This window comes from Acinetobacter thutiue, assembly GCF_030385805.1.
Lineage (GTDB): Bacteria > Pseudomonadota > Gammaproteobacteria > Pseudomonadales > Moraxellaceae > Acinetobacter > Acinetobacter corruptisaponis.
This window is the reverse complement of record NZ_JAUDZE010000007.1, coordinates 1-57,671: the sequence shown is the minus strand read 5'-3', so window position 1 is coordinate 57,671 and position 57,671 is coordinate 1. Positions and strand designations below refer to the sequence as shown.

At 42.5% G+C, this 57,671-nt stretch carries 53 protein-coding genes, 3 tRNA genes and 2 pseudogenes (1 of these 58 running past the window's edge); 41 read left to right on the top strand and 17 right to left on the bottom strand.

Annotated elements, in window-relative coordinates; genetic code table 11:
- Positions 1 to 237, top strand: partial view of a YMGG-like glycine zipper-containing protein gene (locus tag QTA56_RS13515; protein WP_267981516.1) — the 3' portion only. The gene continues 123 nt to the left of window position 1, outside the view; the window shows 237 of its 360 coding nt (coding positions 124–360); its start codon lies off the left edge, out of view; the stop codon is at positions 235 to 237.
- A gap of 66 nt (positions 238 to 303) precedes the next feature.
- Here the strand turns inward: QTA56_RS13515 and QTA56_RS13510 are convergent, their stop codons facing one another.
- Complete coding sequence (locus QTA56_RS13510) at positions 304 to 810, bottom strand: DUF4442 domain-containing protein (RefSeq protein ID WP_267981515.1); 507 nt, start codon at positions 808 to 810, stop codon at positions 304 to 306.
- A 93-nt stretch (positions 811 to 903) separates the two neighbouring features.
- Between QTA56_RS13510 and QTA56_RS13505 the strand changes: the two genes are divergently transcribed.
- From QTA56_RS13505 to htpG, 5 genes are all read left to right on the top strand, one after another.
- Positions 904 to 1,779 carry an alpha/beta fold hydrolase gene (locus QTA56_RS13505; RefSeq protein WP_267981514.1) on the top strand — a complete coding sequence of 292 codons (876 nt, stop codon included), beginning with the start codon at positions 904 to 906 and terminating at the stop codon, positions 1,777 to 1,779.
- Between the two features lie 121 nt (positions 1,780 to 1,900).
- The gene (locus QTA56_RS13500; RefSeq protein WP_267981513.1) at positions 1,901 to 3,322 is read left to right on the top strand and encodes a Na+/H+ antiporter family protein; all 1,422 of its coding nucleotides are present in this window, start codon (positions 1,901 to 1,903) and stop codon (positions 3,320 to 3,322) included.
- A gap of 499 nt (positions 3,323 to 3,821) precedes the next feature.
- Positions 3,822 to 4,424 carry an OmpW/AlkL family protein gene (locus tag QTA56_RS13495; protein ID WP_267981512.1) on the top strand — a complete coding sequence of 201 codons (603 nt, stop codon included), beginning with the start codon at positions 3,822 to 3,824 and terminating at the stop codon, positions 4,422 to 4,424.
- A gap of 136 nt (positions 4,425 to 4,560) precedes the next feature.
- Complete coding sequence (locus QTA56_RS13490; RefSeq protein ID WP_267981511.1) at positions 4,561 to 4,908, top strand: lysozyme inhibitor LprI family protein; 348 nt, start codon at positions 4,561 to 4,563, stop codon at positions 4,906 to 4,908.
- A 105-nt stretch (positions 4,909 to 5,013) separates the two neighbouring features.
- Positions 5,014 to 6,933: a molecular chaperone HtpG gene (htpG, locus tag QTA56_RS13485; RefSeq protein WP_267981510.1), complete on the top strand. Its 1,920-nt coding sequence runs from the start codon at positions 5,014 to 5,016 to the stop codon at positions 6,931 to 6,933.
- A gap of 93 nt (positions 6,934 to 7,026) precedes the next feature.
- On the opposite strand, the gene QTA56_RS13480 is transcribed toward htpG, so the two are convergent.
- The 5 genes from QTA56_RS13480 to QTA56_RS13460 all read right to left on the bottom strand — a co-directional run bounded on the left by QTA56_RS13480 (position 7,027) and on the right by QTA56_RS13460 (position 12,145).
- Positions 7,027 to 7,911, bottom strand: coding sequence for a selenocysteine synthase (locus tag QTA56_RS13480; protein WP_267981509.1), 885 nt, complete (start codon positions 7,909 to 7,911; stop codon positions 7,027 to 7,029).
- A gap of 135 nt (positions 7,912 to 8,046) precedes the next feature.
- Positions 8,047 to 9,108: a hypothetical protein gene (locus QTA56_RS13475; protein ID WP_411956105.1), complete on the bottom strand. Its 1,062-nt coding sequence runs from the start codon at positions 9,106 to 9,108 to the stop codon at positions 8,047 to 8,049.
- Positions 9,109 to 9,431: 323 nt separating this feature from the next.
- Positions 9,432 to 10,856, bottom strand: a complete 1,425-nt coding sequence (locus QTA56_RS13470; protein WP_267981506.1) for a hypothetical protein — start codon at positions 10,854 to 10,856, stop codon at positions 9,432 to 9,434.
- A gap of 11 nt (positions 10,857 to 10,867) precedes the next feature.
- On the bottom strand, positions 10,868 to 11,053 hold the full coding sequence (locus tag QTA56_RS13465; RefSeq protein WP_267981505.1) for a hypothetical protein: 186 nt from the start codon (positions 11,051 to 11,053) through the stop codon (positions 10,868 to 10,870).
- Between the two features lie 396 nt (positions 11,054 to 11,449).
- A complete protein-coding gene (locus QTA56_RS13460) occupies positions 11,450 to 12,145 on the bottom strand; it encodes a DsbA family oxidoreductase (RefSeq protein ID WP_267981504.1) in 696 nt (231 codons plus the stop codon).
- A gap of 176 nt (positions 12,146 to 12,321) precedes the next feature.
- Here QTA56_RS13460 and QTA56_RS13455 point away from each other — a divergent pair, with 176 nt between their 5' ends.
- A complete protein-coding gene (locus tag QTA56_RS13455; protein WP_267981503.1) occupies positions 12,322 to 13,071 on the top strand; it encodes a hypothetical protein in 750 nt (249 codons plus the stop codon).
- Positions 13,072 to 13,135: 64 nt separating this feature from the next.
- Complete coding sequence (locus QTA56_RS13450) at positions 13,136 to 14,941, top strand: ABC transporter ATP-binding protein (protein ID WP_267981502.1); 1,806 nt, start codon at positions 13,136 to 13,138, stop codon at positions 14,939 to 14,941.
- A gap of 42 nt (positions 14,942 to 14,983) precedes the next feature.
- Here QTA56_RS13450 and QTA56_RS13445 read toward each other — a convergent pair whose 3' ends face one another.
- Positions 14,984 to 15,682: a YidX family protein gene (locus tag QTA56_RS13445; RefSeq protein WP_267981501.1), complete on the bottom strand. Its 699-nt coding sequence runs from the start codon at positions 15,680 to 15,682 to the stop codon at positions 14,984 to 14,986.
- Between the two features lie 298 nt (positions 15,683 to 15,980).
- Between QTA56_RS13445 and QTA56_RS13440 the strand changes: the two genes are divergently transcribed.
- The 4 genes and pseudogenes from QTA56_RS13440 to QTA56_RS13425 all read left to right on the top strand — a co-directional run bounded on the left by QTA56_RS13440 (position 15,981) and on the right by QTA56_RS13425 (position 20,704).
- Positions 15,981 to 16,496 (top strand): hypothetical protein, encoded by a 516-nt coding sequence (locus QTA56_RS13440; RefSeq protein ID WP_267981500.1) that lies wholly within the window; start codon positions 15,981 to 15,983, stop codon positions 16,494 to 16,496.
- 229 nt (positions 16,497 to 16,725) lie between these two features.
- Positions 16,726 to 17,067: pseudogene (locus tag QTA56_RS13435) on the top strand (type IIL restriction-modification enzyme MmeI); the annotation flags it as partial.
- A 102-nt stretch (positions 17,068 to 17,169) separates the two neighbouring features.
- Complete coding sequence (locus QTA56_RS13430) at positions 17,170 to 19,401, top strand: class I SAM-dependent DNA methyltransferase (RefSeq protein ID WP_267981498.1); 2,232 nt, start codon at positions 17,170 to 17,172, stop codon at positions 19,399 to 19,401.
- 169 nt (positions 19,402 to 19,570) lie between these two features.
- Complete coding sequence (locus QTA56_RS13425; RefSeq protein WP_267981497.1) at positions 19,571 to 20,704, top strand: Fic family protein; 1,134 nt, start codon at positions 19,571 to 19,573, stop codon at positions 20,702 to 20,704.
- A gap of 155 nt (positions 20,705 to 20,859) precedes the next feature.
- On the opposite strand, the gene fadA is transcribed toward QTA56_RS13425, so the two are convergent.
- Together fadA and fadB are read right to left on the bottom strand one after the other, a co-directional pair.
- Positions 20,860 to 22,032, bottom strand: a complete 1,173-nt coding sequence (gene fadA / locus QTA56_RS13420; RefSeq protein ID WP_267981496.1) for an acetyl-CoA C-acyltransferase FadA — start codon at positions 22,030 to 22,032, stop codon at positions 20,860 to 20,862.
- Positions 22,033 to 22,044: 12 nt separating this feature from the next.
- A complete protein-coding gene (fadB, locus tag QTA56_RS13415) occupies positions 22,045 to 24,198 on the bottom strand; it encodes a fatty acid oxidation complex subunit alpha FadB (RefSeq protein ID WP_267981495.1) in 2,154 nt (717 codons plus the stop codon).
- A gap of 393 nt (positions 24,199 to 24,591) precedes the next feature.
- Here fadB and lpxO point away from each other — a divergent pair, with 393 nt between their 5' ends.
- From lpxO to pgsA, 7 genes are all read left to right on the top strand, one after another.
- The gene (gene lpxO, locus QTA56_RS13410; protein ID WP_267981494.1) at positions 24,592 to 25,506 is read left to right on the top strand and encodes a lipid A hydroxylase LpxO; all 915 of its coding nucleotides are present in this window, start codon (positions 24,592 to 24,594) and stop codon (positions 25,504 to 25,506) included.
- 96 nt (positions 25,507 to 25,602) lie between these two features.
- Positions 25,603 to 25,896, top strand: a complete 294-nt coding sequence (locus QTA56_RS13405) for a hypothetical protein (protein ID WP_267981493.1) — start codon at positions 25,603 to 25,605, stop codon at positions 25,894 to 25,896.
- 98 nt (positions 25,897 to 25,994) lie between these two features.
- Positions 25,995 to 26,537, top strand: a complete 543-nt coding sequence (locus tag QTA56_RS13400; RefSeq protein ID WP_267981492.1) for a CbrC family protein — start codon at positions 25,995 to 25,997, stop codon at positions 26,535 to 26,537.
- A gap of 175 nt (positions 26,538 to 26,712) precedes the next feature.
- Entirely contained in the window at positions 26,713 to 27,579 is an 867-nt protein-coding gene (locus QTA56_RS13395) for a hypothetical protein (RefSeq protein WP_267981491.1), read from the top strand.
- Positions 27,580 to 27,685: 106 nt separating this feature from the next.
- Positions 27,686 to 29,485 (top strand): excinuclease ABC subunit UvrC, encoded by a 1,800-nt coding sequence (uvrC, locus tag QTA56_RS13390; RefSeq protein WP_267981490.1) that lies wholly within the window; start codon positions 27,686 to 27,688, stop codon positions 29,483 to 29,485.
- Positions 29,486 to 29,580: 95 nt separating this feature from the next.
- Positions 29,581 to 30,378 (top strand): thioesterase family protein, encoded by a 798-nt coding sequence (locus tag QTA56_RS13385; protein ID WP_267981489.1) that lies wholly within the window; start codon positions 29,581 to 29,583, stop codon positions 30,376 to 30,378.
- Between the two features lie 422 nt (positions 30,379 to 30,800).
- The gene (gene pgsA / locus QTA56_RS13380; protein ID WP_267981628.1) at positions 30,801 to 31,388 is read left to right on the top strand and encodes a CDP-diacylglycerol--glycerol-3-phosphate 3-phosphatidyltransferase; all 588 of its coding nucleotides are present in this window, start codon (positions 30,801 to 30,803) and stop codon (positions 31,386 to 31,388) included.
- A gap of 235 nt (positions 31,389 to 31,623) precedes the next feature.
- Here the strand turns inward: pgsA and QTA56_RS13375 are convergent, their stop codons facing one another.
- The gene (locus QTA56_RS13375) at positions 31,624 to 32,397 is read right to left on the bottom strand and encodes an IclR family transcriptional regulator (RefSeq protein WP_267981488.1); all 774 of its coding nucleotides are present in this window, start codon (positions 32,395 to 32,397) and stop codon (positions 31,624 to 31,626) included.
- 428 nt (positions 32,398 to 32,825) lie between these two features.
- Here QTA56_RS13375 and QTA56_RS13370 point away from each other — a divergent pair, with 428 nt between their 5' ends.
- From QTA56_RS13370 to QTA56_RS13360, 3 genes are all read left to right on the top strand, one after another.
- The gene (locus QTA56_RS13370; RefSeq protein WP_267981487.1) at positions 32,826 to 34,919 is read left to right on the top strand and encodes an FUSC family protein; all 2,094 of its coding nucleotides are present in this window, start codon (positions 32,826 to 32,828) and stop codon (positions 34,917 to 34,919) included.
- On the top strand, positions 34,912 to 35,118 hold the full coding sequence (locus QTA56_RS13365; protein ID WP_267981486.1) for a DUF1656 domain-containing protein: 207 nt from the start codon (positions 34,912 to 34,914) through the stop codon (positions 35,116 to 35,118). Before QTA56_RS13370 ends, QTA56_RS13365 begins: the two co-directional genes overlap by 8 nt.
- 63 nt (positions 35,119 to 35,181) lie before the next feature.
- Positions 35,182 to 36,183 (top strand): HlyD family secretion protein, encoded by a 1,002-nt coding sequence (locus QTA56_RS13360; RefSeq protein ID WP_267981485.1) that lies wholly within the window; start codon positions 35,182 to 35,184, stop codon positions 36,181 to 36,183.
- Here the strand turns inward: QTA56_RS13360 and ruvX are convergent, their stop codons facing one another.
- From ruvX to recN, 3 genes are all read right to left on the bottom strand, one after another.
- Positions 36,184 to 36,627, bottom strand: a complete 444-nt coding sequence (gene ruvX / locus QTA56_RS13355) for a Holliday junction resolvase RuvX (protein WP_267981484.1) — start codon at positions 36,625 to 36,627, stop codon at positions 36,184 to 36,186. It lies immediately after the preceding gene.
- Complete coding sequence (locus tag QTA56_RS13350; protein WP_267981483.1) at positions 36,620 to 37,174, bottom strand: YqgE/AlgH family protein; 555 nt, start codon at positions 37,172 to 37,174, stop codon at positions 36,620 to 36,622. The genes ruvX and QTA56_RS13350 overlap by 8 nt, the downstream gene beginning before the upstream one ends.
- A 135-nt stretch (positions 37,175 to 37,309) precedes the next feature.
- Entirely contained in the window at positions 37,310 to 38,971 is a 1,662-nt protein-coding gene (gene recN / locus QTA56_RS13345) for a DNA repair protein RecN (protein ID WP_267981482.1), read from the bottom strand.
- 229 nt (positions 38,972 to 39,200) lie between these two features.
- Here recN and ppnP point away from each other — a divergent pair, with 229 nt between their 5' ends.
- The 3 genes from ppnP to QTA56_RS13330 all read left to right on the top strand — a co-directional run bounded on the left by ppnP (position 39,201) and on the right by QTA56_RS13330 (position 41,401).
- Positions 39,201 to 39,527, top strand: coding sequence for a pyrimidine/purine nucleoside phosphorylase (gene ppnP, locus QTA56_RS13340; protein WP_004680708.1), 327 nt, complete (start codon positions 39,201 to 39,203; stop codon positions 39,525 to 39,527).
- Between the two features lie 182 nt (positions 39,528 to 39,709).
- Positions 39,710 to 40,459, top strand: a complete 750-nt coding sequence (gene rlmB, locus QTA56_RS13335) for a 23S rRNA (guanosine(2251)-2'-O)-methyltransferase RlmB (protein WP_267981480.1) — start codon at positions 39,710 to 39,712, stop codon at positions 40,457 to 40,459.
- A gap of 30 nt (positions 40,460 to 40,489) precedes the next feature.
- Positions 40,490 to 41,401, top strand: a complete 912-nt coding sequence (locus QTA56_RS13330) for a DMT family transporter (protein WP_267981479.1) — start codon at positions 40,490 to 40,492, stop codon at positions 41,399 to 41,401.
- On the opposite strand, the gene coaE is transcribed toward QTA56_RS13330, so the two are convergent.
- From coaE to pilB, 4 genes are read right to left on the bottom strand one after another with little or no spacing between them, the layout of a single operon-like run.
- Positions 41,398 to 42,003, bottom strand: a complete 606-nt coding sequence (gene coaE, locus QTA56_RS13325) for a dephospho-CoA kinase (RefSeq protein ID WP_267981477.1) — start codon at positions 42,001 to 42,003, stop codon at positions 41,398 to 41,400. The genes QTA56_RS13330 and coaE overlap by 4 nt on opposite strands.
- 1 nt (position 42,004) lies before the next feature.
- A complete protein-coding gene (locus QTA56_RS13320; protein ID WP_267981475.1) occupies positions 42,005 to 42,865 on the bottom strand; it encodes a prepilin peptidase in 861 nt (286 codons plus the stop codon).
- A 12-nt stretch (positions 42,866 to 42,877) separates the two neighbouring features.
- The gene (locus QTA56_RS13315) at positions 42,878 to 44,110 is read right to left on the bottom strand and encodes a type II secretion system F family protein (RefSeq protein ID WP_267981473.1); all 1,233 of its coding nucleotides are present in this window, start codon (positions 44,108 to 44,110) and stop codon (positions 42,878 to 42,880) included.
- Positions 44,111 to 44,133: 23 nt separating this feature from the next.
- Positions 44,134 to 45,852 carry a type IV-A pilus assembly ATPase PilB gene (gene pilB / locus QTA56_RS13310; protein ID WP_267981471.1) on the bottom strand — a complete coding sequence of 573 codons (1,719 nt, stop codon included), beginning with the start codon at positions 45,850 to 45,852 and terminating at the stop codon, positions 44,134 to 44,136.
- A gap of 362 nt (positions 45,853 to 46,214) precedes the next feature.
- Here pilB and tpiA point away from each other — a divergent pair, with 362 nt between their 5' ends.
- The 16 genes and pseudogenes from tpiA to QTA56_RS13230 form a co-directional block, all read left to right on the top strand.
- Entirely contained in the window at positions 46,215 to 47,006 is a 792-nt protein-coding gene (gene tpiA / locus QTA56_RS13305) for a triose-phosphate isomerase (RefSeq protein WP_267981469.1), read from the top strand.
- Positions 47,007 to 47,018: 12 nt separating this feature from the next.
- The gene (secG, locus tag QTA56_RS13300; protein ID WP_267981467.1) at positions 47,019 to 47,348 is read left to right on the top strand and encodes a preprotein translocase subunit SecG; all 330 of its coding nucleotides are present in this window, start codon (positions 47,019 to 47,021) and stop codon (positions 47,346 to 47,348) included.
- Positions 47,349 to 47,405: 57 nt separating this feature from the next.
- Positions 47,406 to 47,490, top strand: a tRNA-Leu gene (locus tag QTA56_RS13295).
- 41 nt (positions 47,491 to 47,531) lie between these two features.
- Positions 47,532 to 47,608 (top strand) — tRNA-Met (locus QTA56_RS13290).
- A gap of 88 nt (positions 47,609 to 47,696) precedes the next feature.
- A tRNA-Met gene (locus QTA56_RS13285) sits at positions 47,697 to 47,773 on the top strand.
- Between the two features lie 203 nt (positions 47,774 to 47,976).
- Positions 47,977 to 48,501, top strand: a complete 525-nt coding sequence (rimP, locus tag QTA56_RS13280) for a ribosome maturation factor RimP (protein WP_267981465.1) — start codon at positions 47,977 to 47,979, stop codon at positions 48,499 to 48,501.
- A 37-nt stretch (positions 48,502 to 48,538) separates the two neighbouring features.
- Positions 48,539 to 50,023 carry a transcription termination factor NusA gene (gene nusA, locus QTA56_RS13275; protein ID WP_267981463.1) on the top strand — a complete coding sequence of 495 codons (1,485 nt, stop codon included), beginning with the start codon at positions 48,539 to 48,541 and terminating at the stop codon, positions 50,021 to 50,023.
- A 10-nt stretch (positions 50,024 to 50,033) separates the two neighbouring features.
- Positions 50,034 to 52,748 carry a translation initiation factor IF-2 gene (gene infB / locus QTA56_RS13270; RefSeq protein WP_267981461.1) on the top strand — a complete coding sequence of 905 codons (2,715 nt, stop codon included), beginning with the start codon at positions 50,034 to 50,036 and terminating at the stop codon, positions 52,746 to 52,748.
- Entirely contained in the window at positions 52,748 to 53,146 is a 399-nt protein-coding gene (locus QTA56_RS13265) for a ribosome-binding factor A (RefSeq protein ID WP_267981460.1), read from the top strand. Before infB ends, QTA56_RS13265 begins: the two co-directional genes overlap by 1 nt.
- A gap of 259 nt (positions 53,147 to 53,405) precedes the next feature.
- Positions 53,406 to 54,161 carry a hypothetical protein gene (locus QTA56_RS13260; RefSeq protein ID WP_267981458.1) on the top strand — a complete coding sequence of 252 codons (756 nt, stop codon included), beginning with the start codon at positions 53,406 to 53,408 and terminating at the stop codon, positions 54,159 to 54,161.
- Positions 54,162 to 54,192: 31 nt separating this feature from the next.
- A complete protein-coding gene (locus tag QTA56_RS13255; RefSeq protein ID WP_267981456.1) occupies positions 54,193 to 54,396 on the top strand; it encodes a hypothetical protein in 204 nt (67 codons plus the stop codon).
- 28 nt (positions 54,397 to 54,424) lie between these two features.
- On the top strand, positions 54,425 to 54,958 hold the full coding sequence (locus QTA56_RS13250; protein ID WP_267981454.1) for a hypothetical protein: 534 nt from the start codon (positions 54,425 to 54,427) through the stop codon (positions 54,956 to 54,958).
- A 28-nt stretch (positions 54,959 to 54,986) separates the two neighbouring features.
- Positions 54,987 to 55,427 (top strand): hypothetical protein, encoded by a 441-nt coding sequence (locus QTA56_RS13245; protein WP_267981452.1) that lies wholly within the window; start codon positions 54,987 to 54,989, stop codon positions 55,425 to 55,427.
- Positions 55,428 to 55,516: 89 nt separating this feature from the next.
- Complete coding sequence (locus QTA56_RS13240; RefSeq protein WP_267981450.1) at positions 55,517 to 56,341, top strand: hypothetical protein; 825 nt, start codon at positions 55,517 to 55,519, stop codon at positions 56,339 to 56,341.
- Positions 56,342 to 56,344: 3 nt separating this feature from the next.
- Entirely contained in the window at positions 56,345 to 57,502 is a 1,158-nt protein-coding gene (locus tag QTA56_RS13235) for a calcium-binding protein (protein WP_289821554.1), read from the top strand.
- Between the two features lie 74 nt (positions 57,503 to 57,576).
- A pseudogene (locus tag QTA56_RS13230) lies at positions 57,577 to 57,671 on the top strand (IS982 family transposase); the annotation flags it as partial.

Below are 57,671 nucleotides of genomic sequence, written 5' to 3'. Positions count from 1 at the left end.
GGTGGCGTAGGTAATCATGTGGGTGGTGGTCTTGGTGCAGGTGTCGGTGCGGCAGCGGGCGCAGGTGTCGGTGCAAACGCCAAGGGTGGCAGCAGCAACTCAACCACAAGCAGTGCCATTGGTGCAGGTATTGGTTCCGTAATCGGTAAATCAATCTTTGGTGGTGATTCTGGTGCTGCGATTGGTGGTGCAATCGGTGGTGGTGCTGGTGCAGCCATTCAGGAAAAGAAAAAATAAGTTTTATCTGATTGATTTAAAAATGCCTGCAACTGATTGCAGGCATTTTATTTGAAAAAAGACTGGTTAAGAGCTGGCTTTGGGTTTCTTACGACGGATGTATAAAACCTTTTCAACTTCTGCAATTCGCGTTCCCGCATCATCCACAATATTCAATGTATAGTTTCGAAACACAGGTTCATGATTTTCAGCCAGTTGCTTAATTTCCGCAATTTCAGTGGCACTGAGCTGTATATCCGCATAGACGGTGCTGCGACCTGGTGATAGGAAATTAATCGAGGCACTTTTATCCCACACAATGTATTTATGGCCTAAATGGTGCATCAGGATCAGCATATAAAATGGATCAACCATTGAATATAAACTGCCACCAAAATGTGTCCCAACAATGTTACGGTTTTTTCGGGTGAGCGGCATTTTGACACGGATGTGGTAATTGTCCAGATCAATGGTTTCAATTGCGATTCCTGCACCACGGTAAGGGGAGTAGTGATTGATCATAAATTTGGAAACCACAGGAATGGTTCGAATTTTTTTGAAAATGTCTTTCATGGTCAATTTTTTTTCTTGCAACTCTATTCATACTCCATAAGTATCATTTTTATTGTATCGCTGGCAATGGCTGTTTTATGACCATGCCGACTGAAAACAAAATGGGAAGGAATTATGCAAGTACAAGTAAAAACCGTCACCACATCTGATCAGCAAACACTTTGTGTCAAAACATGGGGTGATGAGAAAAAGACACCATTGGTGCTGGTACATGGCTATCCAGACAATCAGGAAGTATGGGAACCGATTATTGAGAAGTTGGTAAATGACTATTTTGTCGTGACCTACGATGTTCGTGGTGCAGGGCTGTCTTCCATTCCTAAACGCATCAAGGATTATCGTTTACCACGTTTATCGCTGGATTTGCAGGAAGTGGTTGATCAGGTTCTGCCAAACCGTAGTTTCCATATGGCAGCGCATGACTGGGGTTCTCTACAGTCTTGGGAATCGGCAACTGAGCCAAAACTAAAGGGCCGCTTATTGTCCTATACCACCATTTCAGGACCTTGTCTGGACCACGCCTCTCTGTATCTACGTGAGAAATTTAAGTCTGCTCCAAGCAATGTCTTGAAGATGCTGACTAAATCATGGTACATCGGTGCATTCCATTTACCATTGCTTGCACCAACAGTATGGACATTCTTTAGTCCAGAGAAATGGGGCAAGATTTTAAGTGGTCTGGAGAAAAAACAGGATCTACCATTGAATGCCAATATTGTGGCGGATGGTAAATATGGAATTAACCTGTACCGTGCCAACTTTATTCCATCCTTGACCCAGCCACGCCAGCGTTATGCACAGTGTCCTGTACAGGCAATTGTGTTAAAGCGCGACGCGTTTGTCAGTCCTGAATACATTACGGAATCCATGCCAAAATGGGTGGAGAAGTTTGAATATACCGAGCTGGATGCCAATCACTGGGCGGTACTCAGCCAGCCAGAAAAGATTGCTGAACTGATCCGTCAATTTATCCAGCGTCAGGCGGCCTAAGGCTTTAGCGGATTATTCAGAATAAAAATCACATAAGAACGATCACAATTCGGCGATATTTTCAGCTAGGTTTTCATGAATCTGCTAGAATGTCGCCTTTTCTTTGCTCCTGAATTTTTTCATGAATGCTGTCGTCATTGCGATTGCCGTGATGTTTATCCTGTCACTGGCACGCGTTTCTGTTGTTCTCACATTGGTGGTCTCCGCCATTATTGGCGGTCTGGTCGCAGGTCTAAGCCTTTCTCAAACGGTCGAAGCCTTTAATGCAGGGCTGGGGGATGGTGCTGAAGTTGCCTTGGCCTATGCTGTGCTCGGTGCTTTTGCATTGGCGCTTTCAAAATCAGGCCTGCCTGATTTACTTGCCCATAAACTGATTGGTTTATTAGGTATGGAAGCAGGGAAAAGTCAGGAAAAAAAGGTGAAATATCTTTTATTGACCATTTTACTGATTGCAGCCATTTTCTCCCAGAACCTGATCCCTGTACATATCGCCTTTATTCCAGTATTGGTGCCGCCATTATTAAAGGTGATGAACCACCTAAAGCTGGACCGACGGGCAGCAGCGTGTGTACTGACGCTGGGTCTGGTTGGGACCTATATTTTCCTGCCAGTTGGTTTTGGTGCGATTTTCCTTGAACAGATTCTGATGGGGAATATCAACAAGATTGGTGCGGCCTATGGGTTGCATGTCGAGCGTGGCATGATGCCATTGGGGATGGCGATTCCTGTGCTGGGCATGGTGATCGGTACGCTGGTGGCGGTGTTTGTCAGCTACCGCAAGCCACGTGACTATATTGACCGCTCAATCAGCCCTGTCACCACCATTGACCTGGACAAGCCACTTCGGGCAACTGCACAGTCGGATTATGACCTGAAAGCGGATGCTGAAGAACTCAGGCATGAAGCAGGGAATGTACCTTATATCTCGAAGAAAACCATGTTGATGGCCCTGCTTGCCATCGCCTTAACCTTGGTGGCACAGTTGTATTCGGGTTCAATGATTTTGGGTGGTTTGGTCGGCTTTGCAGTACTGTCGGCATCTGGCATTTTTAAATGGCAGGATGCTGATGATGTGTTTGTACAGGGCATGCGTATGATGGCGCTGGTGGGTTTCATCATGATTTCGGCGGCGGGTTTTGCCTCAGTGATGACCCACACTGGTGATATTAACCATTTGGTCAATGGCGTGGTGCACATTATTGGTGACAATCATGCGTTGGCTGCATTCCTGATGCTGTTTATTGGTTTGTTTGTCACCATTGGCATTGGTTCTTCGTTCTCAAGTGTGCCTGTGCTGGCAGTGATTTATGTGCCTTTGTGTGTACAGTTTGGCTTCTCACCCTTGGCCACCATTGCGCTGATTGGAACAGCGGCGGCACTGGGGGATGCAGGTTCACCTGCCTCTGATTCGACTTTGGGACCAACCGCTGGTTTGGGTGTTGATGGTCAACATGATCACATTTGGGATACTGTTGTGCCAACATTTATACACTTTAATATCCCACTGCTTATTTTTGGCTGGATTGCCGCAATGGTTTTATAATGAATAGAGAATGGTTCCATAAGGAACCATTTTTTATATTAAGAAATAATAAAATATCATTTATATTAAATATAATAATTATGGTTGTTAAATAATAACCATATTTATTTTAAACTACCTTAATATGAATAATTGCTATTTATTTATCATGGAAGAAATAAAGTGACATTTTTTGTCTTTTATTGCTGTTTATTATATTAAGTTCTGATTTTATTTTGTAATAAAACTAAATTTATTTAGTGTATACTTTAAAAGATTTATTTTAAATATATCTTTAAGCTGGTTAATTCTGATAAAAATACTTGGTTTTCAATTGGTTAATCCTAGTGAATTGGTTTGATTTATAAATAATTACATATCTTTACAAATTTATATTGTTGTTAATCAGATGCTTGTAAAAATAATTAAATTGGTCGGAATTAATATGTATTGCATAAAATAAAAAGACATGATTATTATTAAATACAGGTTGAAATTTTGATTAAAGAGGTTTTTTTAAATGCTAAAAAAATTATTAGTTATTACATTATTGGGGTTGTCTTCAACTGCATTTGCTGGCGGTTTTCAGGTTAAGGTGGGTGGCAGTGTAATTTCACCCACAGATGAGACAAAAATCACTGGCTTGGGCACTTTAAAGGCAGATTATGAATATGCATTTACCCCATCGGTAGAGTATTTCCTGGGTGATACGCCATTTTCTGCGGAAATCTTGCTGGCAACTCCAATCTCACATGATGTGAGTCTGGATGGCACCAAGGTGGCAAAGCTTAAACATTTACCACCGACTATCACTGCAAAATATAACTTTAAAAATGCAACTGGTTTTACGCCATATATTGGGGTAGGTGGTACAGCTTTTGTGGCATGGGATGAGAAAGGTGTCGGTCCTTTGGCTGGGGATAAGGTAAAAGTAAAAGAAGACTTTGGTTTTGCTGGGCAGTTGGGTTTTACTTTCCAGCCAGCCGATGCGAAAAACTGGGGTGTGTTCTTTGATGCGCGTTACGCACAGCTCAGCCCTGAAGTAAAAATAAATGGTACCAAGCTCACCGATTTGGATATTAATCCAATGGTATACACGCTGGGCTATAGTTATAAATTCTAAACCCAGCCTTTACATGAGGAGCCTCGCAGTTACGCGAGGCTTTTTTATTTTGCAATTTGGCTATAAAACAGATACAGGTTGAAAACATGGAGTTTTGTATGCTGGAAATAATTTAAAGTCATGTGGAGTAAAGGGTATGAACAAACTGCTGGCCTATGGAGTATGGGTTTCCTTAATGGCCTTGCCACAGGCACATGCGGCAAGTTTCTCCTGTAAAGCCGCCAAATTAAAAGCTGAACAGCAAATCTGCCAGAATATTGGGCTGAATGATGCTGATGTAAAACTGGCAACCACCTATCAGATTATTCTGCATGCATTGCCAATGGGCGGGCGGGATGCAGAAAAGGACAAGCAGTTCCAGTGGTTAAAGCAGCGTAATTCCTGTGGGGCCAATACACCATGCCTGAAACGTGCCTATGCACAGCGACAGTTGCAGCTTGACCAGTTGTTGCAGGATCGCGTGCTGAGTCACGGACCATTTTAATGGCGGGTGCGTATAAAAAAATTTAGTCCTAAGGATTGAAAAATCATGGAAATACTCCATTCATAAATCATTCTAAATTTAAGCCTCACAAATAAGGAGTGATTTATGAGTGAACAAGCCTCAAAAAATTATAGTTTCCAAGCTGAAGTTGCTCAGTTATTGCATTTGGTGACGCATTCCCTCTATTCCAATCCTGAAATTTTCCTGCGTGAATTGATTTCCAATGCATCGGATGCCTGCGATAAGCTGCGTTTTGAGGGGATCAACCATCCTGAATATTATGAAAATGATCCAGACCTGCACGTTCGTGTCATTCTGGATAAAGACAACAAGACCTTGACCATTTCAGATAATGGTATTGGTTTAAGCCAGCAGGAAGCGATTGACAACCTTGGTACCATTGCAAAGTCAGGCACCAAGGACTTTATGTCCAAACTGACAGGTGACCAGAAAGCCGATGCGCAACTGATTGGCCAGTTTGGTGTGGGTTTCTATTCAGGCTTTATTGTTGCCGATAAAATCACGGTGGAGTCCCGTCGTGCGGGGCTGGATGCGGCCGAGGGTGTGCGCTGGATCAGTGGCGGTACAGGCGAATTTGAAGTTCAGCAAATTGATAAAGCGAGTCGTGGTAGCGACATCATTCTGCATTTACGTGATGATGCGCTTGATTATCTTGAATCGTGGAAAGTCAAACAGATCATCAATAAATATTCAGACCATATTAGCCTGCCAATCCAGATGCAAAAAGAGGTCTGGCAAGAGGAAGAGGTTGCCGAGGGTGAAGAGCCTAAAGGCGGCCAGATGGTCAAAACCGATGAATGGGAAGCAATTAACTCGGCCAGTGCGTTGTGGACCCGTAGCAAGAGCGAGATTACTGACGAACAGTATATCGAGTTCTATAAAAACCTCAGCCATGACTTTGCTGAGCCATTGGCATGGGCACACAACCGTGTTGAGGGCAGTACCGAATATACCCAGCTGCTGTATATCCCAAGTCAGGCGAAGCAGGATTTATTTACCCGTGAGGCAAAGGCGGGTATCAAGCTCTATGTTAAACGTGTATTCATCATGGATGAAGCAGACAACCTGATTCCAAACTACTTGCGTTTCGTTCAGGGCGTGGTGGACAGTGCCGACCTACCATTGAATGTCAGCCGTGAGTTGTTGCAGGAAAGCCGCGATGTCAAAACCATTCGTGAGGGCAATGCCCGCCGTGTTCTGACCTTGCTGGATGGCTTGGCAAAATCGGAAGATGGGAAAGATCAGGAAAAATTCAAGACGTTCTACACTGAATTTGGTTCAGTGTTAAAAGAAGGTTTGGGTGAAGATACGGGTAACCGTGAGCGTATCTTAAAGCTGTTACGTTATGCGACATCGACCAATGATGAAATCTCAACCTCTTTGGCTGACTATAAAGCCCGCATGAAAGAGGGGCAGAAAGCCATTTATTATGTAACAGCGGATAACTTAACCGCCGCGAAAAATTCACCACAGCTTGAAGTGTTCAAGAAGAAAGGCATCGAAGTGTTACTCATGGCAGACCGTGTCGATGAGTGGGCAATGAATTTTGTCTTTGAATTTGATGGTACGCCATTACAGAACGTGTCTAAAGGTGCGGTGGATTTAGGTGATTTACAGGATGCGGATGAGAAAAAGGCGCTTGAGGAAGCGGCTGAACAATTTAAACCTGTGGTGGAACGTTTAAGCACTTCATTGAAGGACAAAACCAAGGAAGTCCGTGTGACCACCCGTTTGGTTGACTCACCTGCATGTTTGGTCACCAGTGAGGGTGAACTCTCTCCACAGTTGATCCGTATGCTGAAACAGGCAGGTCAGGCGGTTCCTGAAAGCAAGCCAACGCTGGAAATTAACCCTGAACATCCATTGGTGAAAAAACTGGAAAGCTCAGCGCAGTTTGATGACCTTGCCAATGTGATTTTTGATCAGGCGGTGATTGCGGAGGGGGGCTTGCCAGAAGACCCAGCGGCTTATGTCAAACGCATCAATAGCCTATTGTTGAAGTAAGCCCTTAAATAATAAAAAAACCTCTGATCCGTCAGAGGTTTTTTGTCTCTATGGATAACATTAAAGTTATCCACAGTTGTGCTGATATTTTCATCAGAAATGCATCTCAAAGGACATTTGATAGTTGAAATGATTGTCCTGTTTATCGGATGGAATATTTAAATAATGAATATCGTTTTGCATAAAGATCCAGTTGCGCCAGACGGGGCGTTTCCAGGAAAAGTAAGGTCCCCATTCATTGACGCGCAGCTCCCTGTTTTCATAGTCACCCGTACTGAAAACACCATAGCTAATATTGTTTTTGGACAGCAGCGATAGTTTCTGGAACGTACGGTTACTCCATGTATATTCTTCATTCTGGCTTTTAGAGACATTCAACTGGGTTGAAAACAGGCTGTGATACTTAAGCTGCTGGGTTAAATCCAGATTGGTTTCCGCATAGTTCTTGCTGCTTGAACCATAGCGGAAGATTTGTGCGGTATCCAGATGCATACCTGAGGCTAAGGCCCAGTTCTTCTTTGCTAAAAACTGGACATAAATATCTGTGTCAGAATTTGTGCCTAGATCAAGATCATTGTTAAAGGGTAGCCAGCCTGAAAGGGTTGACCAGCCTGCACTGATCGGATTTGCTGTGGCTATGGTTTTATGCGCACTATGCTTGGTATTTTTTCCCAGTTTCTTTATGGTTTGGGGCTGTTGTGCGCGTTGCCACAATGAATCGTCACCAAATACCTGCATGAGTTCCTGTCTGAGTTGTTCATCACCTGACTCATTGTTGAAGTCTACAGGCGTGGTGCAGGTTAAGGTGTGGATTAGGTGGTATTGGCGTTGAAAAGAGTGTTTAGCGATGGAAATGGGTGAGCGAACCACATGTCTGTTTAAGGGTAAAAATATGGGAAAGAATGGGCTGATTAGATAACCCAGACACAGGTTGCCAACAATCAAGAAATACACAGGCAAGGCGTATTGTTGATTCATGCTGAAATGAAGAAAAATAAAAGAGGATAAATATAGTAAACAAAGCTTAAACCTATATTTATTGAGGAAATAATTTTTACAAATGAAAAAGCCCAATCGCTATATTGATTGGGCTGTTGCCTAGTTTAGCTGTGTTTAAAATAGGGTTTCAAGACGAATGAATGTGCTGACATAATGGCTACGGTCTTCGCGGTGGTCATTGAAGTAGTTCAGGTCGCCCTGCACATAGAACCATTCACGCCATAGGGGCTGACGCCATGAAACAAAAGGCCCCCAACTATTGAGGCGTAGGTTGTTGTCATTGTAGTAACCACCAGTATAAATGCCATAGTTGAAATTATTGTGGGCAAAGAACTGATGTTGGCGGAATGTCCTGTTTTCCCAAGTCAGGTCATCATCCTGTTCATCGGCATAGATCAGGCTAAACTGGTTGGATAAAAAAGGCTGGTTGGGACGTGCGTGGACCAGTTCCAGATTGGTGCGCAGGTAGTTTTCACTATCACTGCCGTAACGATAAATCTGTTCGGCGTTGAAATGGAAGTCATTGCGTAGGGTCCAGTTTTTTTCAGCCCTTAAGCGTAGGTAGACATCATCACCTGAACGGATACCAATATCGGCATCGGTCTCAAAAGGTAGTCGTTTGGAAAAATTTGAAAAACGTAGCGCAATAGAGCCGTTGTTATCCCGCGCCTGTTTGGAATCAAGCTTTTTGCTGGAATCCTGATTCGGTTGATTGTTGATGTTGGCAATATTGTTGTCAAACTCATCGTCCAGCGTATCATCACCGAAGACCAGACTCAGGCGTTTCTCCAGAGTGGGAAGTTTAATCTTCCCTCGAATACGGGGTTTCACCTCGTAATTGTCGTATTCATTCCAGTAGTTGTCGAGCATAAAACGGATGGTGGCGGAAGCAGGCTTTTCTGGATCTATCTCCCCAAACCAGTCATCAATCTTAACTGAGGTGCGGTCAGCCCATTCGCGGATATTGCGCTGTTTGCGGTCAATCCATGTTCTGTCTTCCGTTTCCGCCGTTGGGGGTACAATTGGCTGATTGGACTGTTCAGGAAAAACAGTTGGGGTCGCATCCACCCATTTTGGAATATAGTCCAGAAAATTTTCAGATGTCGCCGCTTCCGTCTGTGGAGGTTGGGGCTGCGGTGGATTCTGTGGCTCAGTGTTTGAAGCCGCATAGACCACGCTGGCTGAACCTAGAGAACACGCCATAAAGCTATAAAATAGAGGTCGTGACACTGTTTTTGGGAAAATCATCATAATGCAGGCTTATATATTGTTCTTGACTCCACTCTTGATGATTTACTGAATAAAATCAAGTGATAGACACAAAAAGTAGTCATATCAACAAAGCTTGTTGACACTTGGTTGGAAGATGTTTCAGAGGTAGATAGTGAACAGGTCAATCAGTGGAAAATAATGGATTGTAATAAAAGTCCATCATCTCCAACCACAACTGAAATATTGCAGGGAAAATGATGGACTGAGAGGTAAAATTTAGAATGGTTTTAAGATGATTCTGATGCCGCACTGCTTTCCAGTGCCTGATAAAGGTCATGTACGGAAATGGGTTGTGGCAGGCGGCTAATCACCTGACGGATCAGTTGCCAGGTATATCCCTCGGCACGGTCCAGCAATAGATATGGATAGGCCTGGTCTTCACTGGATAGCCTAACGCGTTCTGAACCGTGAATGATGCGGATTTTCTGGCGTTCCCTTAACAGGATAACAGGGGTCAGGAACGTTGCCGCAGTTTCCTCGAATGGAATGAATTTCTGGGTATTGATAAATGATACGGGAATATAAGGATATACCCGCTGGTCGCGCTGCCAGACCAGTGTGCCATTCATGACACATTCATTAAACAGGGTTTCATGCTGGTGGTAATGCTGCTTGAAATTTGTCCAGCTGGTCTGGTGGATCGAGCTGGTTCTGGTGTGACGCTGGTCGGTATAGGCCTGTAGGATGGTGGTCGCATATTCAATGTTGTGTGTACCCACGAGCACCACATAATGCGAGAACTGGCCCTGTGCATACAACTGCTCTGCAATAAAAACCTGTGCAGATTCCCAGATTGGCTGTGCGTCATTTTCTGCCTTGAGATAGAGCCAGTCAATTTTAATGTTCTGGTCAATGTCATTGTGCAGATCAACACGGTAAAGCGAAGGGAATGTACGTGCGTCAACACGTTCCAGGCGGCACAGCAAACCATCCAGATTGAAGTCTTTCAGTGCGATCGGCTTGGCCTTGTTCAGGTTCGCTGTAGGGCGCACATTCTGTTTAAAGCTTGATTTGGCACGTGTGGTGGTCGCTGTGGATGCAACAGGCTGGATTTTTTCCTGAATAATCGCTTCCAACTGTGACTGAAAGTTTTCGGTTTCTTCTCTCATTATCGACAGTGCATCCTTATGGGCTGCCTGATCTGAAAGGGCATCTGTTGAATTCTGATGCATGGGTTCCAGAACAGGGATGAGGTGTTCAAGCTCGTCATCTGTTTTTACATAGTCGCTGGCATGGCGCTGTAGCCAATTTAACGCATCCTGGGATGAGTTCATCCACGGGCTTTTAAGGAAAGACAGGGCTGGGCGAATCACCCAGACTTGCCAGTGCTGTGCCTGACGTAACGCGGCCCAGCCCATGTCCCCAGAAGCGAACAGGGCATTCTCGACGCGCCCCATAAAGTTAAAGGTGCCACGGTAAGTCATGGCGTAGCCATAATCTGCGAGTTCTTCTGCGGAAAACTCTTCATTCTGGATAAATTGTTTAAACGGAATCAACTGGTCCTGAAAGGCAGGATCGTCACAAGATGCACAAATGTCTTTAATACGTTGTTTTGATTTTGCAATTTCAAAAAGCGAAGTTTTATTGTCATTGAGCCCATCAATGAGAGTTTTGAGCTCATCAACCAAAAGAGCTTTCTCTAATACGTCCATCGATAGTTTCCTTAGAGATAGGCTTGAGCCTGTTTTAAATAGTGAAGCAGTACAATATTGACAGCAATCTCTAACAGTTTGTATTCAGTTGTAGTCGTTGAAGTATGCTGTTTCGCCCACGTTACAAGCTGTTCAATGCATATTTGTTCTGGTTGGGTCTGACCGTTAATGAGGGCTTGTAACGCTTGCATTTCCATAACAAAAGAATGTCACTTTATGACGATTATAGAAGAAAACAATGCAAAATCCATAGCCTATGAGTTAGTAAAAAATCTCATTTAGCTATTCCAAATAGAGAAATTGTTCATGGTTTAGCTTTGAAAATAAAAACATTTTAAAAGTATGCATCGGTTAATTAGATCACAAAACTAAATTGTATCTGTAAATTTATGGCTGAGTTGTGACCAGCCGCACATATCTGCTGGTGAAAAGCCCAGCAAACAGGAGCGCTTAAAAAATGACGGAATGATGACCGTGGATAAAAGGTGGTTTTTTGATGATAAAAGGTTGATATAAAAAGAAATTATACAGGTCTGTATATGAATGGGTAAGCTTCGGCCTGATGTTGAAGCTTACCCAATCAATGACCAGCATTATTGAGGCTTGATTTCGCAACTTTCATCATTACATTGCGCAGCATCATCCTGCTCAATTTCTATTATTGCTGACTGGGCCTGTTGCAGCACCTGCAAGAAAATCTCACGTGGTTGTGCGCCAGAAAGTGCGAGTTTCTGGTCAAACACGAAAAACGGCACCCCTGTGATGTTGAGCTGTTCGCGGGCAATTTTTTCATCGTGACGAACAAAATCGGCCAGTTCATCTGAATCAAGCACATACTCGACTTCGGCATTGTCCAAACCAATCCGTGAGGCAATTTCCTCAACCACCTCACGCTCACCAATCGCCAGGCCCTCAGTCATGTAGGCATGGAAAAAGGCCTCTTCCGCCTCATTGCCCAGACCCTTGCTCTGTGCCAGATGAATGATGCGGTGGGCATTGAAGCTGTTGCCTGAGTTGGCTTTCTGCCATTGAAAATCAATGCCCTCAGTAGCCGCCATTGCAGCTACATTACGTTCCATCTCCTCCATTTCGGCATAGCTTCGATCATATTTCCTGGCTAGGCGCTCAGTATTGGAGCCCTCATGTTTTGCAGGCGCGTTTGGGTCAAGTTCATAACTGTGCCAATGCACCTCCAGTTCAATACCTGCCTCTGCCGCCACATGCTCAAGACGTTTTTTACCGATATAACAAAAAGGACAGACCACATCTGACCAAATATCCACACGCATGGCGTATCTCTTCAATTCTAGTTAAACAGATAATAGGGGCGAAGCCACTGAATTTAAAGCGATGAAAATGTAATGCTCCGTTACGAGAATTGAAATAAAAAATGATAAAACAGAGGCCTGTTATTGATTAGACTGGGTTTTACAACATAAAAAATATAATTAAATCTGGAGGCGATATGCGCCGTTTTTTATTCTTTCTTGCGCTCTTGGTGAGCTGTATCGGTTCTTTTTTCCTGTATCAACATCGTCTGCAACAACATGCGGTCAACAGTCAGCAAATGTTTGAGGTGGTGATGGCGGAGAAAATGCGTGAGCTCTATGATCAGGCGCAAGACTGGTCAGCTCCTGTAAAGCTGGATGTGCATGATTCGCGTTTGTCGGGTGATTACAAGGTGATGTCTGAGTTCCTGCTCACCTACTGGATGCAAAACATTGAGGAGCGTAACCATTATTTACGGCAACTGAAAGAAGTGCACTGGGACACGTTTTTAGATGTGGAACGTTTGGATCAGGATCGCCAGCGGAATTATAGGGAAACAGAACAAATGCTGGCTGATGTGAATAAAATCTCAGCTGAATATGAACAGGAACGGCAGCATATCCAGTTACGCGCACTTGAACAGGCAAAAAGCCTTGCGATCCACCATGACATGAGAAGGTCGCTGCAAGAAAAACTGGAGAACAACCTGAAAGCGGATAAGGCCCATGACATTTTTCCGATTGAGCAGCAGATCATTACCAAGGCACAGGCCATGTTTGATATGCTGAAAAACAGCCAGTGGCAGCGCAAAGATAAAACCATTCTGTTTCATGAGACCTCTCAGGTGAAAAAGTTTAATACGCTTTATCAGGAAGTTCTCAGGCTGAACAGCAAGATGGAGAAAATTAAGAAAAATAATGCCGAGGTGTTGGAGGAGGAACTGTAAGTAAACTGCAAATTATTATAAGGAAGCTCTAAATCAACCCATTTGAAATGAAGAATTTTAAGGTATGAATTTGTTAGAACTGTTTTATAAGGTCAGGCCTTTTGTATTGCCTTATAAGTTACTGGTTGTGGTGACGCTGGTGCTGACACTGATCGGTGCCTTAACTGCACAGGTAAATGCGTTGACCTTGCAGTATGCGGTCGACCGCATCAATGCCGTGGTTGAATCGGGACAGGGTTTGAATGCAGGCGGGCATATTCTGGTCACCATCAGTGTGATTTTATTGTCCAAGGAAGTGATCAATATCTTCATCCAGTTTGGACAGAAATTTTTTGGGGAGAAGTTAAGGATTTTGGTTGCACAGGATGTGGCGCAGGCCATCATCGTCAAATTCCTGCAATATCGGCTGGCTTTCTTTACCCAAGATGACAATCAGGCGGGAAAATTGCAAACCCGTATTGATCGGGGCATTGGCTCCATTACCCGACTGGTTCAGATCTTCTTTATTGATATTTTTCCGTTGTTTAGCAGTGCCATTATTGCGCTGTGCCTGATGTTCTATGCCAATGTCTGGATTGGTTTGGTAGCGCTGTGCATTGTGCCGATTTATTTCTGGATTACCTTTAAGCAGGCACAGAAACTGGGTGGAACACGGCGCAATTTACGTGATGGCCGCGAGCGTAAAAGTCAGGGTATTTTGAGTATTATTAATTCCATTACCGTTATTAAATCCTTTAACCGTGAACAAATCGAGGCCGAGAAACAGCTCAGCCTACAAAAACAGCTTACTGACAACCAGATGCATACCCGTCAGCTCAGCTTTTTATTTGATGGACTAAAAACCTTTATTGAACAGATTGGCGTGGTGTTTATTATCATCCTGACCGCTTATTTTGTGCTGGTCGGTGATATGAGCATAGGCATGATCATGTTTCATATCCTACTGTTTAATAACGTGTCTGCACCCATCCGTTCATTGCACCGCATCTATGATGAAGTAAATGATGCGATGATTTATGCGGAAAGCTTCTTCAAGATATTGGAAGCCGATGATGAAATTGAAACCTCTGGAAAGCTCAAACCAAAGCCACTGACAGGCAGGTTTGAACTGAAACAGGTGAATTTTTCCTATCCCAATGGTTTTCATGCACTGAAAGATATTAACCTGACCATACAGCCAAACAAGATCACTGCACTGGTGGGCTTGTCGGGGGCAGGTAAATCAACTCTGATCAGTTTATTGGATAAATTCTATTTACCGCAGTCGGGAGAAATCCTGCTCAACGGCACGCCATTAAACCAAATCGACACCCAGTATTTGCGTGACCATATTGGTCTGGTGCTGCAAAAGAACCATATCTTTCAGGGCACCATTGAGGAAAATATTCGCTATGGCAAGATGGATGCAACACAGGACGAAATTATCCTTGCCGCTCAAAAAGCCTCCATCCATGAGCAGATTTTGAAGTTGCCACAGGCTTATCAGTCCGATGCCCTATTACTTTCGGGGGGGCAGCAGCAACGTATAGCCATTGCACGGATGTTCCTGAAGAATCCGCCAATTATTTTTCTGGATGAACCCACTGCAAGCCTTGATGCGATTGCAACCGAACAGATCAAGCATAGTCTGGATGAGATCAAGCAGGGTCGTACCGTGATCATTATCTCGCATAGCCTTTCCCAGATTATTGATGCCGATTATACCTATGTGATGCAGGACGGCATGATTGTGGAGCATGGTGAACATCATCAGCTTTACCAGCAACAGGGTGTGTATAAAAATATCTTTGATGCGATGGCAAAGAGTCTCAATATTGAGAAAATTTCCAAGACCTTTGAGGGCGATGATGAGGAGGAAACGCACAGTTAGCCATGTTCATCATCCTGTTGGAAAAGTCTTTATATTTTTGGATTAATCAAAAATCTTGTCCGCTGCCTGAAATGGCAAGCTCACCACATCAATCGCCACTGCAAATGGCAGCAGCACCAGTTTTTCAAAAGGATTCATGCCAGATTTGGATGTGTAGCTTTCCTCTTTCTGGGTATAAATGGTGACCTGATAAGGCTTGCTTAAGGCTTTTAATGAAGTTAGGTTGTTTGCGGCGGGGTAGACCACACCCGCCAGCTTAACATCGAAGCAGAAGCGTTGCGCCTGCATCCGTTCGTCACTGGAGGAAGAACATTCCTTGGCGCCATTTTCAATAAAAAACTCCAGATCTTTTTTGCTTAAATCCTCTTTAAGCTTTACATAGGAAAGTGGCAAGGTGCCCGAAAAATTGCCATCATTCTTTTCAGAATAAAAGTTTAGGTCTCGTGTGATCTGAATATTTTTAGGGTCAAGCTTGCTAATCAAGGTCACAAACTGGGTTCCACCCTGCGTGAGAATATAGCTATTCTTTTGTCCTGCAATCACGATGCTGTCTCTGGGTAAATTTAGGGCTGCCTGTGCAGGCCGTCCGAAAGCAACCACATTGTCTTCAACCAAAGTGACTCTGGTGGTTCGATTATAGGTTTTACCATCTTTGGTGATCAGGGTTTTGGTGGCACAGCCTGTTAAAAATGTAGCAATGATTGCTGCACCAAGTGTTGCCTTGCTTAGGATTGAAGACATCCATTTACTCCTAATATTTTGAATTCTAAATTAAAATAATGATTGATATAATCCTGAGGGAACGATAATAAAAAATCTTTGTATAAGCGAGGGTTTTATCAACCAAGTATGACCATTTTTACAAAGATTAAACATGGCCAGTCTCAAACATGGATTTTATCTTTGGTTCAAATTTTGAATCATGGTGACCGTTTATCTGAGCCATACTGAATCGAACAGCACTTTGATGTAGCCTATTCATAGATGCTTTTATTTAACTCACTGTTTTCTTATGGATGAGAGATATTTGGAGCAAGCGATGAACTTTCTAAAACGATCTGCCTTTCTTTCCCTATTTGCTTTTATGGCGTTACCAACCGTGCAGGCAGACGAGGTGACTACATTGCCAACAATTCGTGTTATGGCTGAATCTGAGTTGCGTGAAGAAGTGGGACCTGTTCCATTTCAGGAAGACATGAAAGTGCGTCAGGCCTTACAACACCGTATATATAAGACCCATAGTGATATGCAGAATGAGCCAATAAAAGAAACTACGGCGACGGTCGATTATCAGCCGAAAGTAGCCGATCCTGATCCATCGCAGATTCCATTGACATTGCAACCCTATAATATTTTTGCTGTGGCGGCGGGTTTTCAGTCATCAGACCCAACCAATGGGCTTTTTAAAATGTTGCAACCTTTTAATATTACTCGTGATAATGTCGATGGTGTTCGCGAGGGGACAATAAAAATTAATTTTGATGAGGTTCTGAGATTACAGCAGCAGATTCGGGATAGCTTAAATAACTCTCAAAATAATTTGTGGATGCGTTGAGTGGTCGCCTAAATCATGTTGATGTGATGATGTAGTATTTAAAAGATTTTTAGATGGAGGGGGATGCTGGCAAGTTGGCATCTCTATTAAAGCAAAATGTTATGGTTATCATCTGCTACACTGCAATTTAATATAGGAATATATTGCAAGGATAAGTATGATGCTTTCACGTAATCAAATTATTAAAAATGCACGTAAATTTAGTAAAGACTAGAAAGATGAAAGTAGTGAGAAAGCTGAATCACAAACTTTCTGGAATGAGTTTTTTGCAGTGTTTGGGATTAGCCGCCGTCAGGTTGGGATTTTTGAAGCAAAACTGACTAAACTCAATGGACATCGTGGTTTTATTGATGTGTTTTGGGCGGGGAAATTAGTTTGTGAACAGAAAAGCAGAGGACAAGATTTAGATAAAGCATTTCATCAGGCGATTGAATATTTAGAAGCAACGGTAAAAGTAAGTCCTCAAGATTTACCTCGATATGTCATTGTTTGTGATTTTGAGTTTTTACGGTTGTATGATTTAGAATATATGGGGTTCAACAACTGTTCAACAACATTATACCACGATTAGGATAGAACAACTAGCTGATAATATTTATTTAATTTTTTACATGACCAGATTGCAGAAATAAAACAAGCCGAAGAAGCTGCCAATATCGAAGCAGCCGAGAAAATGGGCAAATTACATGATCAACTCAAAGCGATTGGTTATACAGGTCATGCTTTGGAAGTGATGTTGATTCGCTTACTATTTTGTTTATTTGCTGAAGATACAGGAATTTTTGCAAAATATCAGTTTAGTCATTTTATTAAAAATAAGACCAAAACTGATGGTTCGGATTTAGCTGCACAACTTTCGATGTTATTCCATGTATTAAATCAACCTGAAACCCAACGTTTAAAAAATCTCGATATTGATTTAGCTGAATTTGCCTATATTAATGGTCAACTTTTTGCTGAAAGTTTACCCCCTGCATCGTTTGATGATGAGATGCGGGCTTTATTGCTCGAAGCCTCCGAAATGGATTGGTCAAAAATTTCGCCTGAAATTTTTGGTGCGCTGTTTCAGTCGGTTATGAATCCGCAAGAACGGCGCAGTTTAGGCGCACATTACACCAGTGAAGAAAATATTTTAAAAGTCATTTCATCTTTATTTATGGATGATCTACGCATAGAGTTTGAGGAAATTCGTAGAAAAGGACGTGGCAAAGCTAGAATTGCTGCACTAGATGCGTTTCATGAGAAATTATCCAATCTGGATTTTCTTGATCCTGCCTGTGGTTGTGGGAATTTCTTGATTGTGGCTTATCGTGAATTACGTTTATTAGAGCTGGACGTGATTGAGGAAATTTATAAGAAAGACCAGCTTTTAGATGTAGAAACCATTGTACGTTGCAATGTTAGCCAGTTTCATGGCATTGAAATTGAAGATTTTCCTGCACAGATTGCTAGAGTTGCTATGTGGCTGATTGATCATCAAATGAATATGATTGTTTCACAGCATTATGGGACGCATTTTGCACGGATTCCGTTAAAAGCATCGGCTGATATTCAAAATGCCAATGCTTTAGATGTGCATTGGGCTACGGTGGATTATATTTTTGGGAATCCGCCATTTGTTGGAAAATCAAATCAATCTAAAGAACAAAAACAGGCTTTAGCCAATATTGGTCAAGATGTAGCGAATATTGCATCTTTAGATTTTGTAACTGCTTGGTATATTAAAGCAACAAAAATTATGAAAAATAGTCCAAATATACGAACAGCTTTTGTATCAACCAATTCTATTGTACAAGGTGAACAAGTACCAATTTTATGGGGTTACTTATTAGCACAAGGCGTATATATCAATTTTGCTCATCGTACATTTCAGTGGTCAAGTGCAGCTAAAGGGAAAGCTGCGGTACATTGTGTGATTATTGGGTTTAGTTTAAATAGTGCCAAGAATAAAATCATTTTTGATTATTCTGATATTAAAGGCGTAGCTACAAAAATAGATGCTAAAAATATAAACCCGTATTTAATTGATGCAGAAAATATTATTGTAAATAAACGAAAAAAACAAATTAGCAATGCTTTAATGATGACTCGAGGAAGCCAACCGACTGATGGTGGACATTTATTGTTAAATGAAATAGAAAAACAAGAACTGATTGCCAAAGAACCACAAGTAGAAAAATGGGTAAAACGATTCTCTATGGGGGATGATTTTATCAATAAAACCCCAAGATTTTGCTTGTGGTTAAAAGATTGTTCGCCAAATGAATTAAAACAAATGAGAGAAGTAATGAAGCGTGTAGAATTAGTAAGAGAAATGCGTTTAAAAAGTCCGAAAAAAGCAACGCAAGAATGGGCAAATCGCCCAACATTATTCACAGAAGATAGACAATCTGAAAGTAATTATTTAGCTTTACCCCGTGTGTCATCAGAACGGCGTGAGTTTATACCAATTGGCTTTTTGACAACAGATTATATTGCTGGTGATAAATTACAAATTATTCCCAATGCTACATTTTACGAATTTGGGATATTATCTTCACTTATGCACAATGCCTTTATGCGAGTTGTAACAGGACGCTTAAAAAGCGATTACCAATATTCTGTAAAAATTGTTTATAACAATTTCCCTTTTCCACAGAATCCAAGCGACAAACAAAAACAAGCGATTGAAAAAGCAGCACAAACGGTTTTAGATGCTCGGGCAAAATATCCTGACAGCTCTTTAGCAGATTTGTATGACCCTTTGCTGATGCCTACTGATTTACGCAAAGCCCATCAGGCCCTAGATAAAGCTGTCGATGCCGCCTATACAACACAAAAGTTCAACAATGAAGCTGAACGAGTAGCGTTTTTGTTTGGGTTGTATGAGGCATTGGTGGAGGGGGAAAGTGATAAAATTGTATAAAATACAACTAAAGTTAAACTGCTGAAAAGAAATTTTCCTTTACTTAAATTTTAGCTAAGTTAAGGGAAATGCGTTTCCCTTAACTTAGCACTTGTCTAAGTTAAGGGAAATCTCTATCTTATTCTTTAGAAAACAATTGTATCTTGGGTAAGATTTAGAGAATAACTGAATGAAATTAGAAGATTTTAGCGCAGGCAACTGGAGAAAACGCTATCAATATAAAAGTTTTGAGCCAGTGTCCATTAATCAGGAATGGTCATGGGATGAACCCACAATTAATACTATGCTTGAAGCTGCCAATCGAGCATTAGGCGAACTCAATGCCTTTTCTTTAATTGTGCCAGATATTGATTTATTTATCCAAATGCATGTGACAAAAGAAGCACAGACTTCTAGCCGTATTGAGGGAACACAAACAGGGATTGATGAAGCTTTGTTATCCGAGGAGTTGATTGAACCTGAAAAACGGGATGATTGGCATGAAGTACAGAACTATATTATGGCTGTGAATACAGCAATTGCAGAATTAGAACATTTGCCTTTATCTATTCGGTTACTTAAAAATACCCATCAGATTCTTATGCAAGGGGCTAGAGGGGAACATAAACAACCGGGTGAATTTCGGATTAGCCAAAACTGGATTGGTGGTTCAAGTTTGGCAGATGCCGTTTTCATTCCTCCGCATCAAGATGGTGTGATTGAGTATATGGCTGATTTAGAAAAATTTTGGCACAATGATGACATTCATGTCCCTCATTTAATTCGTATTGCGATTAGTCATTACCAATTTGAAACGATTCATCCTTTTTTAGATGGTAATGGGCGAATAGGACGTTTACTTATTCCGCTTTATCTTGTTAATCACGGGTTACTGGCCAAGCCATCACTCTATTTATCCGATTTCTTTGAACGACATAGAAGTAGTTATTATGATGCCTTAATGCGTGTTAGACAGTCGAATGATTTGATTCACTGGATACGATTCTTCTTGCAAGGTGTAACAGAGACCGCAACAAAAGGACGAGATGTATTCCGTCAAATTCTGGTTTTAAGGAATAATGTTGAACAGCAGATTTTGAGTTTGGGAAAACGTGCACCAAATGCAAAACTTTTACTGAATTTATTGTATCGTCGTCCAATAACCACAGCTCAGGATATTGAGCAACAATTGAATCTCTCTACACCAACTGTGAATGCTTTGCTTAAGGATTTCTTAAATCTAGGAATTCTTGTTGAGATGACAGGGCAGCAACGTTTTAGGATCTATGAGTTTAAACAATATGTCGATTTATTTATTGAATAAGTTTTTAGTGGATGTCTGATATTTTCCTTTACTTAAATTTTGACTAAGTTAAGGGAAACGCATTTCCCTTAACTTAGCCTGAGTTTTTTTAAGGAAATTGACCTTAAAAAATCCCCGAAATTTCTTTCGGGGATTCTTCATATCAAACGTAAAAATTACACACGTTCGATAATGGTCGCGATACCTTGACCAAGACCGATACACATGGTTGCAAGACCAATTTGCGTATCTTGTTGTTCCATCACGTTCAACAATGTTGTTGTGATACGCGCACCAGAACAGCCCAATGGGTGACCCAATGCAATTGCACCACCGTTATGGTTGATGATGTCTTGCTTGTCATAGATACCTAGGCCTTTCATGACTGACAGACCTTGAGCAGCAAATGCTTCATTCAATTCGATGGTTTGAATGTCAGCCATGCTGAGACCAGCACGCTTAAGCGCTTTTTGAGTTGCAGGCACTGGACCGTAACCCATGATCGCAGCATCACAACCTGCCACAGCCATTGAACGAATCACAGCACGTGGTTTTAAGCCAAGTGCCTGAGCGCGTTCAGCAGACATCAACAACATTGCAGAAGCACCGTCAGACAAAGCTGAAGATGTTGCAGCAGTGACTGAACCGCCTTTCGGGTCAAATACAGGTTTCAATGCAGCAAAAGCTTCTAGGTTTGCATCTGGACGAATCACTTCATCGACATCGCAAAGCTCAAGGAAGCCTTCCTGGTTATGACCCAAGATGCCTACGATTTCGTTTTTGAAACGACCTTCCTGAGTTGCCGCCCACGCGCGAACGTGAGATTCAACACCAAATTTGTCCTGCTCTTCACGGCTAATGCCATTCATGCGACCCAACATTTCAGCGGTTAAGCCCATCATGTTCGATGCTTTGGCATAGTGTTTAGATGCTTCTGGGTTAAGGTCGATGCCGTGCATCATGCCTACGTGGCCCATGTGCTCTACACCACCGATGATGAAGATATCACCCTGGTTGGTTGCAATCTGTGCGGCAGCGGTGTGGATTGCCTGCATAGAGGAACCGCAAAGACGGTTAACCGTTTGACCTGCAACAGTCTTAGGTAGGTCAGCCAGTAAACCAATGTTACGAGCAATGTTCATACCTTGCTCTAGAGTCTGGTTTACACAGCCCCAGATTACGTCTTCAACTTCATTTGGGTCAAACTGGTTACGGGCAACAAGGGCACGAACCAATTCAGCAGATAAACTGTCGGCACGTACATTGCGGAACATACCGTTACGTGATTTGCCCATAGCAGAACGAACGCCATCAACAATCACAACGTCACGTGGATTTAAATTAGCCATTCACGTCGCTCCTTAACCGTAGAATTTTGTGTTGTTAGCAGCCATGTCACGCAACATTTGTGGCGCTTCATAAGCCTTACCTAAGTGTGCATATTTGTCGCAAAGCGCAACGTATTCAGCAACACCTGTTTGGTCGATGTAACGGCATGGACCACCACGGAATGGAGGGAAACCTACACCCATGATCATCGCCATATCTGCTTCAGAAGCCGTTGCAACAATGTTGTCTTCCAGGCAACGAACGGTTTCGTTACAGAAAGCAAGCATCATGCGGTCAATGATTTCCTGGTTATCAAACTCACGTTTTTCGCCAGTCACGAAAGGTGCAATCACTTCATACGCTGTTGGATCAACAGTTTTTGCTTTTTTACCTTTCTTGTCTAACACGTATTGGTAGAAACCAACGTCATTCTTTTGACCAAGACGTTTTGCTTCGTACATTGCTTCGATAGAACCTTTGTAGTCTGGCTTCATACGGTCAGGGAAACCTTCTGCCATCACTTCTGCGCCATGAACACCTGTATCGATACCCACAACGTCGATGAGGTATGCAGGACCCATAGGCCAGCCGAATTTCGCCATCACATTGTCAACTTGCTGGAAATCCGCACCATCTTTTACAAGAAGGTCAAATGCACCGAAGTAAGGGAACAATACACGGTTCACTAAGAAGCCTGGGCAGTCGTTTACAACGATTGGTGTTTTACCCATTTTCTGAGCAAGAACTACAGTTGTTGCAATCGCTTCTTCAGACGTTTTCTCACCACGAATTACTTCTACAAGAGGCATCATGTGAACTGGGTTGAAGAAGTGCATACCAACGAAGTTTTCAGGACGTTGTAATGCTTTTGCCAAACGTGTGATTGAAATCGTAGACGTGTTAGATGCAATGATCGTGTTTTCACGAACATGCTTTTCAGTGTCTGCAAGCACGATTTCTTTTACTTTTGGATTTTCAGTTACCGCTTCGATCACGATATCCACTTCTTTAAACTCGTCATAGCTTAAAGTTGGACGGATGCGAGCCAGTGTTTCACCCATTTGCGCAGGTTTCATTTTCTTGCGTTCAACTTGCTTGGTCAGCAAGCCATTCGCTTCTTTCATACCGAGTGCAAGTTGCGGGTTACCAATGTCTTTCATGATGATTGGTGTGCCTTTGCTTGCCGCCTGGTAAGCAATACCACCACCCATGATACCAGCGCCCAATACAGCCGCCTGGTTTACAGGATGCGCACCTTTCTCATATTTCTTGGCAGTTTTCTTCACAACCTGGTCATTGATGAATAAACCGATCAATGCGCCTGCCTGTGGTGTAATCGCAGCTTTGGCAAAACCTTGAGCTTCTGCTTTCAATGCGTCATCACGTGTTGAGTTCGCACCCGCCTGTAAAGAATCAAGCAAAAGTTTTGGCGCTGGATATTGCGCAGGGTTTGCTTTTGACAATACCGCACCTTTCGCAGTATTGAACGCCATCATTTGTTCCAATGTGTCCAACTTGATTGCGTCTAGTTTTTCCTGACGTTTTGCTTTCCAGTCAAAACGGCCAGCAATTGCTTGCTTAACCAAGTCAACTGCAGCGTCCTGTAGCTTGTCAGCAGCAACAACCGCATCTACAGCACCATCTTTCAGTGCAGCAGCAGGCTTCTTGGGATTCGCCATTGCCATCCATTCAACGGCATTGTCGATACCGATTAAACGGCTTAAACGTACACTGCCACCAAAACCAGGATAAATCCCCAATTTGATTTCTGGTAAGCCAACCTGTGCCTGCTCTGACATGACACGATAGTCACATACCAGACACATTTCAAAACCGCCACCCAATGCTGTGCCGTTGATTGCAGCAACTTTAGGAATGTCTAAATCTTCAAAGCTGTTGAAGATTTCATGGACAGGCATAAGCCAGTCAACAATCGCCTGTTCACCTGCAGCGAAGTTGTCGCCAAATTCAGTGATGTCTGCACCCACGATAAATGTTGATTTACCAGAGGTAACAACTAAGCCTTTAATGTCGTTATTGGCTTTAACTGCAGCAATCGCTGCCTGGAAGTCTTCAATGGTTGCACGGTTAAATTTATTAACCGACTCACCTTGTAAGTCAAAGCGGAATTCTGCAATTCCGTCCGCAAGCATTTGGACGGTAATGGCATTGCCAGCGTGGATCATGCCTGATCTCCTTGTTGTGGAGGATTCTAAGTTGATGTCATAAAGCTTATGCGCCTGAAAGGGCGCAAAAATGCTTCGCTAATCTTACGATAACTATATCCAAAAAGGACATAACAAGTTGTATCAAGCCGTGACGCGAGGGTCATCAATTTGTTGTAACCCATCGATTGTGTGAATCAGCTAGGCCATAAAAATGGGATAACAGTGTGTTCCACTTTCTTCAAAGATGGGTTGGGATAAAGGATGAATATCGTTTTTGTTCGATTTAAGTAAGGAAAATTGGTATTTAAGTGCTTAAATTTGGTAGAATAGTCGACTTATTTTTTGTGTGCGATTTGGAAAGTTTGCGATCAAATTGACATTGAGTTTTCATCTGGGCAGATAGAGTAAGTTATGATTAAGTGGATCATATTAGCGATATTTATCATTTCTGCGCTGTATATTCAGCGCCGTGGTAAAGTGAAACATTCGTTTTATCGTCAGTTTTTTGACCATTCAACCATTCTCGCACCCATTAATTTTTTAATGTACCTCTTTTCCAGAGTGCCAAACCAGCCGTATATCGACACCCAGTATTTTAAGGATTTAAAGGTTCTGGATGAAAACTGGGAAATGATTCGTGATGAGGCCAAGGCCCTATATGACAAGGGTGGTATTAAGGCATCCACTAGCTATGATGACTTGGGTTTTAACTCTTTCTTTAAAACAGGCTGGAAACGTTTTTACCTGAAATGGTATGACTCGGCACATCCATCTGCGGCTGAACTCTGCCCGAAAACAACGGCTTTATTAAAGACATTACCTAGCATTAAGGCGGCAATGTTTACCGAGCTTGCACCAGATAGCCGTCTGGTACGCCATCGTGATCCTTATGCAGGTTCATTGCGCTATCATTTAGGCCTAATCACACCCAATGATGATCGCTGCTTTATTGATGTTGATGGGGAGCGTTATTCATGGCGTGACGGTGAAAGTGTGGTGTTCGATGAAACCTATATTCACTATGCGGAAAATACCACTGACCAGAACCGTATTATCTTTTTCGCTGACGTGGAACGCCCATTAAAAACCCGTTTTATGGAAAAGTTTAACCACTGGTTTGGAAAAAGTGTCATGACCGCAGCCAGTTCACCTAATGAGGCAGGCGATCAAACAGGTGGTTTAAACAAGGCTTTTGGCTATATTTATCAAATTCGTATCAAGGCCAAAGCGTTAAAGGCTAAAAATCGTCAGCTTTACTATTTCCTGAAATGGTTCATCATGCTGGGACTGTTTTTCCTGATCTTTATTCGACCTTATGTTTTTTAATCCAGAATAAGATAAACGCTCGAAAGGGCGTTTTTTTGAGGCTTATTTTATTTGGCGGCTAACCTGCCTTGATCAATATGATGTGGTGAAAAAATAATGGGATATGAATATTCACTCACAAGTGAAGATCTTGATGTAGATGCATTGTATCTAGAAATAAAACAAATTATCGAGAATGTCAGCACTTTAAAGGTGGTCTTTTCAAAAGAAAATCACATGGGGTTTAAAGTGCTTTATACCGTCCATTTATGGAGAGCCGATATAGAAATTGAAAAATTGGCGCAAATGGTTTATCTCATTTTGCATAATGGAAATTTGCAAAATATACTTTCCACGCTACAAATAGATTTAGCTGCAAAAAATTTAAAAATAATGATTGAAGAACTTTGATTATAGCGAACAGATCATCATGATTTATAAATTTTTTGCACACATAGAAGCATTTTAAACTTAACAAAAATCATTAAATTTAAAGACAAGGGATTGCCATGAAGTTACCAACATTTAAATATCATCCAGACCCGATTGCAACGGAAAGTATCGCGCAATCCGATGAAGAATGTCTTTGCTGTGAGAAAGTCAGAGGTTACATCTATACAGGACCTGTATATGCGGAAGAAGAACTTGATGAAGCAATTTGTCCGTGGTGTATTGCTGATGGTTCAGCTCATAAAAAGTTCGATGCTTCTTTTACAGACGAGGCGAGTATAGGTAATTATGGCAAATGGGAGTATGTATCTGATCATGTTGTTGAAGAAGTTGCCTATCGTACACCTGGTTTTTCAGGATGGCAGCAGGAATGCTGGTGGACTCATTGTGGTGATGCAGCAGCATTTGTAGGAAGAGCGGGTCGAAAAGAATTATTTGCTATGGGAGAAAAAGCGGTTCTTGCTATCCAAAATTCTATAGGTTTGGTTGGTGAGGATTGGAATAGATTTTTACAGGCTTTGGATAAAGATGGCTCACCAACGGCTTATCTCTTTAAATGTCTAAAATGTGGAAAGCTGGGTGGTTATCAGGACTGTAATTAATTGAGCTTTTCCTGAATATTAAATTATGAACTTTATTCGGTCTCTAATTTACGTTATTCAAACGCCCCAAAGGGCATTTTTTAATGCAGCAAATAAGTAGTAATTTGTTTAACTGGATTGTAACAGATGGTCTAATTCAGGATAATCTGACTGGTTTTTATGAAGAGAAATGATAATGAAAAAACAACTATTGATTTGCATGGGTGTGCTTGGACTTACAGCGTGTGGCGGTGAAGATGATGCAATTTATGAGATCGTTGATCCATCCAGCAAGGCTTCTTTTTTTAGTTATGATATTGCCACTGCAAAGGCAGGAGATGATTTAACGAAAAAAACTTATCAGGTCGATAAAGATAAGAATTTCATCGTAAATTATTCTCAGACACCAAAACTGCAAACGGAAGCAACCCGCAATTTCCTAACCAAAGATGAGCTATCCCAGATTTCCCCGCCGCAAAACACCACTGGTGCATATTGGGTTGGAGAAAATGCAATATTCAATGATACAGTGCTGGAATATGAACCTTATAATTTGGGGAACAAAACGCCATTCAAGCTAAGTTATCAGTTGAAGAAGATTGATTTGTCTGGTCAGGAGATCACGGATTATCTGGATTATTTTTATACACAAGCTCAGCGCTCAACGAAAGTGGGTGACACCACACTTGGCCTAATTAAAAGCTTAACCGTGGCAACCACAGACAAGTTCCCCAACAATTCTGTGTGCTGGCAGAAACAGGTACAACTGAGTACTCAGGATTATATCGAGTTTTATCCAACCCAGGCCCTTGATCATGTCAGCACCAACAGCACTGTTTTAGGTGCGGGAACCTGGCAAAATGCAGGCTGGACTGTTTACCAGCCAAGTGATACGCAGAACTTGGCCGATACACGTGTACTGTATCAAAACAAGGAGTATTGGGGATTTGCACATGCACAAAAGGAGGTGAATGATGCTCAACCGAATAGTGTGCTGGCCTGTGACTTCTTTAATGATACCGCATTCAAGAGTGTGGATAAGGTGCTGAATAAGGTTTTCTAATTCGATACTTGCCAGCGGTGTCGGAAAGATGGATTTCAGTTGACCAGACTTGAAATTCATCTACTCAGGCTACATCATCAAAACATTACTGATGATGAAGTCTGCTGTGAATTCAAACGCGCGTGAACACATTGAAAAAATCCTGACCCACATGACCCAACTGCCAGGTGTCTATAAGATGCTGGGCAAGGATGGCGAGTTGCTGTACGTGGGTAAGGCAAAAAACCTAAAAAACCGTGTCTCAAGTTACTTTGTTAAAACCATTGAACATCCCAAAACACAGGCATTGGTCGCCCGTATCCATGATATTGAGACACTGGTTGTCCGTTCTGAAACTGAAGCGCTACTGCTTGAACAAAACCTGATTAAACTGCATCGTCCGCCATACAACATTATGCTGCGCGATGATAAATCCTATGTCTATATCTTTGTCTCGGCAGACAAGCCCTATCCCCGCATTGCCAGTGGGCGTGGCAAGGGCAAGCATCAGGTCGGCAAGTTTTTTGGGCCTTATCCAAGTGCCTATAGCGCAAGGGATACCTTACTGATTCTGCAAAAACTGTTTAATGTGCGTCAGTGTGAAAATAGCTATTTTTCCCAGCGCAAGCGTCCCTGCCTGCAATATCAGATCAAGCGCTGTACCGCACCGTGTGTAGGCCTGATCAGCCCAGAAGAATATAAAGAAGATGTCGATAACTCGATCCGTTTTCTACAGGGTGATACCAAGGAGCTGAATCAGGAACTGATTGGGAAAATGGAACAGGCTGCGGAAGCACTGGAATTTGAAAAAGCGGTGTTTTATCGGGACCGTTTGGCCTTGCTACGTGAGGTTCAGGCACAGCAGGCGGTATTTAAGATCAAGGGTGAGGCCGATATTTTGGCGATTGCCCATCAGGCAGGCGTAACCTGCGTCCAGATCATGTATGTGCGCAATGGACGTATGCTGGGCGGAAAAAGTTATTTTCCTGATATGTTGGGAGATGACTTGGGCCAGATGCTCAGTGATTTTATGGCCAACTTCTATTTTCAGGTGGCGGATGAGGTGCCAACTGAGTTGATTGTGAATGTCGATGTGCCTGATCGAATACAGCTTGAAGAGGCCTTGCAGCAAACCTTTAATAAAAAGGTGCAGATTAAGTATAAAGTGCGTGAAACGCGGGCAGAATGGCAAGAGCTGGCACAAATGAATGTGCAGCATGCCATTAAAGGCAAACTCAGCAATCATTTGGAGTTAAGTGAACGCTTCTATCAGCTTGAGCAGGTGGTGGGTCGTCCCATTGACCGAATTGAATGTTTTGACATTAGTCATACTATGGGTGAGGCACCGATTGCCTCCTGTGTGGTGTTTGATCAGGGCGGCGCGAGAAAGCGCGATTATCGCCAGTTTGCCATTCAGGACATTACAGGTGGTGATGACTATGCTGCGATGCGTCAGGCACTGATCCGTCGCTATAAAAAGAATATGTTGCCTGACCTGCTTCTGATTGATGGGGGGAAAGGGCAACTGCATATGGCAATGGACGTGATGCAGGAACTTCAGCTTGATGCCTTTATGATCGGCGTGTCCAAGGGTGAGGGGCGTAAACCTGGTTTGGAGACACTGCACTTTACCGATGGTACCAAGATTCAGCTTTCGGAAGACCACAAGGCTCTTCACCTGATCCAGCAGGTTCGGGATGAGGCGCACCGCTTTGCCATCACCAAGCATCGGGCCAAACGGGACAAGCGCCGTAGCAGTTCTGTGCTGGAAGCCATTCCAGGGTTGGGGCCTAAACGCCGTCGTGATCTTTTAACTCATTTTGGTGGGATTCAGGGTGTACTGAAAGCCTCGGAAAAAGAATTGATGCTGGTCCCAGGCCTGGGAGAAGTGATGGCACGGACAATTTATAAAATTCTGCATGAGTAAATTGACCAAATTGCTCAGTGACTGATGCGTCAATGATCATTCACAACCGTACAAAAACGTTTAAAGATAAATTTTTTAACGCTTAGGAAAAAATGATGTCATTGCTTCCGCTGTATCAACAGGTTGAACAACAGGAATGGGTTGATATCCCATCAGGCTGGCTACAGGGCCGTACCGTTTTTGGTGGTCTGATTGCTGGTCTCCTCATTCAAAAGGCGCTGAGCGTGGTGCAGGATACGGCAAAACAGTTGTTAAGCTGTAACGTGACCTTTGTTGGCCCTGTACAGGAGGGGCAGGCAAAACTCACGGCTGAGATTTTACGGCAGGGCAAGTCAGTGACAACACTTGAGGTACGTTTGTGGCAGGAAGATGCCGTACAAAGTATTTTGGTGGCTAGTTTTGGTTCAGCCCGTGAATCCCGCATCAATGTTCATAACCTGCCACAGGTTCCTGATTATCCGAGTCCTGAGCAACTGGATAAAACAGCCTATATTGAGGGCTTGATGCCGCAATGTTTACAGCAATTTGAACTGTGTTGGGCTGAGGGAAGTTATCCAATGGCGGGAAGTAAACTGCCAGATTTTGGTGGTTGGAGCCGTTTTGCACCACATCGTCATGACAACCGTGAAATGCAATTGGCTGACCTGTTTGCACTCATGGACGTTTGGCCACCTGGGGTGTTGCCCATGTTTAAAACCCCAGCACCTGCGAGTTCCTTAAGCTGGCAGATTACCTATCTGCATCCAATTGCCAATCAGGTTCAGGACTGGTTCAAATACAAGGTGGTGACGGAGTTTGCTGAACACGGCTATTCAACCGAATATGCCTACTTGTGGGACCGTGAAAACCGTTTAATCGCTGTGCTGAGACAGACAGTGGCTGTATTTGCCTGAACTAACGGTAGCATCGGATGAGTTAAAATATAAACGGGCGTTCATCGACACTGCGGTGTATTTCGTATAAAGTTGCTAAGGGTCTGTTGATATTTCAGCCATGCCTTGCGTTATAGGCTAAAACCACACAAACAAGGCATGAAACGCAGGCAATGGCGATTCCCTTGTCAAGTTTCATAACGAAGTTTGAGGCAGTTTTAGCCATAACCCTGCGGGACAGGGACATTTTTTGCCGCTACTGCGTTATGCCTTATTCGTTTAGAATAGCTAAATCTCATAAGTCATGCCTTGTACCGTCTAAAAAATGTCCTCTGTCGCAAGTATCTGTGAAATATCAACTGACCCTATGATGGATACAATCTCAGCACATCCTATATTTATAGCGAATATATGTATTGGATGCGAACAACATGGCGGTGTTTATGAGCACAGGGCGAATCCTGAACATTCCTAATATTTTAACCTTGGCGCGTATTGCCCTTATTCCCGTGTTTCTGGCAATTGCCTATTGGCCGCCTGCCATTGGGATTGCTGAGCATCATGGGGGAATGATGCGTCATGTGATCTTGACCGCCATATTTGTGCTGGCGGCTATCACTGACTGGTTTGATGGCTATCTGGCCAGAACACTGAATCAGACCTCTGCCTTTGGACGTTTCCTTGATCCTGTTGCCGATAAGTTGATGGTTGCGGCGGCATTGATTGTACTGGTGCAATGGCAACCGACCATTTCAATGGCTTTTGCGGCGATCGTGATTATTTCCCGTGAAATCACGGTGTCTGCGTTGCGTGAATGGATGGCCGAACTGGGTGCCCGTACCAGTGTGGCAGTGTCGACTGTGGGTAAATATAAAACCGCTTTCCAGATGATTGCGATCAGTGTCTTTCTATTGAACTGGAAACCACTGGAAATGTGGGCCTACGCTTTACTTTATGCGGCAGTGATTTTGACGTTGTGGTCGATGTTTATTTATATGAAAGCAGCATGGCCCTATCTGAAACAGCCTTAACTATTTTTCTGTAGAGCTGTATAAATGAAAGCCTTTCTTTTGAAAGGCTTTTTTATATTTGATCATAAAAAACAGACAAGAAAAAAGCCCATAACAACGACGAGCTTAGTTCTCTAACTCTAAGGAAAAGTCATGCTCTTTTGGGGAGAGTATGCTGAAGAACAGAATCATCATATGAGAATTTGTTGATATTTACAACGCATAAAAATGTAAATATTTTTTAATATTCTCAGGTTTAATTTCCCTGACTTTCAGAAAGAGTGGCAAATTTATGCTCAATCTGTGCGGCATTGCCTTGCAAGATTTCAATCAGCTTTTGAATGTTCAGAAAGTCAAAACGGTTCTTGGAGGCAACCAAAGTCAATGCAATGGGTGCTTCCTTACTTGAGAAACGAATTGGCACTGAAAGGCCACAAACCATCGGGTCAATCTCACCCTGTGATAAATAAAAGCCCTGTTTCTTAATTTTTCGCATCTGCTGCATAAACTCATCAGCATTATGGGCAAAGCCAACCTGAGATAGTTCCTGGGTGAACTGTTGATAGTAGGCCTGAATCCGTTGCTTGGTTAAATGGGCAATCACGATTTTTGGAGAGGCTCCGACATATACAGGGCGCGGACAGCCCCTGCCGTATGAGATGAGTTCCGCTTCCTTAAAGGTTTCATGGTGCAGGTCGATGCAATAGTCATGGTTCAGGTAGGTCAGCAGGCAGCACAGTTCGGTACGTTCCACGATATCTCGCATAAAGGGGATGCTGATCTGCACCAATGGGTCGGTACTGTGTGAAATATAATCCAGAACGGCAATTTTAGAACCTAAAGTGTAGTCACCTGATGTACCACTGATCCGCTTTAGCATATCAGTTGACACCAGTTCCTTGAGGTAACGGTAGGCGGTTGGTTTGGAAAGACCGAGCTCATCACAAATGATATCGACATTGATAATCGGGCGTGAAACTGAAAACAAGTCCAGTACGGTGAGAATTTTACCAAAACTCGAAATTGCCATGATGAGACATCTACTCCTTAAAATAACCTTAAAACCGAACTTTTATTGCTTTATAACAGAAAAATTTAAGGTCGGATATGGACTTTTGGACTTGATCAGCAGGCAAGATTAAATTAATGCTTTTGCTGAGAAAATCAGGGTGTTTTAAAAGCATTATTCTAAATTAAATTTGTAAATTATCAAATGGTGATAATTTGTCTTGACTAATGCTCTGGGTTTTGAAAAAATTGTCGGTGCAATGTCTTTATTGGATAATTATTTTTAGGCTCACGCTGCAAAAGCTCCAATCATTGTGCATCACTCCAAATCATCAGTTCTCACCTTGTCAAAGCAATCTGGTTGTTTCCAGATTGGCTGATTCTGTCATCACATTTCTATGTGAGATAGATGATCGGGGCGGTAGACTGATCCTGAATTGAGACACATTCATGTTATTTAAACAGTTGTTGGCTTTTCGCCTGAGCCGACTAGACCTCATTTTTGCCTGCAAAACATTTGTGGCAGGTATGCTAGCGCTGTTTGTCTCATTTGAGCTGGATTTGATTAATCCAATGTGGTCGATTGGAACAGTGATGATCATTGCCAATCCCTATTCAGGCATGGTGTCCTCAAAATGTGTCTACCGCCTGATTGGTACGCTTGCAGGGGCAATGATTGCCTTGCTGTTGACACCACATTTTATTAATACGCCGTGGCTGTTTACCGTTGTGCTGTCCTTATGGGTTGGCTTTGCTTTATATGTTTCATTGCTGGACCGCACACCACGTAGTTACGTGTTTATGCTGGCGGGATACTCAACCGCAATGATTGTCTATAACGCCATTACCTATATGGACACTTACAATATCTTTGACATTGCCTTGGCCCGTGTACTGGAAATTTCAGTGGGGGTCATTTCAACCGCTGTGGTTTCCGCCACATTCTTTCCTGTTCATGTGGGTGCCATGATTAAGCAGCGTGTCAATAAAACCCTGAATGATCTGGAAAGTACTTTTGAGAAACTGGTGACGGTTCAGGAGTCACCAGATAGTTACACTCAGGTTTTGTCTGTAATTACCCGTGATGCCTCGGATATTCATGCTTTGGCGGTGCATCTAGCCTATGAAAAAGGTGAACTTAAAGGCATGACCAAACCGTTGCAGGAAATGCTGCATCAGGTTTCATTGGTGGTTGCCAACCTTGTCGCCTTATCCCAGCGGGTCAAACAGCTTGAGCAAATGCAACTGACCAGTCTTTCGCCACATTTAAACCTAATTCGTCAGGATGCCTTGGCTTTTTTAAAGCAGGAACGAACATTAACGGCTGTGGATTTGCAAGGCTTGCCAAACAGGTTTGAACAGGATTTTGCCGAACTGATCTTGATGGCAACGCCTGAGCAGCAGATTGTATTGGCTGCATTGAAGATGGATGTGCGCCATTTTATTGCCAATATTCTGGCAGTGAAGCTGCTGTGGCAACAGATTCAGCAAGGCAATAAAGAGATTCCAGCGGAAATCACGGCGATGACCACCAAATATCCAAGTTTGCACCGCGATCATGGTATTGCGATTCGAGGCGGAATCAGTGCGGTCTTGATTACCTTTATTGTCACTGCCGCATGGATTCTTTCAGGCTGGAAAGCAGGTTTTATGATGGCGCAGATGGGTGCAATTACCGCCTGTATCCTAACGGCTTTGGACAATCCTGTGCCTGTACTGCGGATTTTCATTTGGGGCAGTATTGTCTCGGCGGGTCTGGTGTTTGTATATGCCTTTGGGATATTTCCGCATATCACGGCATTTTGGCAACTGGCCTTGGTTTTATTCCCAGTATTTCTGGTGGCTGTCACAATGATGGCCAATCAGATGCTGATGCCGATTGGCATGGTGCTTGGAATTAACACCATGATGGGGCTGAATCTACATAATAAATACACCATTGATGCAGTGTCCTATCTGGACAGCTCATTTGCAATGATTCTGGGGGTATTGGTTTCACTGATTGTGATTGACCTTGTCCGTGCCGTTTCACCCGACACCAGCGCGACCCGAATTTTGGCCCTGCATTACCAGGCCATGCGTCAGGCAATTAACCTGTCCTATGGCAGTGACTTTAAGATTCATCTACGCAGCATGCTGGACCGTGTTGGGGTGCTGAATACCAAAATGGTACAGAATCCTGAGATCAAGACCTCAATCCAGAATGCATTGATTGAGAGTAGTTCAATTATTGATTTGGTGCGTTTGCAGGAAATCAGCCAGAAGTTGCCGCAATTCGATGATTTACAGTATGCCGTCAAGCTGTTGCAACAACAGCTTGCTGAATACTTTCAATCACAGGAGACACAGCTTTCGCTGAATCATTTTCCAATACAGATTGTGCAGCAGATAGAGGTCTTACAGGGCATTGCAGAACAGATTGAAGATGGGCAATTGCGTCAACGGTTGCTGATTTCCCTTAACAATATTTGCAAAAGTATTGGGCATATTTCAACAGAACAGCAGTATTCGGAAATGTATGGCTTAGGTGTGTCACATGGGTGAAATGAATATTTATGGGATCTATTTTCCTATCTTATTGGTGCAGGCCATTATTGCCTATGTGTTGTTTAAGGTCATGAGTCCATTGAGTGACCGTCTAGTGGTGAAAGGCTGGATTGCACTGCCCAGTATTTTCAATCTGTGCTTCTACCTGGGGTTGCTATTGCTGGTGCATGGGCTGTTTGTCTGGTTGTGGATATAAGGTTTTTAAATAGATTCTTCATGAAATTGAACAAGCTGGAAATAAGTGTGAAAGGTGATCAACATGAATGCATTTGATGTGCGCAAAGTCATACGTCCGATTGTATTACTGGTGGCGGTTTTCATTGCGGTTTATGCGGTGGTGCATTTATGGAATTACTACAATGCCGCACCGTGGACGCGTGATGGACGTGTGCGTGGCGATGTGGTTCAGGTTGCCTCTGATGTCAATGGTCTGGTGACAGAGGTGCTGGTACAGGACAACCAGACCGTGAAAAAGGGGCAGGTGCTTTTTAAGGTTGATGTTGCACGTCAGGCACTTGATGTTGAACAGGCCAAGTCTGATCTGGCTAAAGCCAAGGCGGGCCTGGCTCAGGCACATGCCAACCTGGCAGGTGCCAAAGCCAGCCTGGTCAAGACCGAAGCCAATATGAAATTGGCGGAAAAGAATGCGGCACGCTATGCCAGCCTGATGGATGGTGCGATTTCCAAAAAGGAACAGGATCAGGTGTTTGCAACGCGTGATCAGGCAATTGCCGAACGTGAACAATTGGCTGCCAGTATTGAACAAGCCAATGCCGCCATTCAGCAGCAACAGGCCCTGATTGAGGTTGCCAATAGCAATCTACATTTGGCGCAGTTGAATTTACAGCGTTCAGAAGTGGTTGCACCTGCGGATGGAACCTTGTCGAACTTTGATTTGCGTGTCGGTAATTATGTGAAAGTGGGGCAGGCGGTTGCGGCATTGCTTGATCGTCATCAACTGTATGTGGTGGGTTATTTTGAGGAAACAAAACTCAATCGTATCCATGTGGGAGATCAAGCTACAGTGCAGTTAATGGGAGATCGCCAGAAAATTCGTGGGCATGTGCAGGGCATTGCAATGGGGATTGAAGACCGTGAGCGTTCAGGTAGTTCCAATTTATTGGCGAATGTGAATCCCACCTTTAGCTGGGTACGTTTGGCCCAGCGTGTGCCTGTTAAAATTATGCTGGATGAGCAACCGCAGAATCCATTGGCCTTTGTTTCAGGACGAACAGCAACAGTCAGGATTATTGAGAAATGATCAAGGTGTAATCCCAGCAGGATCACGATACCAGCTTTGAATCAGCAGCGCAGCGGCAAAACTATCTGCTGACAAGCGTTTAGCCTGCCCCTTGCTCTGGTAAAACTCAAGTTCTTCCCTTGCCTCGCGGGTGGTGAGACGTTCATCCACCATCCACGTTTCAATATTGGTTTGATGGCGTAGGCGCCGTGCAAACTTACGGGCACGTGCTGACAGTTCAGACTCAGTTTCATCCATATTCAATGGCAAACCCACCAAAAACAGATTGGGTTGCCATTCTTTGACCAGCTTTAACAATTGATTCCAGTCAGGAATACCATCTTTCATGGCAAATAATGGCAGGGGAGTGGCACTTTCAATAGTGGATTGACCAATCGCAATCCCCATTTTTTGGGTGCCAAAATCAAAGGCCATGATGGACTGGGACGCTTGCATATCAGGCATGGCCAATCTCGGAAGCAAACCAGGTACGGTCTACCCCAATTTTTTTATAGGCGGCATCCCAACGGTCGTCATAAGGCAAGTTGAAAATCAGGTCCATGTCGGATTCACAGATCAGCCAGTCACCCCGTGCAATTTCTTCCTCAAGCTGGTTTTTGCTCCAGCTCGCATAGCCTAACGCGATCTGGTAACGTCCTACACCTTCGTTATGCGCAATCGCATCCAGAATATCCTTGCTGGTGGTGATACAGACATTTTCTCCAACCGCAATTGATGAATGCCAAGTGGGTTGACCCGTATGCAGTACAAAGCCAGCTTCAGGACGTAAAGGGCCACCCTGCAAAACCGCATGTGGCTGTACGTTGTCTGCATCGATCTCCAAATCGTTGAGGAGTTCCCTGATCTGTAGGTTTGATGGGCGATTAATCACGATGCCCTGAGCACCATCCTCATCATGACGAGCAACATAAATGACTGTGTTTGCAAAGAAGTCATCTGCCATGTCTGGTGGAGCGATAAGACAACGGTGAGTTAAATATTGTTTCGTCACCTAGGCGGTTCTCCATCAAAACAAGTCCCACTTTAAAAAGGGGGATTTAGGGGGATTAAATAATAGGTTGTTTTTATCAACATACAAGAGTTGATCGGATTTCGCCAATTATTTTCTGATATTTTATCGCATAAACTAGGCTGACTGGAATTTGAGTTGGCGTAACTGTCTGGCGTGCTGCAAGGTGGTTTCGCTAATTTCAACACCACCAGACATGCGGGCAAGCTCCAGAATACGCTGTTCTTCATCTAGTTCAATGATGGTGCTGCTGGCGGGGTCGGTCTGTTGTTTCTTCACCAGTAAATGCTGGTCAGACTGTGCTGCAACCTGGGCCTGATGGGTGATACAAAGCAACTGTACGTGCTGCGCCAAGTCAGCCAATAAACGGCCCACCACTTCAGCCGTACCACCACTGATCCCGACATCGATTTCGTCAAATACCAACACCTCAGATTCGGTTTTTTCAGCATTCATGACCTGCATCACCAGGGCGATACGTGACAGTTCACCGCCTGATGCCACACGGGCCAGCGGTTGTGGTGGAATACCCTTGTTGGCCGTGAATAAGAGTTGAATAAAACTTAGACCCTCGGCATTGGCTGCTTCCAGAGGCTCAAACTTAAACTCAAAATATGCTTCTGGTAATGCCAGTGGTTTGACTTGCTCAGTCAGTTGTTTTGCCAATGGAATGGCTGCGGCAAGACGGATTTCATCCAGATGCTGTGCCTGTTGCATAAATTCCTGATAGGAAACTTCAACCTGTTCCGCCAAGGTTTCAGGATCTTCCAGTTGATGCAGTTGCTCCAGTTCCTGCTGCCAAGTTTCATATTCCTGTTTGAGCAGTTCAGGCTGGATACGGTATTTACGTGCAAGACGGTGAAAGACTTCCAATGTTGCATTGAGCTGTTCCATGCGCTCAGGATCAAAGCTTTGACGGTCAATAAACTGACGTAGGCTTGAGGTGGCATCATCAATCTCACTTTGTGCATTTAACAGTGAATTGTAGATACTGGAAAGCTGTTCGCTGCGACCCGCATGCGACTCCAAACGACGAATAATGGAAGCGATTTCCTGCGTAATGTTTTGCTCAGCCTCATCCAGCACATTCAGGCTATAAACACAGTCCTGCATAATGTGCTCATGGTGGCTAAGGCGGTCAAATTCCTGTTCAATCTCTCGATAATCAGTTTGAATCACATCTTCCAGTTCTTCTATCTGTGATTCAAGGGATTGTATTCTTTGAATTCGGGTGGTTTGTGCATCCAATGCGGCTTGATGTTGTTTAATATTTCTTTGCCATGTCACATAGGCTTCACGTACTGCATCGGCGGGAGCGGCAAAGTTACTATAACGGTCGAGCCAGTGTTTCGGGTAGGGCGGTTCAAGTAACTGCTGTTGGCTATGCTGGCTATAGAGCTGGACCAACAAACGTCCAATTTCCTTGAGTTCAGCCAAGCTACTTGGACGACCATTAATCCACGCCTTGCTGCGTCCAGTGGCAAAAATCACGCGTCTTAAATGAATCTCACCTGAATCCTCATCCAGTTCATGCTCAGCCAACCATTTAGCCTCTACACTATCGGGTTTATAGCTAAAAACAGCGGTCACATCGGCCTTATCCGCCCCATAGCGTACATAATTGGTGTCGGTACGTTCCCCCAGACATGCGGAGAGTGCATCTAACAATAACGATTTGCCTGCGCCAGTTTCACCAGTCAGCACATTGAAACCCTGTTCAATGTCCAGTGCCAAATGGTCGGCAAGTGCAAAATTAATTAAAGTTAAATGGGTGAGCATAAATGCATCCAATGCACAGAATATTTTGCTTAAAGATAAAGAAGTTTTATCGTAGCGACAAGAGTGAATTACGCTTGGCAATATTAAAAAAATAAAATCAACAGGGACTAAATATGGGAATAAAAATTGCTAGTTTTGCATAAGGAAATGGATTGATTAGTTGCGATGGCACAATTAAACTACGTCCAGCATAATCTAATATAAATGCGGCATTATTTGGAGAGTACGCATGAGTTCAGTGCAGTTTGATCATGTAACGGTCATCAAAAAATCGAATGTGTATTTTGGTGGGGCATGTATCAGTCATACAGTACAGTTTGAAGACGGTACAAAAAAGACTTTAGGTGTGATTTTACCCACTGAACAGCCTTTAACCTTTGCGACCCATGTGCCAGAGCGTATGGAAATCATTTCGGGTGAATGTCGGGTTAAAATTGCTGACAGTACTGAAAGTGAATTGTTCCGTGCGGGACAGTCTTTCTATGTGCCTGGAAATAGCAAGTTTGACATTGAGACGGATGAAGTCCTTGATTACGTTTGCCATTTAGAAGGCTAACCTATTCCTGTCTAAATCGGGTACACTAGATTTAATGGAAATCCTGTAAAAGTCATTTTGCAGGATTTTTTATTAAGTTCCCTTGCGGAGCTATAACAGCTCCTCACCTGTAAAGTCATTTTGCAGGATTTTTATTTTTAGGAAATCTCCTTTTATATTCCGCTTTCTTAAAGAGGTCGTTCATGGCTAAACCTGAATATTATTATGGCGTTCATTCAGTGGAGTCATTGCTGGAGTTGGAGCCTGAACGAGTCTTGACCTTATTCACCTTAAAAGGGCGTGATGACCAGCGTTTGCAAAAGATTTTGCAGTTGGCTGAACCTTTTGGAATTAGCGTACAGAAAGCCAGCCGAGACAGTCTGGAAAAACTGGCAGGTCTGCCATTTCATCAGGGTGTGGTGGCGGCGGTACGTCCACATCCAACCTTAAATGAAAAAGATCTGGACCAGTTGATGCAGCAATCACCTGATGCCTTATTGTTGGCATTGGACCAGGTGACGGACCCACATAATTTGGGAGCCTGTATTCGTACTGCGGCGGCAATGGGGGTGCAAGCCGTGATTGTGCCGCGTGACCGTTCAGCAAGTTTAACCCCGACAGCACGTAAAGTTGCCGCGGGCGGGGCCGAGAAAGTGAAGTTTATTCAGGTCACCAATTTGGCCCGCACTTTGGCACATCTCAAAGAGACAACACATACCCGTGTGATTGGCACAATGCTGGATGAAAAGGCATTGCCCATTCAACAGTGTGATTTTAACGGTCCAGTGGTGATTGTGATGGGAGCGGAAGATACAGGATTAAGGCCTATAACCCAGTCGCAATGTGACCAAACCGTTTATATCCCCATGTCTGGTGATTTACAAAGTTTAAACGTCAGTGTGGCGACAGGGATGGCACTTTATGAGGCATGCCGTCAGCGTAATGCTGTATAATTCACACAATTATCGTCAATGTAATTAAAAATGACTGCTCGCACGCAAGGCTATCTGTTTGTCTGTATCACCATGTGCATCTGGGGTGGTTTTACCATTCTCTCCCGTTTAAATCTGCACTGGCATGTCAGTGCCTGGGACTTGGTGGCAATGCGTTTTGCGATAGCTTTTATCATTCTCATGCCTGTGCTGGTGTATAAAAAAGATTTGGCATTCTTGTGGCATCCCCGTCCAATTATTTTGGCCTTAACTGGTGGGCTGGCCTACTGTCTAACGGTTTATACTGCTTTTTTACATGCACCCGCAGCGCATGCCGCAATTTTTCTCAATGGTTGTATTCCACTGTGTACTGCCGTAGCTGCTTATTTATTGTTTAAACAGCCTTTTGACAAACATACCTGGCTCAGTCTCATCATTATGTTGAGTGCTCTGGCACTGATGAGCTACCTGATGTTGCATGAGCAGGCTTCTGCCTTTGGCCTTGGCGATATTCTCTTTTTCCTGAGTGCAGTTTGGTGGGGCATCTTCACTGTATTGTTAAAACAATGGAAATTATCAGCCTGGCATTCGATGGCAAGTGTGGCGATTTGGTCAGCACTGATTTATTTACCGATCTATATCCTGTTTATTCCTAAACATTTTCAGGAAGCAGAGCCTGTCCATTTGCTGATACAGGGTGTATTTCATGGCGTTTTGGTGGTGATTATTGCAACCCTGACCTATGTTGCCGCAATTGAACGTTTGGGTGCATTTAAAACGGGAAGCATTGTGACCTTGGCACCATTTATTGCTGCTGTCATTGCTGTACCGCTGTTAAATGAACCTTTGAGTCCAGCGATTATGTGTGGATTGGTGGGTATGGGTATTGGTGCGTTACAACCATGGCGCTGGTTCCGTAAAGATGCATTAACGGCCCAGTTGTCTAAACAGAAACAGGATTAGCAGATCTGCTCAGCCCGCTGTAAATAATTTAGGTGCAATGGTTTGAGTTGTTTGTGCAGATGTTCAAGTAGTCCATCGTTCAGCACAATATCATTGGCGAGCTGTTGTTTTTGAGTACGGGGCATTTGAGCTGCAATAATCTTTCGTATTTGTTCTTCAGTTTGCCCATCACGCTGGCTGGCACGTTGTAACTGGGTTTGTTCGTCTGCATCAATCAACAGGGTGTGTTGAACCAGTTCATGCTGGTTGGTTTCAAAGAGCAGGGGTGAAACCAGAATCACGTAAGGGCTTTCTGTCTGCTGTAACTGCTGGATGATAGATTGGCGAATAGCCGGGTGGGTAATTTGTTCTAGGCTCTGACGAGCTTCAGGGAACTGAAAAATATGTTCACGTAGTGCGCGGCGATCTAGATTACCATCTTCTAATAGTACCCAGTCGCCAAACACCTGTTGAATTTTCTGTAGCGTTGGCTGGCCTGGTTCAACAATTTCCCTTGCCACAACATCAGCATCAATCACACGAATACCTTGGGATTCAAACCATTGCGTGGCGGCTGACTTACCACTGCCAATTCCGCCTGTAATGCCCAAGATAAAACGCATATTAACCACCTAAATAGACTTTCATAATTTGATCACCCCATAAAAATGCGATCCAGCCTGCAATGGCGATATAGGGACCAAAGGCAAAGGGCTGGTTTTCACCACGTATTTTCATGAGAATAATACCAATAATGGCACCCACGACTGAAGAAAGCAGGACAATAAGCGGAAGCATCATTGGGCCCATCCATGCACCCAAGGCAGCAAGCAACTTAAAGTCACCATATCCCATACCTTCTTTACCAGTGACTAATTTAAAAAGATAGTAAACGACCCATAGGCAGAGGAAACCAATCAAATAACCCCAAATTGCTGACGTGGCAGTTGTATAAATTGCAAAACTGTTAATTCCTAAGCCTAGTGCTGCCAAAGGAAGCGTAAAACGGTCTGGTAACAATTGTGTGTCGAAATCAATACAAGTGAGTGTAATCAATATCCATGTGAGGATTAAACCAAAGAGCATCTGAATGGTTGCACCAAATACAGCTACGATAATCACTGAACAAACCATGGTGAGAAGTTCAATCAATGGATAGCGAATACTAATTGGATTCTGGCAGGAACCACATTTGCCACGAAGTATAATCCAACTAATTAGCGGTATATTTTGATACCAGCGAATGGGAGATTGGCATTTGGGACAGGTTGAAGCAGGTTGGCTTAGCGTCAGCTTGGTTTGATCAATAAGTGGTTGCTCTGGGTGAAGCAGCATTTGGCATTCCTGATGCCATTCTTGCTCCATCATTTTCGGAGTGCGAAAAATGACAACATTGAGAAAACTACCAATACATAGACTAAAAAGCCCAACTGCAAAATAAAGTGCAGCTGGATTTTCGATAAAATAAAAAATCAATTCTCGCATTCAATCACCAAATTAACTACCAACAATAGAACCCATTTGGAAGATTGGTAGATACATGGCGATAACTAACCCTCCCACTAAAACGCCTAGAACCGCCATTATCAGTGGTTCCATCATGGAGGTTAAGCCATCCACAGCATTGTCTACTTCATTTTCGTAATGAGTTGCTACTTTGTCTAACATTGCATCAAGTGCACCCGATTCTTCACCAATTGCAACCATCTGCACAGCCATGGATGGGAAACGGTTGGATGCTCGCATAGCAAATTGTAGTTGTTGACCAGTGGCAACATCTTCACGGATTTTCATTACCGCTTCTTCATAGATAACATTGTTGGTAGCACCAGCAGTTGATTCCAATGCATCAATAAGTGGAACACCTGCTGCAAATGTGGTCGCTAAGGTGCGGCTATAACGGGCAATAATGGCTTTATAGACTAAATCACCAAAAATAGGTGCCTTGAGTGCCATTTTATCCAAAAGGTCACGGAATTTTTTACTACGTTTTTTTGTTTCCATAAAAGCAGTGATAATGACACCAATTATTATAATTAGAATAAACCAATATTCTTGTAGCCATTCTGACATATTCACTACCATTTTGGTAAAAGCAGGTAAGTCAGCACCAAAGGAGCTAAATAGTTCTTTGAATACAGGAACAACTTTAACCATTAGAATAATTGTTACAATTAAAGCAACTATGATTACTGAAATTGGGTATTTCATGGCTTTTTTAATTTTTTGTTTAAGAAGTTCACTTTTTTCTTTATAAATCGCGACGCGATCCAACATGGTTTCAAGGGCACCTGATTGTTCCCCTGATTCAACCAAAGAGCAAAAAAGGTTATCAAAATACTGTGGGTACTTTTTTAGTGCACCTGCAAAAGTATTACCACTTTCCACTTCACCCTTAATCCCTAACACCACTTCGCGCATTGCAGGGTTCTCCAAGCCTTCGGCAACGATTTCAAAACCTTGCACTAGTGGTACACCTGCTTTCATCATAGTTGCCAATTGGCGGGTAAAAATAGTGATATCCAGCGTGGTAACTTTCTTCTTCATCAATCCTTCGAGAATATTTTTGCGTTTTTCCCGAATATTCTTGATGGTCACCCCTTGTTTCCGTAAAGTGACTTTAGCTAAAGCCATATTACGAGCTGGTAATTCCCCTTTAATCTTTGCCCCTTTACGGTCTATGCCATCATAAGCAAAAGTAGGCATCATTTGCGCTTTTTTAGCTGCCATGATTGTAATCCTTTTTATTGATTTTATTCACTGGTGACCCTGTTGATTTCCTGTAGAGAGGTAATCCCCTGTATCACTTTTTTCAAACCCGAACGTCGTAAATTGTTGAATCCTGCCTTTTCTGAGGCTGCCGCAATTTGCAGGGCATTGCCATCTTCCATAATAATTTTGGATATTTCTGGCGTCACTTTCATGACCTCATAAATACCAACGCGACCTTTGTAGCCTTCCCTGCACTCACCACAGCCAACGGGTTGAAATATTTTAAATTCAGGGTTTGCTAGGTCCTGTTCAGTAAAACCAAGTTCTAACAGACTTTGCTTGGGAATTTGCACAACTTCCTTGCATTGAGCACATAAACGACGTGCCAAGCGTTGTGCAATGACCAGATTGACTGAAGTTGCGATATTAAAGGAAGGAACTCCCATGTTACGTAAACGGGTTAGAGTTTCAGGTGCACTGTTGGTATGTAGGGTTGACATCACCATGTGACCTGTCTGAGCGGCTTTAATAGCAATTTCAGCAGTTTCAAGATCACGAATCTCACCCACCATAATCACATCTGGATCCTGACGTAAAAAGGCTTTTAATGCAGCAGAGAAAGTTAGCCCCGTTTTAGGATTAACATTGACTTGGTTAATCCCTTCCAAGTTAATCTCCACAGGATCTTCTGCTGTGGAAATATTGGTGTCTTCAGTGTTCAGGATATTTAAACCTGTATATAGGGAGACCGTTTTACCTGAGCCTGTTGGACCTGTAATAAGCAACATGCCTTGAGGTTTATCTAATGCCTCGAGGAATAGGGCTTTTTGTTCATCTTCGTAGCCAAGTGCTTCAATTCCCAACATCGCACTGGATGGATCGAGAATACGGAGTACCAGTTTTTCACCAAACAGGGTCGGTAAAGAGTTGACACGGAAATCAATGGCCTTTGTTTTGGATAGCTTAAGCTTAATACGCCCATCTTGTGGCATACGTTTTTCAGAAATGTCCATCTGTGACATGACTTTTAAACGGGACGCAAGCCGATTTGCCATTTGTAAAGGTGGATTGGCAATCTGGCGTAAAACACCATCCACACGATAACGGACCCGATATGTTTTTTCATATGGCTCAAAATGTAGATCTGAGGCTCCCATTCGAATCGCATCAATCAGTAATTTATTGATGTACTTTACAATGGGTGATTCATCAGTTTGGGTATTGGTGTCATCGTCTTCTTTATTGGTATCAGTAGCAACATCGATGCCATCTAAATCAAAGTCTTCACTATCACCGAAGTCAAAACTACCACTATCACCAAACTGTTGTTCAATCAGTTTCTCAAGTTTGTTGTGTTCAACAATAATCGGTTCAATATTGAGCTTGGTATTAAAACGAATGGCATCTAATGAATCAATATTGGTCGGGTTGCTGGTCGCAACATATAAGATTTGGCCGCGTTGCACCAAAGGTACAACCCGATGTTTTTGTATTAGCTTATTGTCAGTTAAGTCTTTAGGTAATAAGCCTGTATCATATACAGCCAAGTCGAACAGAGGTTCACCGAATTCATGGGAAATACTTTCTGCAACTGTGAGTGGTGAGAGGCGCTGATGTTCAATCAGGTGAGCCACAATATCCTGTTGGGCCTTTTTTGCCGCATCAATGGCATTCTGCATGTTTGATGCAGGCAAATGCCCCTCTTCGACTAAACGCCGAATGAACCCCGAAAATTTTGGAGACGTATGTAATCCTGACATCTGTCCGCCTTGTGACAATAAATGTTTATAATAGCTATCTTACAAAATTATACTTTTGTTGCGTAAAAATACTACTAGAGAAAGTGTCGTTTTTGACTTGATTCGTATCTAAAACTTTGAACTGATCGAATTTTTTACAAATTAATTTTCTAAAACCAAGACAATTACCTAAAAATGGAAATAATAAAATCAGTCAGGAAATGTCCTATTTTCAAATAAATAGAATGCTATACCCTTATAACATTAATTTTTACAAACATCTGTAAAGTGGTTATCAGGTTAAACCAGATAAAAAAACTGAATTTTATAAAAATCCGTGTAAAATATGCAGCATTTTTTAGAAATTATCAGTAGATCAAAGTATGTCGAGTCCGACCATTGCCCCTTGGGTTGTTGGCAATTGGAAAATGAATCCAATGCATGCTGACGCTTTTCAATTAGTAGAAGAATTTAAACAGCTATTACAACAGGGTAATATCTCTTCTGATCAATGTCATATTGGTATGGCACCAATTGCGATCGCCCTTACCAATGTTCAGGCACAGCTCAAGGATGCGACTCGGACAATCTTTACGGTGGCTCAGGATGTATCACGTGTAGCTGGAACGGGTGCGTATACAGGTGAAGTGAGTGCAGAATTACTCAAGGATAGCCAAATTGATTTTGTTCTGGTTGGCCATTCCGAGCGTCGTGAATTATTCGGTGATGGTGTCGAAACACTTCAGTCAAAATTGTATAATGCGCTGAATGCTGGGCTTAACGTCATTTACTGTGTGGGTGAAAGCCTTGAGCAACGTGAGCAGGGACTGGCTGAGCAAGTGGTATTGCAACAAATCTGTGATATCGCCTCAGTGGTGAAGCCTGAACAGTGGCAAAACATTGTGATTGCTTATGAGCCGATCTGGGCGATTGGCACGGGTAAGACCGCTTCACCAGCAGATGCCCAAGCCATGCATGCAAAAATCCGTGAGGGGCTAAAGCAAATTACGCCTGTAGGTGCGCAAATGGCGATCTTATATGGTGGCAGTGTTAAGCCTGAAAATGCAGATGAATTGGCGGCCTGTCCAGATATTAATGGCGCTTTGGTCGGTGGTGCATCACTCAACGCACAATCTTTTTACCAAATTGCAAAAGCATTTGCACAAAATAAGTAACGGGGAATAGAAATGTATAGTTTTATACTCGTTGTACATATCATTTTAGCAATTCTAATTATTGCATTGGTTCTAGTACAACAAGGTAAGGGTGCGGAAGCGGGCGCGTCATTCGGTGGCGGTGGTGCGGCAACTGTGTTTGGTGCATCTGGGGCGGGAAATTTCCTAACACGTTTAACTGCGATCTTTACTGCATTGTTTTTCTTCACCAGTTTAACCCTGGCGGTTTTTGCGAAAAAACAGACCACAGATGCCTATAGTTTAAAAACTGTGCAAAGTTCAACGTCTGTTCCTGCAACATCGCCTGAAACTTCATCAAATGCACCAAAAACGTCTGAATAAGTCGAATTAATACTTTCCTTTTGGGATTTAAAGGAATAGAATGCGTCCCAGAAAGCTGCGGTGGTGGTGGAATTGGTAGACACGCTACCTTGAGGTGGTAGTGCTTTCGGGCGTGGGGGTTCAAGTCCCCCCTTCCGCACCAAGCTTAATAACCAGTAAGTTTGGTGTTGCAGTGATTGTTGATGCGGGATGGAGCAGTCTGGTAGCTCGTCGGGCTCATAACCCGAAGGTCGTTGGTTCAAATCCAGCTCCCGCTACCATTTGATTAAGGTGCAACTTAATCAGGCAAATGTAAAGAAAACTTAAATTGACTTTTTTTTATATTTGTATATACTTTTTGCACGTTGATGCGGGATGGAGCAGTCTGGTAGCTCGTCGGGCTCATAACCCGAAGGTCGTTGGTTCAAATCCAGCTCCCGCTACCAAGTTTCTTAAAGGAGGCTCACAGTAAGGTGGGCCTTTTTGCACAGTGGGCAATGCTTTTCTGTGTAAAATAGGGGCGATTTACGCCCTTTTTTATTGGTTGTTTGGCTGTCGTGTAGTGTCGATATGAGTCGTATGGCGTGATCAGGAACATCATGCTTCACTATACGGGATTGATTGGCTCGCATGAGAGCAACGAGAGTAAATGAAATTATCAAATAAATCTCAAGCATTATATGATCTTATCGCACCAGCTGTGGCTGCCTGTGGTGTAGATTTATGGGGGATTGAGTTCCTGCCACAAGGTAAACGTTCTTTATTACGCATTTTTATTGATAAACCGATTGATGAGAGTGCTGAACCTGTCCTGAATGAAGAGGGTGAGGTTGAACAAGGGCGTGGCATTGGTGTTGAAGACTGTGTTCGCGTGACGCAACAGGTTGGTGCCATGCTTGATGTCCATGATCCAATTTCAGGTGAGTATGCCCTGGAAGTATCCTCACCAGGCTGGGACCGTCCATTCTTTCAGTTGTCACAAATGTCTGGGTATATTGGGCAACAGGTCGCTTTACGACTCATTGCTGCCGTCGAGAACCGTCGTAAATTTCAGGCAAAACTGCTTTCCGTTGATCTGGAAAATGAAATGATCCAGGTTGAAGTGGATGCTAAGCATATGCTTGAAATCGATAGTAATAATATTGATAAAGCAAACTTAATCTATCAAGACTAATATTAACTTAATTGTATAAGAAATCGGTAGGTGACTTATGGGCCGTGAAATTCTTACCGTTGCAGAAACGGTTAGTAATGAAAAAGGTGTTAGTCGTGAAGCAATCTTCCAAGCCCTAGAGCAAGCGCTGGTTGCGGCAACGAAGAAAAAGTTTTACGAAGGCACACATTCGGAAGAAGCTCAGCTTCGCGTTGAGATTGATCGTAAAACAGGTGATTACCGCACGTTCCGTCAATGGACTGTCGTTGCGGATGAAGATCATGAAATGCCTGCATGCCAGGATGCCATCTCTGATGTAGACCCATCGAAGTGGTCAATTGGTGATGTGCGTGAACTGGAAGTTGAGTCGATTGAGTTTGGCCGTATTGCAGCGCAAATTGCCAAGCAGGTGATTGTACAAAAGATTCGTGAGGCAGAGCGTGCACTGGTTGCAGATGCTTATGAGTCTAAAGTGGGCGAGCTGATTTATGGTGAAGTGAAAAAGCAAACCAAAGATGGCTTTATCATTGACCTTGGTGACAATGCTGAAGCGTATTTGGCACGTGAAGAAACTATTCACAAAGAGATTTTACGTCCTAAACAACGTATCAATGCCATTTTGTATAACGTTAACCGTGAAGGTCGTGGTGCGCAATTATTATTGTCACGTGCACGTCCTGAAATGCTGATTGCCTTGATGAAGAAAGAAATTCCAGAAATTTCTGAAGAAATCATTGAAATTAAGGCGGCAGCGCGTCAGCCAGGTGTTCGTGCTAAAATTGCAGTGAAAACCAATGACCATCGTATTGACCCTGTGGGTGCTTGTATTGGGATGCGTGGTACACGTATTCAGGCGGTACAGCAGGAGTTGAATGGTGAGCGTATTGATGTTGTGGTGTGGTCTGATGACCCAGCGCAATATATCGCAAGCGCATTGGAACCAGCTGATGTATCTGGAATCGTCCTTGATGAAGATGCACACAGTGCGGATATCATTTTCGCCACCAATGACCAGTTGGCGCGTGCCATTGGTTCGCAGGGGCAAAATGTTCGTTTGGCATCGGAATTAACGGGTTATAAACTCGACATGATGCTGGAAGAAGAGTATCGTGCTCGTCAGCAAAATGAAGCACAGCAATATCTGGATATGTTTGTGTCCCGTCTCGATATTGAAGAAGATTTGGCCATGGCTTTGGTCGAAATGGGCTTCACTTCTCTGGAAGAAATTGCCTATGTGCCAGCTGAGACATTTGATGAAATCGAGCTTGAGGCTGATTTGGTCGAATTGCTGCAAAGCCGTGCAAAAGAGGCTGCTTTAACTGATGCGTTAAAACAGCAGGAAAATATTCAAGAGCCAAGTGCGGAACTTCTCGGTATGGATGGTATGACCACCGAGATTGCCTACGCATTGGCGGCGCGTGGTGTGGTTACGATTGATGACTTGGCGGACCAAGCGACTGATGATATTTCAGATATCGAAGGCTTGGGCCATGACAAGGCAGGTCAATTAATCATGAAAGCACGTGAATCATGGTTTAACTAGGAGATAATAGATGACGGACAAGTCGATTCAAGAGTTAGCGCTCAGCGTAGAACGTCCTGTAGAGAAACTCCTGGAACAGGTTCGCGATGCAGGTCTACCACAGCGTAAAGCAGATGACATTATTACCACTGAACAGCAGGATACTTTGGTTAATCACCTGAAAAAAGTACATGGTCAGGGCGGTGGTAACACAGGAAAAATTGCGTTGAAACGTACAACTACCCATACAGCCAAAGTCACCAGCACTTCGGGTAAAGCAAAAAGTATCAATGTTGAGGTGCGTAAAAAGCAGGTTTTTGCCAAGCCAAATCCAGAGCAGATCGCTGCGGAAGCCAAAGCTCGTGCTGAAGCTGATGCGAAAGCCCGTGCTGAGCAGAAAGGGCGTGAAGAAGCGGATAGCAAAGCTCGTATTCATGGTGAACAAAAAACCAATGCGACTTTGGAAGCCATGCGTGCAGCGCATACTTCTGAAAGTGCTTCGCAAGCTCCTGCAAAAACCGCAGTTGTGGTGAAAAAACGTGGTAGTGACAAGGTGATTAAAGCACCTGTTGTTAAGCCAACAGAAACACCTGAACAGAAAAAAGCCCGTGAAGCAGAAGCAGCCAAGTTAAAGGCGACTGAAGAAGCTGTACGTCGTAAGGCTGCGGAAGAGGCGCAGAAGCGTACGCTGGAGCAAATGCGCCAGATGGCTTCGAAATATTCAAATGATGATGCAACCACAACCATTCGTGTGATTGATGATTCACCTTTAGCCGCTGGACTTGTTGGTCAGGCGTATGAAGATTCTTTCAACAAGGAAGACCGTGAAATCAAGCGTGGCGGTGCAACTGCAAATCCACGTGCAAGCAAGAAAGGTGGCCGTGGTGGCGATGCCCAGGCAGAGCAGAGCTTTAGCAAGAGCCATCATAAGCGTGGCTTGAAAACCAGCCAGTCAAACAAACATGGTTTTGAAAAGCCTGTTAAGAAACAGATTTATGATGTAGAGATTGGTGAGAAGATCATCGTTGCCGATCTTGCACAAAAAATGGCGGTTAAGGTTCGTGAAGTCATCAAGACCCTGATGAAAATGGGTGAACTTGTGACCCAGAACCAGGCCATTGACCAGGATACAGCAGTCCTTGTGGTTGAGGAACTAGGGCATAACCCTGTTCTTGTTTCTGATACGCAGGCAGAAGATAACTTGTTGGTTGCGGCTGAAGAAGCGCGTGGTGAGCAAACCACTCGTCCACCAGTGGTAACGATCATGGGTCACGTTGACCATGGTAAAACATCGTTACTGGACCGTATCCGTCGCTCTAAGGTGGCAGCGGGTGAAGCGGGTGGTATTACCCAGCATATCGGTGCATATCACGTTGAAACTGAGAAAGGCATTATTACTTTCCTCGACACACCAGGACACGCGGCGTTTACGTCAATGCGTGCACGTGGTGCGAAAGCAACTGATATCGTGGTTCTTGTGGTTGCGGCTGATGATGGTGTGATGCCACAAACAGCCGAGGCGATTGACCATGCGCGTGCAGCAGGTACACCGATTATTGTTGCTATCAACAAGATGGATAAAGAATCAGCGGATCCAGATCGTGTATTAAATGAATTGACCACTAAAGGGATCGTGCCTGAAGAGTGGGGCGGTGATGTTCCAATTGCCAAAGTTTCGGCGCATTCTGGTGCAGGAATTGATGAACTGCTTGACTTGATCTTGATTCAGTCTGAACTGATGGAGCTTAAAGCTTCAGCAGAAGGTGCGGCACAAGGTGTGGTGATTGAAGCGCGTGTTGATAAAGGCCGTGGTGCGGTAACGTCGATTCTGGTACAAAATGGTACCTTGAATATTGGTGATCTAGTTCTTGCTGGTTCATCTTACGGTCGTGTACGTGCGATGGTTGATGAAAACGGTAAGCGTATTACGTCAGCAGGCCCTTCGATTCCAGTTGAAATCTTAGGTTTGCCTGATGCACCAATGGCGGGCGATGAAGTACTTGTCGTGAATGACGAGAAGAAAGCACGTGAAGTTGCCGATGCTCGTTCAGACCGTGAACGTCATAAGCGTTTAGAGCGTGCAAGTGCAATGCGTCTTGAAAACATCATGGCGTCTATGGGTAAAAAAGATGTTCCTTATGTGAATGTTGTACTCAAAACTGACGTGCGTGGTACTTTGGAAGCGCTTCATGTTGCACTTGATGAGCTTTCTACTGATGAAGTGAAAGTACGTGTCATTGGTTCTGGCGTTGGTGCGATCACTGAGTCAGATGTTACCTTAGCTGAATCATCAGAAGCAGTGTTATTAGGTTTCAACGTGCGTGCAGATAACACAGCGCGTCAAAAATCTGATCAGGATGGCATTGATATCCGTTATTACAGCGTGATCTATCATTTAATTGATGATGTCAAAGCTGCAATGAGCGGTAAGCTTGCACCTGAACACCGTGAAACAATTCTGGGTGTTGCAGAAGTACGTGAAGTGTTCCATTCAAGCAAGTTTGGTGCAGCAGCAGGCTGTATGGTACTTGAGGGTACATTACATCGTAACAAGCCAATTCGCGTATTACGCGATGATGTGGTGGTATTCCAGGGTGAGCTTGAATCTCTTCGTCGCTATAAAGATGTTGTGGAAGAAGTTCGTGCTGGCATGGAATGTGGTCTTGCAGTGAAAGGCTATAAAGACATCAAAGTGCAAGACAAGATCGAAGTTTATGATGTTCAATTGATTAAACGGAGTCTTTAATGGCGGGTAGCCAACGCTTAAAGCGCATGGCGGATTCAGTACAACGCGAGTTGTCTGAGCTAATCCGTCAGGAGCTTAAAGATCCACGTTTGGGTGGTCTGGTGACCATCTCTGCGGTGAAAGTCAGTGCTGACATGGGATATGCTGAAGTTTATGTCACAGTGATGGGACGTGAACTGGGTGATGATCAAAGTGAGGCAGCCAACAAGGAAACTTTAGATGTACTCAATAAAGCTTCTGGCTTTTTGCGTCATGAACTGAGCCGTCGCATCAAGACGCGTATTACGCCAAGATTGCGTTTTCATTATGATAAAACCAATGCCTATGGCAACTATATGTTTGGTCTGATTGCTGAAGCCGTGAAAGACTTGCCTGAACGTGAACAAGATAAAGAATAAGTTGTAAAGAAAGCCACCTTAGGGTGGCTTTTTTATGATCTAAAATATTTATAAAAATAGTGGATAATATGGAAAGTTGACTTCACTCTATAATTTATAGTTTTTCGACAACCTAAGAAATCAACTGTAAAGATAAATGCTTCTCATTTTAAAGTCATTTTGCTAGATAAATCAAAAAATTATATAGACAACTCTGTATGAAAAAGAGGCAAAACAATAGTAATATGCCTATTATGAAAAGCTTAAAAAAAACTTAAAAATGTATATTCATTTTACCATTGAAGATGATCAAAAAAATATCGGGGAAGGACCAATTCAGGTTGGCTGGTTTTTAATAGAGGATAAAGCATCCATTCTATATGAACCACCTTATCGGATGCGTTCGCAATCACAAACCAAACATGCCAAGTCAGCAAGCCGTTGTCCTGCGGTATTACAGTTGGAAAGTCGTTATTTCGCGGTGAATTGCCCATTTGACTTTCACCTGCGTTTTGCAAGGGATGCACAGGGCAAGCCGACTTTAGTTAATGTGTTGGGTGATCAGTCACCTGTACGTGCCAATAAATTGAGGGAGCTGCTCACAATTGTCAATGAGAATGAATGGCGTATGCCTCAAGTCCCAATCTTACAACTGAAACTTCCGTATTGCTTTATTGCAGATGAAGTGGTGTATCTCACTCAACTGGATGCTTTTGGGCATTACCGCAAGAATCCGCTACCAGGCACAATTTTTGGAGGGCGTTTTCCGATTCACATTTGGCCTCGACCACTAATGTGGGCATTTGAATGGCATGACACTTCAAAAGATTTAATTCTAAAACGCGGTGAACCTTTATTTTACTGTCAGTTTGATGGTTATGATCCATCACGAACAGTAAAACTACTTCAAGCTGAGAAAACACCTGAACTTATGCAATATATGGATCAAATAAGTGGTGTGGTGAATTATGTGAGTCAGACGTTTAGTTTGTTTAATGAGGTGGAGAAAGTGAGACCTAAAAAATTATTAAAGTAAATATAAATTTGAAATTAAGGAGGAATATAAGATGAGTATGGCAAGATATTTTCAAATATTTATGGGAATTAATTTAATTTCTATATTTTTATTGGCTTTTAGCCAAGCATCATTAGAACCAGAAAAAGGTGTGATTCCATTTACTTTTTTTTATTTAATTATTCCTTTTATTAACATTTTAGTCTTGTGGGTGTTTTGTTATCTGCCATTTTATTTTTCTAAGTTTTTTTTTTGATAAGGCAACTATTTTAATAAAGATTTTTATGGCTGTCTGGGTTTTTCTTATTTTATCTATATTTTTTCATAAAGATATAAATGGAAGTTTAAATGTTATTAAAATAGATATTGACTATATGAGTCAACATCTTCAGAAAGATAGATTTTTATTTGTGAATGAAGAGTTGCCGAGAAATAGAATATGGACTGGTGATAGACCTTTAGTAAAAAATATAAGAACAGGACGAGAAAACTTATTGTCATGTAATATTTATGGGGTGGCATCAAGATGTAATTATATTGGGGATAAGAAATTTAAAGGAGGAATACATAATGTAAAATTTTATCAAATGGGTGAGCAATATGGCTCTAAAAGTTTAATATTTGAAATATCAGGTTATCAAGGTTTTTATGTTAAGGATTTTGTAAGAATGTATAAAAACTATCAAATTCGTGAAGTCTTGGATTTGGTATTTTATATTTTTTCATTTTTATTAATATTGGTTTTAATTATTGGTTTAAAAATTAAGGATTGCCTTGTTTCACCATTGTACGAGACAGTATTGGATCAGTTGGAGTAATAGAAGTTAATTTGTAAGAAGAGAAATTATGGATTTTTTAACCCTACTTTCATATTTATATAAGACCCTTTTTTTTTGGGGTATATTCCTTTTGTTAACAAGTAAAAAACACGCATATTTAGCTCTTTTTATTATTCTTATTTCATTTATTTTATTTTTTTATTGGTTAAAAGAGGAAACTAAGGACTATATTTATGTAAGAAAAGAGATATGTGGTGAATATGTTTATTTATCAAATAGATCATCAATGCGAGGGGATGGAAAAACAGTTGATCTTGCTATAAAGGTAGATGGTTATGGTGATTTTATAACAGTTTGGGGTAAAAAAGAGCTTTTAGCTAAAGTAAACGAGGATAAGCTAAATGGAAAAACTCTATGTGTAAACGTAAAGATTCCTGTAGTTGATGGAGTTGAAAATTTAAAGGGTGCAACAGAAGCACAAAATTTAACTATTAAGTCTAAGGATTAAAAAAATGATGATTCAATTAACGGAAATACAAAAATTTTAACGACCCATTAACTCTAAATTAATCGGTGGTTAAATTTGTGGAATGAAATATGCAAAAATCAAAACTATTTTTATTGACAATAACACTCTTATTGCAAGGATCATGTATGCAGAAAAGAGAACCTCCGTATATACCACAGGAGGGTGAAGTTGTGACATGGAAACAAAATGATCATTTAATTATTAAGGCTAAACTTGGAGAAAGAAGAAAACATATCATTAATGAACATTGTAAAAAATGTGAAAGAGATTTTTATAAACCACATCTTGAATATTATATTGGACAGTTTTCGATAGATTATGTACCAGAGAAATTTGATACGATTAGTATAGCAGAAGCAAAAAGTTTATCTATGCCATACGTTGATGGGCAGCTTGAGTTTGATTTAATGCTTAACAGATCTACTGTACAGGCGACGGATAGAAGTCCTTTTAGTTTACGAACAAATACTCTTGATCATATAGATCAAGTCAAAGTTTTTGTAGCTAATTTTGGAATAAATGATTTAAAGCAAAATATAAATACAAAGCAATTTTTTGAATCTAATTATATTAATAAATTAGATAGTAATCCAAGTTTTAAAAAATATAATTTAGATTGTTATAGTGATAAAAATTTTAGCGGATGGGAAAATTGTTTTGGAAAATCTAAAAATAAAATGATTTCAGGTTTTTATTTCAATATTTCACCAAATGAAGATTCTGTAATTTTGGGGAGAAGTTATGAGTTGATTTATGGAGGTATTAAGATTAATTGGTTTACAAATCAAAAAAACATAGATCACGTAAAAGATATAGATGCAGCAATATGGCGTCTTTTAGATGCATGGAATGTTTCACCAATTAAAAATATTAATGCAATTAATGAGGATTAAAAAATGACAATTCAATTAACAGCAACACAATTGGCACAAATGCAAATTCAATATAAATTAAATACTAATAAACCCGACTACGCAGGGATGTATCGATATATTTATGATAATTTTCATACTCAAATGCCGAATGCACAAGCTTATTGGTTTGAACAAGCAGCACAAATTAATAGGTACTTAAATGATACCAGTATAGAACCATCCCAATCCGCTTATTTTATCCAGCAGATCAATAAAGAAAGTTTACGTTTGGCAGGTCCACCAGCATTGTCACCAGCAGATGCAAATATTGCGTTGATCAGTAATACCATCGCTAAAAACGTTTATGAAGATATTGTGAATAATAATGGCATTATTCCATCATTAGAAAATCAGGTGAGCCATGATATTCAAGCTGCGATAGATGTTGCAGGGCTCGGTGTGAGCCAATGGGGCGGTGCATTCTATTTCTGGGATACAAAAATAAATGAAACAGGCGATGTCGATGAAAATGCTGGTATAAAAATAGGGAAAAGAATTGTCGATGCTGACAAAGTCGATCAATTTGTTGAAATGACCAGTACTGCTATGGCACTTACTATTGATAAATTCCGAGATCCACAATCAGATGCAAGTGTTGACGCGGCGATAGGTGCAATAAAAACATTTTCTTATGGTGCTTCAGGTGGATTAAATATAGCAGCTGCCGCAGGTATTTTATTAGGCAGTCCTTTGCTAACAGCTATCCTCGTCCCGCATAGTGATCAATGGATTGGGATTAGGGTTTTACTCTCCACACTACAAAAAAGTGAATGGATTAATAATGGACGACTGGCTGATCTTGAACATTTATCTGATGAGGATTTATTGGAGTATTTTCATGATTATAACGAGTTGTTGGAAATTGAAAAAACAAATGAAAATATTACAGTTGAATCAAGCATTATACGATTATTTAATGATGTCATCATTGGTACTGGTAGTTCAGAAGAGCTAAATGGCGGAATAATTATTGGGTTGGGAAATGATACGATTTTTGGTCTAGGTGGTAATGATAAGCTCAATGGCGGTATAGGCTCTGATAAGCTCATTGGTGGTAAAGGTAATGATGAACTCTATGGCGGTTGGGGGGATGATAAGTTATTCGGTGGTATTGGTATAGATAACCTGAATCACGGATAAGCCATAGACTTGAAAAAGAGAAGGACTAGAGCCATCAGTTGAGTTACCACACAAAACTTACGACTCTAGTCCTTATGTTCGATAGTACCCAATTATTCTGTATAATTGATGATTTCTTTCTAAAATTTGAATCAGTTTACTGGAAATTCTTAAAGCAAAATCTTAAATG

Excerpts from the sequence above, each read along its gene's own strand:
- QTA56_RS13505 (WP_267981514.1), top strand. The coding sequence starts at position 904 with ATGCAAGTACAAGTAAAAACCGTCACCACATCTGATCAGCAAACACTT.
- QTA56_RS13500 (WP_267981513.1), top strand. The coding sequence starts at position 1,901 with ATGAATGCTGTCGTCATTGCGATTGCCGTGATGTTTATCCTGTCACTG.
- QTA56_RS13495 (WP_267981512.1), top strand. The coding sequence starts at position 3,822 with ATGCTAAAAAAATTATTAGTTATTACATTATTGGGGTTGTCTTCAACT.
- QTA56_RS13490 (WP_267981511.1), top strand. The coding sequence starts at position 4,561 with ATGAACAAACTGCTGGCCTATGGAGTATGGGTTTCCTTAATGGCCTTG.
- htpG (WP_267981510.1), top strand. The coding sequence starts at position 5,014 with ATGAGTGAACAAGCCTCAAAAAATTATAGTTTCCAAGCTGAAGTTGCT.
- QTA56_RS13480 (WP_267981509.1), bottom strand. The coding sequence starts at position 7,911 with ATGAATCAACAATACGCCTTGCCTGTGTATTTCTTGATTGTTGGCAAC.
- QTA56_RS13470 (WP_267981506.1), bottom strand. The coding sequence starts at position 10,856 with ATGGACGTATTAGAGAAAGCTCTTTTGGTTGATGAGCTCAAAACTCTC.
- QTA56_RS13465 (WP_267981505.1), bottom strand. The coding sequence starts at position 11,053 with ATGGAAATGCAAGCGTTACAAGCCCTCATTAACGGTCAGACCCAACCA.
- QTA56_RS13460 (WP_267981504.1), bottom strand. The coding sequence starts at position 12,145 with ATGCGTGTGGATATTTGGTCAGATGTGGTCTGTCCTTTTTGTTATATC.
- QTA56_RS13455 (WP_267981503.1), top strand. The coding sequence starts at position 12,322 with ATGCGCCGTTTTTTATTCTTTCTTGCGCTCTTGGTGAGCTGTATCGGT.
- QTA56_RS13450 (WP_267981502.1), top strand. The coding sequence starts at position 13,136 with ATGAATTTGTTAGAACTGTTTTATAAGGTCAGGCCTTTTGTATTGCCT.
- QTA56_RS13445 (WP_267981501.1), bottom strand. The coding sequence starts at position 15,682 with ATGTCTTCAATCCTAAGCAAGGCAACACTTGGTGCAGCAATCATTGCT.
- QTA56_RS13440 (WP_267981500.1), top strand. The coding sequence starts at position 15,981 with ATGAACTTTCTAAAACGATCTGCCTTTCTTTCCCTATTTGCTTTTATG.
- QTA56_RS13430 (WP_267981498.1), top strand. The coding sequence starts at position 17,170 with ATGGGCAAATTACATGATCAACTCAAAGCGATTGGTTATACAGGTCAT.
- QTA56_RS13425 (WP_267981497.1), top strand. The coding sequence starts at position 19,571 with ATGAAATTAGAAGATTTTAGCGCAGGCAACTGGAGAAAACGCTATCAA.
- fadA (WP_267981496.1), bottom strand. The coding sequence starts at position 22,032 with ATGGCTAATTTAAATCCACGTGACGTTGTGATTGTTGATGGCGTTCGT.
- fadB (WP_267981495.1), bottom strand. The coding sequence starts at position 24,198 with ATGATCCACGCTGGCAATGCCATTACCGTCCAAATGCTTGCGGACGGA.
- lpxO (WP_267981494.1), top strand. The coding sequence starts at position 24,592 with ATGATTAAGTGGATCATATTAGCGATATTTATCATTTCTGCGCTGTAT.
- QTA56_RS13405 (WP_267981493.1), top strand. The coding sequence starts at position 25,603 with ATGGGATATGAATATTCACTCACAAGTGAAGATCTTGATGTAGATGCA.
- QTA56_RS13400 (WP_267981492.1), top strand. The coding sequence starts at position 25,995 with ATGAAGTTACCAACATTTAAATATCATCCAGACCCGATTGCAACGGAA.
- QTA56_RS13395 (WP_267981491.1), top strand. The coding sequence starts at position 26,713 with ATGAAAAAACAACTATTGATTTGCATGGGTGTGCTTGGACTTACAGCG.
- QTA56_RS13385 (WP_267981489.1), top strand. The coding sequence starts at position 29,581 with ATGTCATTGCTTCCGCTGTATCAACAGGTTGAACAACAGGAATGGGTT.
- pgsA (WP_267981628.1), top strand. The coding sequence starts at position 30,801 with ATGAGCACAGGGCGAATCCTGAACATTCCTAATATTTTAACCTTGGCG.
- QTA56_RS13375 (WP_267981488.1), bottom strand. The coding sequence starts at position 32,397 with ATGGCAATTTCGAGTTTTGGTAAAATTCTCACCGTACTGGACTTGTTT.
- QTA56_RS13370 (WP_267981487.1), top strand. The coding sequence starts at position 32,826 with ATGTTATTTAAACAGTTGTTGGCTTTTCGCCTGAGCCGACTAGACCTC.
- QTA56_RS13365 (WP_267981486.1), top strand. The coding sequence starts at position 34,912 with ATGGGTGAAATGAATATTTATGGGATCTATTTTCCTATCTTATTGGTG.
- QTA56_RS13360 (WP_267981485.1), top strand. The coding sequence starts at position 35,182 with ATGAATGCATTTGATGTGCGCAAAGTCATACGTCCGATTGTATTACTG.
- ruvX (WP_267981484.1), bottom strand. The coding sequence starts at position 36,627 with ATGCCTGATATGCAAGCGTCCCAGTCCATCATGGCCTTTGATTTTGGC.
- recN (WP_267981482.1), bottom strand. The coding sequence starts at position 38,971 with ATGCTCACCCATTTAACTTTAATTAATTTTGCACTTGCCGACCATTTG.
- ppnP (WP_004680708.1), top strand. The coding sequence starts at position 39,201 with ATGAGTTCAGTGCAGTTTGATCATGTAACGGTCATCAAAAAATCGAAT.
- rlmB (WP_267981480.1), top strand. The coding sequence starts at position 39,710 with ATGGCTAAACCTGAATATTATTATGGCGTTCATTCAGTGGAGTCATTG.
- QTA56_RS13330 (WP_267981479.1), top strand. The coding sequence starts at position 40,490 with ATGACTGCTCGCACGCAAGGCTATCTGTTTGTCTGTATCACCATGTGC.
- coaE (WP_267981477.1), bottom strand. The coding sequence starts at position 42,003 with ATGCGTTTTATCTTGGGCATTACAGGCGGAATTGGCAGTGGTAAGTCA.
- QTA56_RS13320 (WP_267981475.1), bottom strand. The coding sequence starts at position 42,865 with ATGCGAGAATTGATTTTTTATTTTATCGAAAATCCAGCTGCACTTTAT.
- QTA56_RS13315 (WP_267981473.1), bottom strand. The coding sequence starts at position 44,110 with ATGGCAGCTAAAAAAGCGCAAATGATGCCTACTTTTGCTTATGATGGC.
- pilB (WP_267981471.1), bottom strand. The coding sequence starts at position 45,852 with ATGTCAGGATTACATACGTCTCCAAAATTTTCGGGGTTCATTCGGCGT.
- tpiA (WP_267981469.1), top strand. The coding sequence starts at position 46,215 with ATGTCGAGTCCGACCATTGCCCCTTGGGTTGTTGGCAATTGGAAAATG.
- secG (WP_267981467.1), top strand. The coding sequence starts at position 47,019 with ATGTATAGTTTTATACTCGTTGTACATATCATTTTAGCAATTCTAATT.
- rimP (WP_267981465.1), top strand. The coding sequence starts at position 47,977 with ATGAAATTATCAAATAAATCTCAAGCATTATATGATCTTATCGCACCA.
- nusA (WP_267981463.1), top strand. The coding sequence starts at position 48,539 with ATGGGCCGTGAAATTCTTACCGTTGCAGAAACGGTTAGTAATGAAAAA.
- infB (WP_267981461.1), top strand. The coding sequence starts at position 50,034 with ATGACGGACAAGTCGATTCAAGAGTTAGCGCTCAGCGTAGAACGTCCT.
- QTA56_RS13265 (WP_267981460.1), top strand. The coding sequence starts at position 52,748 with ATGGCGGGTAGCCAACGCTTAAAGCGCATGGCGGATTCAGTACAACGC.
- QTA56_RS13260 (WP_267981458.1), top strand. The coding sequence starts at position 53,406 with ATGTATATTCATTTTACCATTGAAGATGATCAAAAAAATATCGGGGAA.
- QTA56_RS13255 (WP_267981456.1), top strand. The coding sequence starts at position 54,193 with ATGAGTATGGCAAGATATTTTCAAATATTTATGGGAATTAATTTAATT.
- QTA56_RS13250 (WP_267981454.1), top strand. The coding sequence starts at position 54,425 with ATGGCTGTCTGGGTTTTTCTTATTTTATCTATATTTTTTCATAAAGAT.
- QTA56_RS13245 (WP_267981452.1), top strand. The coding sequence starts at position 54,987 with ATGGATTTTTTAACCCTACTTTCATATTTATATAAGACCCTTTTTTTT.
- QTA56_RS13240 (WP_267981450.1), top strand. The coding sequence starts at position 55,517 with ATGCAAAAATCAAAACTATTTTTATTGACAATAACACTCTTATTGCAA.
- QTA56_RS13235 (WP_289821554.1), top strand. The coding sequence starts at position 56,345 with ATGACAATTCAATTAACAGCAACACAATTGGCACAAATGCAAATTCAA.